The sequence below is a fragment of the Acinetobacter sp. YT-02 genome, assembly GCF_002412355.1.
In the GTDB taxonomy this organism is placed as follows: domain Bacteria; phylum Pseudomonadota; class Gammaproteobacteria; order Pseudomonadales; family Moraxellaceae; genus Acinetobacter; species Acinetobacter towneri.
The window spans coordinates 1-52211 of record NZ_NOZT01000021.1 but is presented as its reverse complement, the minus strand read 5'-3'; the positions used below and the strand labels follow the sequence as shown (position 1 = coordinate 52211).

General features: G+C 40.7%; 48 protein-coding genes and 1 pseudogene. 19 read left to right on the top strand and 30 right to left on the bottom strand.

All coding sequences use genetic code 11. From position 1 onward, the window contains the following. Positions 1–288: 288 nt before the first annotated feature. On the bottom strand, positions 289–672 hold the full coding sequence (locus tag CF596_RS07760) for a DUF962 domain-containing protein (RefSeq protein WP_004973016.1): 384 nt from the start codon (positions 670–672) through the stop codon (positions 289–291). Positions 673–913: 241 nt separating this feature from the next. Here CF596_RS07760 and CF596_RS07755 point away from each other — a divergent pair, with 241 nt between their 5' ends. Both CF596_RS07755 and CF596_RS07750 read left to right on the top strand, forming a co-directional pair. Continuing rightward, positions 914–2380 (top strand): CYTH domain-containing protein, encoded by a 1467-nt coding sequence (locus CF596_RS07755; RefSeq protein WP_096901882.1) that lies wholly within the window; start codon positions 914–916, stop codon positions 2378–2380. Positions 2381–2584: 204 nt separating this feature from the next. After that, positions 2585–4051 (top strand): CHAD domain-containing protein, encoded by a 1467-nt coding sequence (locus CF596_RS07750; RefSeq protein ID WP_096901880.1) that lies wholly within the window; start codon positions 2585–2587, stop codon positions 4049–4051. A gap of 105 nt (positions 4052–4156) precedes the next feature. On the opposite strand, the gene CF596_RS07745 is transcribed toward CF596_RS07750, so the two are convergent. Beyond that, on the bottom strand, positions 4157–4789 hold the full coding sequence (locus CF596_RS07745) for a hypothetical protein (protein ID WP_096901878.1): 633 nt from the start codon (positions 4787–4789) through the stop codon (positions 4157–4159). A 108-nt stretch (positions 4790–4897) separates the two neighbouring features. Here CF596_RS07745 and CF596_RS07740 point away from each other — a divergent pair, with 108 nt between their 5' ends. Next, positions 4898–5299: a DUF3144 domain-containing protein gene (locus CF596_RS07740; RefSeq protein ID WP_004973007.1), complete on the top strand. Its 402-nt coding sequence runs from the start codon at positions 4898–4900 to the stop codon at positions 5297–5299. 143 nt (positions 5300–5442) lie between these two features. Then, a complete protein-coding gene (locus CF596_RS07735; RefSeq protein ID WP_096901876.1) occupies positions 5443–6507 on the top strand; it encodes an amidohydrolase family protein in 1065 nt (354 codons plus the stop codon). Between the two features lie 96 nt (positions 6508–6603). Here the strand turns inward: CF596_RS07735 and CF596_RS07730 are convergent, their stop codons facing one another. Then, positions 6604–9420, bottom strand: coding sequence for a M16 family metallopeptidase (locus CF596_RS07730; RefSeq protein ID WP_096901892.1), 2817 nt, complete (start codon positions 9418–9420; stop codon positions 6604–6606). A 184-nt stretch (positions 9421–9604) separates the two neighbouring features. Further along, positions 9605–10426, bottom strand: a complete 822-nt coding sequence (locus tag CF596_RS07725; RefSeq protein WP_096901874.1) for a PhzF family phenazine biosynthesis protein — start codon at positions 10424–10426, stop codon at positions 9605–9607. Positions 10427–10862: 436 nt separating this feature from the next. On the opposite strand from CF596_RS07725, the gene CF596_RS07720 reads away from it, so the two are divergent. Next, on the top strand, positions 10863–11648 hold the full coding sequence (locus tag CF596_RS07720) for an rRNA large subunit pseudouridine synthase E (RefSeq protein ID WP_096901872.1): 786 nt from the start codon (positions 10863–10865) through the stop codon (positions 11646–11648). A gap of 95 nt (positions 11649–11743) precedes the next feature. On the opposite strand, the gene CF596_RS07715 is transcribed toward CF596_RS07720, so the two are convergent. Further along, positions 11744–13447: a M61 family metallopeptidase gene (locus CF596_RS07715; protein ID WP_096901870.1), complete on the bottom strand. Its 1704-nt coding sequence runs from the start codon at positions 13445–13447 to the stop codon at positions 11744–11746. A gap of 204 nt (positions 13448–13651) precedes the next feature. Here CF596_RS07715 and CF596_RS07710 point away from each other — a divergent pair, with 204 nt between their 5' ends. The 3 genes from CF596_RS07710 (at position 13652) to CF596_RS07700 (ending at position 17425) form a co-directional block, all read left to right on the top strand. Next, positions 13652–14962 carry a D-alanyl-D-alanine carboxypeptidase family protein gene (locus CF596_RS07710; protein ID WP_096901868.1) on the top strand — a complete coding sequence of 437 codons (1311 nt, stop codon included), beginning with the start codon at positions 13652–13654 and terminating at the stop codon, positions 14960–14962. 283 nt (positions 14963–15245) lie between these two features. Then, entirely contained in the window at positions 15246–15728 is a 483-nt protein-coding gene (gene slyD, locus CF596_RS07705) for a peptidylprolyl isomerase (RefSeq protein ID WP_096901865.1), read from the top strand. A gap of 254 nt (positions 15729–15982) precedes the next feature. Continuing rightward, complete coding sequence (locus CF596_RS07700) at positions 15983–17425, top strand: deoxyribodipyrimidine photo-lyase (RefSeq protein WP_096901863.1); 1443 nt, start codon at positions 15983–15985, stop codon at positions 17423–17425. Between the two features lie 82 nt (positions 17426–17507). Here the strand turns inward: CF596_RS07700 and yaaA are convergent, their stop codons facing one another. After that, the gene (gene yaaA, locus CF596_RS07695) at positions 17508–18287 is read right to left on the bottom strand and encodes a peroxide stress protein YaaA (RefSeq protein ID WP_004972986.1); all 780 of its coding nucleotides are present in this window, start codon (positions 18285–18287) and stop codon (positions 17508–17510) included. A 449-nt stretch (positions 18288–18736) separates the two neighbouring features. On the opposite strand from yaaA, the pseudogene CF596_RS07690 reads away from it, so the two are divergent. Beyond that, positions 18737–19336: pseudogene (locus tag CF596_RS07690) on the top strand (IS5 family transposase); the annotation flags it as partial. 77 nt (positions 19337–19413) lie between these two features. On the opposite strand, the gene CF596_RS07685 reads toward CF596_RS07690, so the two are convergent. The 5 genes from CF596_RS07685 to CF596_RS07665 form a co-directional block, all read right to left on the bottom strand. Continuing rightward, the gene (locus CF596_RS07685) at positions 19414–19779 is read right to left on the bottom strand and encodes a hypothetical protein (RefSeq protein ID WP_004972981.1); all 366 of its coding nucleotides are present in this window, start codon (positions 19777–19779) and stop codon (positions 19414–19416) included. Between the two features lie 135 nt (positions 19780–19914). After that, the gene (locus CF596_RS07680) at positions 19915–22161 is read right to left on the bottom strand and encodes a bifunctional prephenate dehydrogenase/3-phosphoshikimate 1-carboxyvinyltransferase (RefSeq protein WP_096901861.1); all 2247 of its coding nucleotides are present in this window, start codon (positions 22159–22161) and stop codon (positions 19915–19917) included. A gap of 3 nt (positions 22162–22164) precedes the next feature. Further along, positions 22165–23256 carry a histidinol-phosphate transaminase gene (gene hisC, locus CF596_RS07675; protein ID WP_004972978.1) on the bottom strand — a complete coding sequence of 364 codons (1092 nt, stop codon included), beginning with the start codon at positions 23254–23256 and terminating at the stop codon, positions 22165–22167. 73 nt (positions 23257–23329) lie between these two features. Then, positions 23330–24439: a prephenate dehydratase gene (gene pheA / locus CF596_RS07670; protein WP_004972976.1), complete on the bottom strand. Its 1110-nt coding sequence runs from the start codon at positions 24437–24439 to the stop codon at positions 23330–23332. Between the two features lie 350 nt (positions 24440–24789). Continuing rightward, a complete protein-coding gene (locus tag CF596_RS07665; protein WP_096901859.1) occupies positions 24790–25932 on the bottom strand; it encodes an acyl-CoA dehydrogenase family protein in 1143 nt (380 codons plus the stop codon). A 231-nt stretch (positions 25933–26163) separates the two neighbouring features. Between CF596_RS07665 and CF596_RS07660 the strand changes: the two genes are divergently transcribed. Continuing rightward, entirely contained in the window at positions 26164–27174 is a 1011-nt protein-coding gene (locus tag CF596_RS07660) for a glycosyl transferase family protein (RefSeq protein WP_096901857.1), read from the top strand. 84 nt (positions 27175–27258) lie between these two features. Here the strand turns inward: CF596_RS07660 and CF596_RS07655 are convergent, their stop codons facing one another. Together CF596_RS07655 and CF596_RS07650 are read right to left on the bottom strand one after the other, a co-directional pair. Continuing rightward, positions 27259–27528: a DUF1315 family protein gene (locus CF596_RS07655; RefSeq protein ID WP_004972971.1), complete on the bottom strand. Its 270-nt coding sequence runs from the start codon at positions 27526–27528 to the stop codon at positions 27259–27261. Continuing rightward, a complete protein-coding gene (locus CF596_RS07650; RefSeq protein WP_096901855.1) occupies positions 27528–28478 on the bottom strand; it encodes an NAD(+) kinase in 951 nt (316 codons plus the stop codon). The genes CF596_RS07655 and CF596_RS07650 overlap by 1 nt, the downstream gene beginning before the upstream one ends. Positions 28479–28629: 151 nt before the next feature. On the opposite strand from CF596_RS07650, the gene mrcB reads away from it, so the two are divergent. After that, on the top strand, positions 28630–31023 hold the full coding sequence (mrcB, locus tag CF596_RS07645) for a penicillin-binding protein 1B (RefSeq protein WP_096901853.1): 2394 nt from the start codon (positions 28630–28632) through the stop codon (positions 31021–31023). A gap of 27 nt (positions 31024–31050) precedes the next feature. Continuing rightward, entirely contained in the window at positions 31051–31614 is a 564-nt protein-coding gene (locus tag CF596_RS07640; protein WP_225530235.1) for a tetratricopeptide repeat protein, read from the top strand. A gap of 78 nt (positions 31615–31692) precedes the next feature. Here the strand turns inward: CF596_RS07640 and CF596_RS07635 are convergent, their stop codons facing one another. Continuing rightward, entirely contained in the window at positions 31693–32592 is a 900-nt protein-coding gene (locus CF596_RS07635) for a thiamine phosphate synthase (protein WP_096901851.1), read from the bottom strand. Positions 32593–32730: 138 nt separating this feature from the next. On the opposite strand from CF596_RS07635, the gene CF596_RS07630 reads away from it, so the two are divergent. Beyond that, complete coding sequence (locus CF596_RS07630) at positions 32731–32901, top strand: hemin uptake protein HemP (protein WP_004972965.1); 171 nt, start codon at positions 32731–32733, stop codon at positions 32899–32901. A 111-nt stretch (positions 32902–33012) separates the two neighbouring features. Here CF596_RS07630 and CF596_RS07625 read toward each other — a convergent pair whose 3' ends face one another. The 4 genes from CF596_RS07625 to CF596_RS07610 all read right to left on the bottom strand — a co-directional run bounded on the left by CF596_RS07625 (position 33013) and on the right by CF596_RS07610 (position 37399). Then, the gene (locus tag CF596_RS07625; protein ID WP_096901849.1) at positions 33013–34362 is read right to left on the bottom strand and encodes an ATP-binding protein; all 1350 of its coding nucleotides are present in this window, start codon (positions 34360–34362) and stop codon (positions 33013–33015) included. Between the two features lie 17 nt (positions 34363–34379). Next, positions 34380–35042, bottom strand: a complete 663-nt coding sequence (locus tag CF596_RS07620; protein ID WP_096901847.1) for a response regulator transcription factor — start codon at positions 35040–35042, stop codon at positions 34380–34382. 131 nt (positions 35043–35173) lie between these two features. Beyond that, entirely contained in the window at positions 35174–35530 is a 357-nt protein-coding gene (locus CF596_RS07615; protein ID WP_096901845.1) for a NirD/YgiW/YdeI family stress tolerance protein, read from the bottom strand. A gap of 111 nt (positions 35531–35641) precedes the next feature. Then, entirely contained in the window at positions 35642–37399 is a 1758-nt protein-coding gene (locus CF596_RS07610; protein WP_004972956.1) for a GspE/PulE family protein, read from the bottom strand. A 248-nt stretch (positions 37400–37647) separates the two neighbouring features. On the opposite strand from CF596_RS07610, the gene CF596_RS07605 reads away from it, so the two are divergent. After that, positions 37648–38850 (top strand): DUF4010 domain-containing protein, encoded by a 1203-nt coding sequence (locus tag CF596_RS07605; RefSeq protein WP_096901885.1) that lies wholly within the window; start codon positions 37648–37650, stop codon positions 38848–38850. Here the strand turns inward: CF596_RS07605 and tsaA are convergent. Further along, positions 38847–39602, bottom strand: a complete 756-nt coding sequence (gene tsaA, locus CF596_RS07600; RefSeq protein WP_035310989.1) for a tRNA (N6-threonylcarbamoyladenosine(37)-N6)-methyltransferase TrmO — start codon at positions 39600–39602, stop codon at positions 38847–38849. The two genes, CF596_RS07605 and tsaA, sit on opposite strands and share 4 nt — an antisense overlap. Positions 39603–39704: 102 nt before the next feature. Between tsaA and CF596_RS07595 the strand changes: the two genes are divergently transcribed. Then, entirely contained in the window at positions 39705–40484 is a 780-nt protein-coding gene (locus CF596_RS07595) for a ferredoxin--NADP reductase (RefSeq protein WP_004972950.1), read from the top strand. A gap of 59 nt (positions 40485–40543) precedes the next feature. Here CF596_RS07595 and CF596_RS07590 read toward each other — a convergent pair whose 3' ends face one another. The 3 genes from CF596_RS07590 to CF596_RS07580 all read right to left on the bottom strand — a co-directional run bounded on the left by CF596_RS07590 (position 40544) and on the right by CF596_RS07580 (position 41851). Then, entirely contained in the window at positions 40544–40729 is a 186-nt protein-coding gene (locus CF596_RS07590; protein ID WP_004972947.1) for a hypothetical protein, read from the bottom strand. A gap of 20 nt (positions 40730–40749) precedes the next feature. Continuing rightward, on the bottom strand, positions 40750–41004 hold the full coding sequence (locus tag CF596_RS07585; protein WP_004972946.1) for a hypothetical protein: 255 nt from the start codon (positions 41002–41004) through the stop codon (positions 40750–40752). Between the two features lie 226 nt (positions 41005–41230). Then, the gene (locus CF596_RS07580; protein ID WP_096901843.1) at positions 41231–41851 is read right to left on the bottom strand and encodes a cation transporter; all 621 of its coding nucleotides are present in this window, start codon (positions 41849–41851) and stop codon (positions 41231–41233) included. 75 nt (positions 41852–41926) lie between these two features. Here CF596_RS07580 and cadR point away from each other — a divergent pair, with 75 nt between their 5' ends. Further along, on the top strand, positions 41927–42328 hold the full coding sequence (gene cadR, locus CF596_RS07575) for a Cd(II)/Pb(II)-responsive transcriptional regulator (protein WP_004972941.1): 402 nt from the start codon (positions 41927–41929) through the stop codon (positions 42326–42328). Positions 42329–42377: 49 nt separating this feature from the next. On the opposite strand, the gene arsH is transcribed toward cadR, so the two are convergent. The 3 genes from arsH to CF596_RS07560 form a co-directional block, all read right to left on the bottom strand. Then, positions 42378–43082, bottom strand: coding sequence for an arsenical resistance protein ArsH (gene arsH, locus CF596_RS07570; protein WP_004972939.1), 705 nt, complete (start codon positions 43080–43082; stop codon positions 42378–42380). A gap of 72 nt (positions 43083–43154) precedes the next feature. Next, the gene (arsB, locus tag CF596_RS07565; protein WP_004972938.1) at positions 43155–44213 is read right to left on the bottom strand and encodes an ACR3 family arsenite efflux transporter; all 1059 of its coding nucleotides are present in this window, start codon (positions 44211–44213) and stop codon (positions 43155–43157) included. Positions 44214–44217: 4 nt separating this feature from the next. After that, positions 44218–44535 (bottom strand): metalloregulator ArsR/SmtB family transcription factor, encoded by a 318-nt coding sequence (locus tag CF596_RS07560; RefSeq protein WP_004972936.1) that lies wholly within the window; start codon positions 44533–44535, stop codon positions 44218–44220. A gap of 98 nt (positions 44536–44633) precedes the next feature. Between CF596_RS07560 and arsC the strand changes: the two genes are divergently transcribed. The 3 genes from arsC (at position 44634) to CF596_RS07545 (ending at position 46966) form a co-directional block, all read left to right on the top strand. Further along, positions 44634–45062: an arsenate reductase (glutaredoxin) gene (gene arsC, locus CF596_RS07555; protein ID WP_004972934.1), complete on the top strand. Its 429-nt coding sequence runs from the start codon at positions 44634–44636 to the stop codon at positions 45060–45062. 224 nt (positions 45063–45286) lie between these two features. Beyond that, on the top strand, positions 45287–46669 hold the full coding sequence (gene yegQ / locus CF596_RS07550) for a tRNA 5-hydroxyuridine modification protein YegQ (RefSeq protein WP_096901841.1): 1383 nt from the start codon (positions 45287–45289) through the stop codon (positions 46667–46669). A 27-nt stretch (positions 46670–46696) separates the two neighbouring features. Beyond that, on the top strand, positions 46697–46966 hold the full coding sequence (locus tag CF596_RS07545; RefSeq protein ID WP_004972931.1) for a YfhL family 4Fe-4S dicluster ferredoxin: 270 nt from the start codon (positions 46697–46699) through the stop codon (positions 46964–46966). 236 nt (positions 46967–47202) lie between these two features. On the opposite strand, the gene ahpF is transcribed toward CF596_RS07545, so the two are convergent. From ahpF to CF596_RS07520, 5 genes are all read right to left on the bottom strand, one after another. Further along, positions 47203–48768 carry an alkyl hydroperoxide reductase subunit F gene (ahpF, locus tag CF596_RS07540; RefSeq protein ID WP_096901839.1) on the bottom strand — a complete coding sequence of 522 codons (1566 nt, stop codon included), beginning with the start codon at positions 48766–48768 and terminating at the stop codon, positions 47203–47205. Positions 48769–48984: 216 nt separating this feature from the next. Then, complete coding sequence (locus CF596_RS07535; RefSeq protein WP_096901837.1) at positions 48985–49902, bottom strand: hypothetical protein; 918 nt, start codon at positions 49900–49902, stop codon at positions 48985–48987. Between the two features lie 56 nt (positions 49903–49958). Next, positions 49959–51086, bottom strand: coding sequence for a toxic anion resistance protein (locus tag CF596_RS07530; protein WP_096901834.1), 1128 nt, complete (start codon positions 51084–51086; stop codon positions 49959–49961). A gap of 30 nt (positions 51087–51116) precedes the next feature. Next, positions 51117–51908, bottom strand: coding sequence for a hypothetical protein (locus CF596_RS07525; protein ID WP_004972923.1), 792 nt, complete (start codon positions 51906–51908; stop codon positions 51117–51119). 172 nt (positions 51909–52080) lie between these two features. Then, positions 52081–52211, bottom strand: a 131-nt coding sequence (locus tag CF596_RS07520; protein WP_143228677.1) for a zinc ribbon domain-containing protein, incomplete at its 5' end; no start/stop codon positions are given.

Sequence of the window (52211 nt, the reverse complement as noted above, 5' to 3'; positions counted from 1 at the left end):
ATAGTCTCGCTATTCCCTGCGTTTCATGCCTGATCTGCTCAGTTTTAGCCTACAGCGCAAGCCATTTATGAAATATCAACAGACCCTAATTTTTCGCATAAAAAAAGCCTAGAGAAAGGTCACTCTAGGCTTGGAAAGTCACAAACTTTTATCAATAAATTTGATGACACATTATTAGAATATTCACTCTATCATTTCAACAAAAAATTAATTTTATTTGTACATTTTTTATGAAAATAATCACATATCGTCTAGTTTTTGCCTAAACGGTATAACTAAACACTCAATTCAACTTGGAATTTTATCTTTAGCACGATCTTGCAAACTTAAATGACCACGTAAAACATCTGCAAACATCCGCCAGTCTGAAATAAAACTATACACAGGCTGTTTAAAACTGGCAGGTTTATTTTTTTCAAAAACAAAGTGCCCGACCCATGCACAGGCATAGCCTGCTAGCAAACCATAGAGTACATATTTGGCTTTTTTCTGGCGTATGGCTTTGCTCACACAATATAAACCGATACTGCTGCCAACAACGTGCAAACGACGGCTCATGATGTTGCGGTGTTCAGTTAAATAAAAACGGTAAAAGGTTGAATAGTCCTGAATTGGCAATTCAAACTTGGGGTCTGGTGTCGGCTCAAATTCGGGCTTTGATGCTGCGTTCATGTTCATCATCCTGATGTTTATAAATTTGAATTATTTTTGCTACGCTCAACGACACTTTAAACTAAGCCAAAATAAAAACCAAACACTAAAAAGCCAAGGTCAAGCCTTACTTCTTGGCATATTTTAGTTACAATCAAACGCACTTTTGCAAAACCTTAGTTCTGCAATTTTCACAAATTTATAATACCAATTTGTTTGCCGCTGCTTTGGCGCAACATGCTTTACGTTCAGGATATTTTTCATGGTCGAAGTTGAATTAAAATTTCAAATTCCAGTCGCACGTCGTACTGCACTACTCAAAACTTTAGACCCGAAAAAATCGACTCAAATTCCATTAAAAGCACGCTATTTTGATACATCTACGCACAGCTTGGCGCATCATGGCATGGCGTTAAGACTGCGTTTAGAAGGTGAGCAATGGGTACAAACTTTAAAAGCGGCAGGTCAAAGTCATTTTCATAGTTTTGAACATAACCATCCACTTGCGCCAACTGAAAATCCAGATACTCCACCACAACTTGATCTGCAAATTTATCAAAGTATTCCCGAAGCACAACAATTGCTAAATCAAGCTTTGGGACAAAATTGGGATCAGTTGCAACTACAATTTGAAACCGATATTCAACGTACCTCACGACTAATGACCGTTGAAGATACTGACATTGAAATCAGTTTAGATGTTGGTCACATTCGTTGTGCAGATGCTGAAGTTGAAGTACATGAAGTTGAGTTTGAACTGAAACAAGGTTCAATTCAGCAATTGCTGGCTTTTAGTTTTGAATGGGTGAAAAAATTTCATTTATGGCTGGATGTGCGCAATAAAGCAGAAATTGGACATTTGCTTTCTGTGCAGCAAAAAGTCAGCCCTGCGGCTCAGAGCAAAGAATTTCAATTCAGTAAAAAAGACCATGCAGACCAAAATTTACGCCTGTTAATTGCACAACAATTACAGCATTTATTGCCTAATATTGCCGCAATTTCTGCACAAGTTGCCGAACAAAGTCATATTGATCAGGCGCAGTTCGCTTTGCAACATTTACAACTAACACTATCCTTATTTAAAGATTGGTCGAAGCATTTAGGCGATAAATGGGCAATGCAAATTGCAGCATTTAAACAACATTTTGATCACCTGCAGCATTTGGAACACATGCAAGCCACACTCGGCGCATTTTTACAGAACCCGACGACTGCAGAGAACCTAAAAAAAGATACCTTGTACGCCCAAGAAAAATTGGTCAATTTAGTCCGTTCAACGCAAAATGTGCATCACTATTTAGAATTATTGATGTTTAGTTTAGCCGCGAGCGATCACTCAGGTTTAGACTTAAAAACTGCCGCACAAAACACGTTGCAACAGCAATATAAGCAGTTGCATGAACAATTACAGCACAGTGATATTCACGATTTTGAAAGTTTAGATCAACTGGCTTTGCGTATTCAGGAACTAAAATTTAGCTTCCCCATTTTGACGCATATTTATGATGTCAAAAATTTGCAGAAATATAGTAAAGCTTTGAATGATGCACAGCTTGCAGCACAGGAATATCAAGTGTTGGCATCTTCTGCAGCATACATTCAACAAACTGAATTGGAAGCGAGCGACTGGTTTGTTTTAGGTTGGCTCACTGCAAAACAGGAAGTGTATGCACAGCGTTTATTGGAAGCGACAGAACAATTTATGGTGAGCCGTAAATTCTTAAAATAAGTATCCTTAACATCCTCAAAGCACACGCTAAAAATACTGCAATACAACGGCAGCCTTGTGAATATTCATTCGGCTGCTTTGTGTTAAAAACTGAATACAAATTATTTTATTTTTCAAGCTTTTGTTCACAATTCTCCCCTTGTTCATTTATAGATTTACACTATAGTAAAGAGAACTTATCTTGTTTCATCGAGGGCATTCCCGATGTGTGAAATAGAATTAAAATTTCAAATTCCACACAACTATCGTGCGGCATTTGAAAAAGCATTTAAAAAGAACAAACTGGTTCAACAACAACGCTTATGGGCTAAATATTATGATAGTCCTGAACAGCACTTAGCCAAGCAACGCATTGCCCTGCGTCAGCGTTTAGAGGGCGATATTTGGAAACAAACTTTAAAAGCGCCTAGTCCACAACATTATGAACGCTTTGAGCTTGAACATGAATTAGGACATGATGCGCCTGAATTGTGTGATTTGGCATGTTATGAAAATCATAAACAAGCACGAAAGATTTTAAAAAAAGCCTTAGACGGTTCAGAGGTAGATTTAACCCTGCAGTTTGAAACCGATGTTTTACGCTACAGCCAATTGGCACATTATAAAAACAGCCAAATTGAAGTTGCTTTTGATTTAGGTGAAATCCGCCAAGGCAAAAATTCGGTTGAAATTTACGAAGTTGAGTTTGAACTGAAACAAGGTGAAATTGCAGACTTAATTGCCTATATTCAGCCGTGGATTAAAAAATATCATTTATGGCTCGACACACGCAGTAAATCGCAGCGTGGCAATATGCTGTATAACAATGAAACCATGATTCCTGTACAGCAGCAAAGTACCTTGCAATTGCAACACCCCGAAAATATGCATGAGTTGTTGGCGCAAATTACCCAGAATTGTTTGGCACACTTGCTGCCAAATGCAACTGCGATTGCCAGTCAAGATTATGCCAGTGGGCATGTGCATCAAGCGCGTGTTGCCATTCGACGTTTACGCAGTTCCTTAAAAATTTTTGCTGAATATGATGCGTTGGCAAATAACAATTGGGAAAGTCAATTGGCGACACTTTTTCAGCAGTTAGGTTCGACCCGCGATCAAGATGCTTTGCGCGAAAGTCTGATTCCGCAACTTGAAAATGCAGGCTCACCTATTACCGAACTACCACCTGCAGCATCTGAAAACATTGCGATTGATGCAATTTTCCGCTCACCGACCACAACCTTATTACTGTTACAACTTATGAGTTTTGCACATTCGGCTGCGATTGCAGATGCAGAATCAAAACCATTCAAAAAAGTATTACGTAAACGCTTGCAGAAAATGCATCAACAAATTTGTGATGATACAGGTCATTTCCAAACCTTGGATGTGGAATCTAAACACCGCACGCGTAAGCGTGTAAAACGTTTACGCTATACCGTGGAGTTTGTGAGTAGTTTATTTGCAGAAGATGACGTCAAAACGTATTTAAAAACCCTAAAACCATTACAGGAAACTTTAGGGCATTTTAATGATTTAATGGTGGCACAAGGTCTATATGAAAGCCATGCTCAAACTGAACCGAAAACATGGTTTGTATTGGGATGGATTGCGTCTGAAGAGCGTCATATTTCCATACAGATCGAACAGGATTTACAACAGTTTGCTGAAAGTCAGCCTTTTTGGTCGTAGTTAAAGTTTGATCATCAATCAATGATCACCTTTAAGCTCAACAGAGATGCATTTCATTTTGAGCTTTTTTATATTTAATCTTAATATTGCACACTTTCTAAAAGCTTAACGATATTTACCAAACACTTTCCATGTTTGGTTATCCGCTAAAGGGTCTTGATAGCTGTCACTGCGCTGCTTACGTGGCTTATCGCGCGCATCGACCAGTTCAAAATGCGGTTCAACACTTAACACAATACCATTCACATAAAAACGGGTGCGCGTGTAGTCACTTTGCCCATGCTGAAACACATAAGTACGCAAATCAATAAACTCACGATGTGCCACCAGTGCTGCATTGTCATCACTGTCTAACCAACGCTGCATGAGCTGAATTTCCTGCGGTTCAAATTGCCCACATTTTTCGATCAGGCTGGCAATCCCCCGAAAAGTTTTCGATTCTTTGGCGCGGGTTTTATTCACTCGAATCCGATCGACATGAAAATAAAATAAGGGCAAGTTCAAATGACTAGGTAAATGCACGGCATCAATGACTTCATCTTGCATAAAAGGCTGAAATAAATCCTGTGCACGTTCAATCAACCCTGTCCATTGTTTATAGTATTCTGCTACTTCTGCGCGTGTTCCATAATAAATCGGCAAGCCTTCAACATGGGCAAGTTGCACGGGTGGCCAAATATTTTGACGTAATAAAGCAATGTCGCTTTTTAAACTTTGTACCGCAATCGCATCTTGCATCAACCACTCCAATTTTGCTTAGGCTATTTTTAGCTTAAGGCAAAGGTTTTGTTTCTGCAAGGCTTTGCCTATAATGAAACATTCAGATTTTTAGCTTAGGAAAAATTCATGGTTCAAAAGATTGAAGCAACCGATGTAACCGAAGAAGAAGCATTAAATGCGGCTTTTTTTGAACGTGCCGATGAATTTATTAAACAGGCCAATGGCTTCTGTCATTTTGAAAAAGGCTCGACAGTAAAACCTGCCGAAATTCGTGGTCAGGTGAGTGCTGCCATGTTATTTGCTACTGCACGTTTTAATACTTGGGTGGCAGCCAATAATTTTAAAGATGGCAATGAAATGCGCGATGCCAAAGACCAAGTTATGTCATATATCTTGCAGCAATTTCAAATGATGCTTGAAGATAATTATGACGAATATTGCGAGCAGTTTGAAAACTATTTGCGCTTCCGCCACAACGAAGAATTTCATACCCATAAACATGATCACGACCACTCGCACGATCATTAATTTTTCGTATAAACAAAGCCCTACGGGGCTTTTTTTATTGAGGCTATTTTTAAAATTTGTAGTTTTTCGATAAATAACCCTTCCCTTTTGCAACATGATGGCTTTGAATAGTGAAATACTAGCGTCATAAAAACAGGATGATTATGCAGAATCTAGGATTTGCACTCATTGATGCACATATTCATCAGTGGGATCCGTACAACACGCCGCACAGCGCACGACTTGCTGTTAAGCTTTTGGGCAAGCATCCCAATTTGCTAGATAAAACCATCCGCCTGATAAAACCAAAAACACTCATTGAAACTTTAGGACGCACCGAGCACGTCACATCGCCCTATTTACCTGAGCATTATGCCCGTGACTTAGGTTTTTATACGGCTGAAAAAGTCGTGCATATTGAAGCCAATTGGCACAACCATAAAGGCAAAGGCGTAGTTGGTGAAACCGAATTTATAGAAAGTCTGGATTTTAAAAATAATGGTTTGGCTTTGGGCGCGATTGTCGCCACTGCAGACCCGCGCGATTCTAATTTTAAGAAAATTCTAAAATTACATCACAAAGCCTCTCCAAACTTCCGTGGAATTCGTAAAATGGCAGCCGTGCATGAAGATCACGGGATTTTCTCTTGGGCAGACGAACCACATTTATATCGGAACAAAAAGTTTCTAAAAGGTTTTGAAGCTTTAGCGCAATATAATTTAAGTTTTGATGCATGGACGTATTCGACCCAATTGGGCGATGTCTTGGCGCTGGCTAAACAATTTCCAGAAACTTCTATTGTACTTGACCATTTGGGCACACCTGCAGGGCTGTTCGGGCAAGTTGGCACACATACAGGCGTGACCAAAACAGCACGGGAAAACATTCTGTTTCGTTGGCAAGAAGATATTGCCGAGTTGGCACACTGTCCAAATGTTTACAGCAAAATTTCAGGGTTATTTATGCCTGTTTTAGGACATCAATTTCACTTGCAAAAACGTGAAGCCTCAAAACAGGAAATTATAGATTTAACTGCACCACTGATTCAGCATGCCTTACAAAGCTTTGGAATATATCGGTTGATGTTTGCTTCCAATTTTCCAATGGATCGAGTGAGCACGTCTTTGGTCAATTTAATTGATGCGACTAGTGATATTGTTGCGGCCTATCATCCAAATGCTTTGCAGCAAGTGTTTCATCATAATGCCAAACAGTTTTATCGTTTATAAAGCTTTAGCCAATTGAGCATAGATAGCAAACTTGAAGACAAAAAACGCATCGAAATGGATGCGTTTTTTGTATCTGCTCAAAATTAAATTGAATCTTTATTTAGACTGCGGCTTTAACGGCAGCACCTCAACATTGGCTTGACCATATTGATCGGCGGCTACTTCAAGCAAATGTTCTAAGCGTAAATATTTCTGAATCACAGCATCTACATCGGCTTTGCTGAGTTTTGCTAACGCTTGATCACGTCGCTCACGGTAACGTAAATCACGACCTTGTTCTAATTGCGGTACCAACATACGGTGGATACTGCGTTCATCTTCTAAGGCAGTCACACGTTTTTTCAAAATATCGGCTTTTGCAGCTTCAACTTCTTGCAAGCTGACACCATCACGGCGCAAATCCTGCAACACTTTATGCACCGCCTGTGACACTTGAGCCGACTTGCCTGCACTGTATTGCGCAGAAATACTGAGCGCACCCGATTGTTCAAATTCACTTAAACTCAAACCACTACTAAAACCATAAACCAATGCATTTTTTTCACGTAGTTCTTGTGCCAAACGTGAAGACAATTGCGATTCACCCAAAATATAACTCAGCACCATCATGGCAGGTGTGTCAGGATGATTCACACCCAAAGGTAAGGTCAATAAACTTTGATAACTGCCAAATTCGCGCTGTTCTGCCAATACATGCAACTTTTTCGCAGGATATGCCGTATAGGCTGAATCTAAGCGTTGATATGCTTCCGTATTGCGTGATTGTCCTAAACGCTGGGTTAAAGTTTTTTTGATTTGTTTCGGATCAAACTCACCTGTAATGGCAATCTGTGCATGATTCATGGCAAAAAATTGACGATATAACTGCTGCACCTGCGCTTGGGTTGCAGTTTGCAGTTGTTGCTTCGCAAATTCAGGCTCGAAGTGATAGCGTAAATCGCCCTGCGGGTAAATTTCAATTAAACGCGCCATAGTCAAAGCAGCCACAGTTTCAGGCTCGGTATAAGGTCGTTCTAAACTGGATAAACTTTGAGAACGAATTAAATCAAACTGACTTTGCTCAAAACTTGGGTTTTGCATGACATCTAAAACAAAATTAAAAAACGCATTAAACTTTTCATTTTTTGCCACAATTTGAATATGAATCGCATTAGCATCGGCTTGTGCAAAAGCCGAACCACCTGCAGCAATTGACTGATCGGCGATGTCTTGCAAACTATGCTCTTGAGATGCACGCAGCAACAAATACGCGGTTAAATCTAAAATTTCGCCCTGCTTAAATAAAGATTGTGCCGTACCAAAATTTACCGAAATGGTGGCATAGGTTTTATCATCACGCGTTGCAGTTGGAAATAATGCATATTTGGCACCATTTTTTAAGCTGCCACGCTGAATCTTTTTTTCATTTTTAATCAAAGCTTGTTTAGATTTTTGCACATAGTCTGTCACTTCTTGCTGATAACTTTGCACATCTTTCAAAGGTGCAACAGGTGTATCTTGCTGATCTAAAGTTTTTGCTGTATTTAGATTATTTTTTGCTGTGAGTGCCTGTTTTTGATCTTCAGGTGTGGGCTGAATATCGCCAATGACCCGATGCTGTGCAGTGAAGAACTGTTTTAAACGCTGATTTAGTTCATCTGCATTTAACTGTTGAATATTGTTTAAATCACGCCAATATTGTGTCCAATCACCCTGATAAGCCACAGCATAATCACTCAAGCGACCACCCAAAGCCACCGCATCATTCATCACACTGTCTGCCTGATTTTGAATCAGGTTTTTGACGCGTTGTAACTCAGCATCATCAAAGTTTTTTGCCTGTTCGATGCTTTGATTCAAGCCAGTTTGTACTTGCTTGGCATCGTGATTGGGTGCATACAAAGCCCCCATCAACACCAAATTAAAATCTTGATCTAACCATGTGCTGGACTGCACCATGGTACTTTTGCCGGTTTCTACCAGTGCTTGATACAAATGCCCACTCGGTTGCAATGTATGTAAATATGGTGACAGCACCAAAGCGGTTTTGATCTTTTCGTCATTGCCATTTAAATACAGATTAAACTTGGCCAGTTGACTGCCCTTTTGTACCACAAAATTTCGTTGCTGAATTTTGTTGCTGTCTAATCGTGGCACTTGTACTTGTTTGGGAATTTGTCGTGCTGCAATTGGACTAAAATGTTGATCAATTTGTTTTAACACCGCTGCCTGATCAAACTTGCCTGTCATCACTAAAATGGCATTATTCGGCGCGTACCATGTGCGATAAAATTGATTTAACTCCTGCATTTTAATGGATTGCAGTTCATTTAAATCGCCAATGGGTAAGCGTCCGAAATACTGATTGCCATAGGCCGATTTCCACACCTGATCTAACAAGACTGAAAACGGTTGATCCATACGCACTTCGCGTTCACGCTTTACAATCGCAATTTCGGCAGGCACATATTTTTCCTGCATGACCAATTTATCCATGCGTTCCGCTTCAAGATAAATCATCTCATTGACGGCGCGAGTTTCAGGACGAATGATGTTGGTGTATTTAGTGGAGTAATAGTCGGTGCTGGCATTGTGCATTAAACTATATTGATCTAAACGGCGCTGAAACTCCTCGGCAGGTACGTTTTCTGTACCTTTAAATGCCAAATGTTCCAACAAGTGTGCCAAACCACCTTTGCCTTGTGGATCATTCAATGAACCCGTTAAATACACCATATTCATAAAGACTTTATTTTCTTTCTGATTGGGTGCCAAAATGACTTTTAAGCCATTATCAAGTTGATATTCTTGTATTTCTTGCTTAGATTTTACTAAAACTGGCTGCGCGAAAATCACGCCATTAAATGCCAGTACACATAAAGATAAAGTGAGAGTTTTAAAACGTAGCAACTTCTTTTTCCCGATTGATTTCATTCTATTTTTTGATTTGCCATGAAATATGACAATTTTCAACTTGAGCGCAAACAGCATAACAAGCTGCAATTAAACCCACAGTAAATATTTGCAAATGATGTAAGTTAAAACCAAGAAAAAAATCTAGCAGACTTCTCTCATCTCAGCTTCATCTCCAAGATACAAGGTCTAATGCTGTGCATGTTTAAATCATGATTTCGCCCTGCAAATATAACTGCGCATAACCTGAAATTTCGATGCGATCATTAGGTAAAATTTTGCAATACAGTACGCCACCTCGGGCAGAAGCCTGATATGCCACAAGTTCGGTTTGCTGTAATTTTTCTGCCCATAGCGGTGCAATTGCAGTATGAATTGAACCTGTAACAGGATCTTCTGCAATGCCCATGGCTGGTGCAAAATAACGCGATACGCAGTCATACTGTGTATTTGCAGAGGCAGTAATCGCAACATCAACACTCGACTGTGCCGTAATGGCTGTGCGCAACTGTCCCAATTGTTTTAATAATTCAAGGTTAGGCTGTTCATCTAACACATCTTGTACCGATTCATATTCCACAATATAGGCTTGCGCATTGATATAGACGTTTTTAAATGGTTTAGTCAAAGCTTGGCGTAAAATATCGGGATAATCTTCAACTTGTTGGGCAGCACGAATTGGGAAATTCATGCAAATTTTGCCATCTTGCTGTTGCTGAACTGTAAAAATCCCCAATTTTTTCACATGAAATTGAATTGTCTTTGTCTCGGTATAATCCTTAAATAAAACAAAGCCGCTGGCAAGTGTCGCATGTCCACAAAAATCGACTTCTGTTGTGGGTGTAAACCAGCGAATTTCAAAGTTTTCCGCATCTATCATTTTGACAAAAGCGGTTTCAGACAGATTATTTTCCAATGCGATATTTTGCATTAAATCATCGGCTAACCATGTTTTACTAACAAGTACGGCAGCAGGATTGCCTTTAAATAATTCATGGCTAAAAGCATCGACTTGGTAAATTTTCATTAATGAACTCATGATCCTAAAAATATATACACTAATTTCATCTTAAGTTCTTTTCACTATAAGTGCCTAGCCAATTTCTGTACTTTCAATCTGCCAAGCGGGTTGATTTTGGACTAATTCGGCATAAAGCGAGCAGTAGTATCAGGGAAGTATGTTATTGGCTGTGATGCCAAGTTTGTAAAAGCTGTCTTCTTTAGCCCAACATTGGGCTTTTTTAGCGCTTAGCTTTCTAGTTTTTAATCGTTGTGATACTGCTGCTCATTTTGGCAAGCACACCAAAAAAATATTTATCAATAAGCAATACTTTCCCCCATTCTTATCGCATAATAGAGCCATCTCAAACGCACTGTATTTGCGATTTAATTGGAAATCGCCCGTTTTTCCTTTTAAATACTCTCAATTTTCCCAATTTATTGAATTTAAAGAAGCATTTCTTATGAAAATCGTCATCTTAAATAAACCATATGACGTTCTCTCTCAATTCCGTGAAGATGAAAAACATCTCACCATGTCGGCTTTTGTTGATGATCCAGACTTACGTTTAGCTGGTCGTTTAGATATGGATTCGGAAGGCTTGGTGTTCTTGACTGATCATGGTGGCTTGAATCAGTTTATTACCAATCCAGCCAATAAAAAATACAAAACCTATTTGGTTCAAGTCGATGGTGATGTCACTGAAGATGCCTTGGCACAATTGCGTAAAGGCGTGGAACTGAAAGATGGCATGACTTTGCCTGCGCAAGCGTATAAAGTCGATGAGCCTGAATGGTTGTGGGAGCGTGATCCTCCTGTACGTTTCCGTGCTTCTGTACCTACTTCGTGGATTGAAATTTCAATTTGTGAAGGTCGCAACCGCCAAGTGCGTCGTATGACGGCTGCGGTTGGTTTTCCAACTTTGCGTTTAATCCGCACCAAAATTGGTTCAATTGACTTGGTACAATTGGGTTTACAACCTGGTGAAACTAAAGAAATCGAACCGTTGTTGTATCCTGATTTTAAAGATGTGCCTGCTGCTGAACCGTATCGCTCGCGTTCTTATGTGAAAAAACCTGGTGGTACGGGTGGCAAGCCAATCCATCAAAAGAAAAATAAAGATGGCACTACCAAGAAAAAATCAGGTACGCCACGTATTTGGCAAATGGAAGAAAGTGAGAAACCTCGTCGTAAGACCAATGGTACTACACGCCCTAATACCAAAAGCCGTGGACGTCGGGCACGTTAATGAGTTGGTGAGTCAAAACTCAACTTGTTCAAGATACAAAAATGGATGCCGAAGCATCCATTTTTTTATAGCTGAACTTTAAATTAAACTTTAACTCAGCCTTTTAACCACTGTTCTACTTTTGCCTGATCTGTAACGCTTAATGCCACTTCTGGCAATTCAATCTGCGCAGCATTCAGTTCAAAAGTCATCAACTCATCACGGCGGAATGCATGAACAGTATAAGCTGTATCCTGTTTGGCATATTGCTCAAGTGATTTTACAGATGCCTTTAAGCCATCAATCGCAACAATCACATCAAGCGCAGAAAGTCCTGCTTTTGCCGCAGCACCTTCACGATGTGCAGTTTGTACCAATACCCCTTCAGGTTTATCTGCCAATTTCAAACCAAATGGCAAAGACTTATCCTGTTTTAGCTGATAATCAATCCCGAACTCAGGCAATAACTGATCGAGCGGCAATTCATCAGTCGTGTTGATTAAATGGTGGATTTGCTCCGACCAATCATCCCCAGTTAATTCTTTGCATAAATCAAAGATGGTGCGCTCATGTACTTGAATGCCCTGTTGCGCATTGGCATACAATTTCTGCATTAAGGCATCTAAGCTTGAACCACGTAAGCGCAAGCCCAAATCTAAACATAAAGCCACCAAACAACCTTTGTTATAGTAGCTGGTTCCTGCATTGTTCGAGTTTTCATCTTGACGATAGAACTTGACCCAAGCATCAAAACTGGATTCTGCCACCGTTTGAATCGCACGACCCGGGTTTTGCAAATAACGATTAATTTGTGCTTTAAGTAGCTCCAAATAAGACGCCTGATCAATTACACCACTACGAAGCAATAACAGATCATCGTAATAAGACGTAAAGCCTTCAAAAATCCATAACAGTGACGTATAGCCTTCCTGATTCAGGTCATAATTCACAAAATTTTCAGGACGAATGAATTTCACCAACCAACTGTGAAAATACTCATGGCTGCACAGACCTAAAAAGCGCTGATAATCTTTAGAAGGTTGTTCAGGCTCGTTGGCTTTCGGCAAATCATCACGCGGTGTAATTAAACTGGTACTGTTTGGATGTTCTAAGCCACCATAGCTATTGCCTGTTGCCATGGTCATAAAGGTATAGTTTGCAAATGGCGCAGAACCAAACATAGCAATTTGTGTGGCACAGATTTTTTCAATATCTTGCTGCATACGTGCAGCATTCATTGCATGTTTACCCGAAACCACAAATTCATGTGGAATATCTGCTGCGGTAAAACTAAAACGGGTTTGTTCTGCCAATTCAAACGGTGCATCAATCAGTTCGGCATAGTTTTTGGCTTTTAAGGTATAACGCCCTTTCACCAAACTTTTTGCAGTCAAACCTGTTGCAAGCTGAAAATGCTTCAGCTCATCTGGTAAAAATATTTCAACTTCAATGGCTTTGTCTTCTTGTCCATCTAAGCCCAAACAGGCACAGGCAGGATTGACATATAAACGCGTCTGATCGACATATGCACCACGCACCGACAAATCATAAGCGTAGACATCATATTCCACCGTAATCAATTCATGATCGGTATTAAATAAGCGCCATTTATTCTTTTCAAATTTCTGAATTTTGAGGATACGCCCTGCTTCATCATAAGCACGTACCGATTCAAGATGTTTGGAGAATTCACGAATTAAATAGCTGCCTGGAATCCAAGTAGGTAGCGATAAAACCTGAGTAGGATTAGCCAAAAAACGCACGGTGACATGCATAAGATGCTGACGATAATCGTCAAATTCGATTTGATAATGCAACATAATGGGCAATACAAAATGTATAAATAAGAACTTGGCCACAAGCTTAACATTTTTTTAGCATTTGATGCGTCAAGACGAGATTTGTCTGCATTTATGGCTAGCCAACTGCGCAAAAAAGGCATAGCATTCCCTAGTCTATTGACATTGTTTTTGCTGCTTAAAACCATTGTGACACCAATGGATTGGTGTAAATAAGGAACTTCTTTGAAACGTGTTATCTATCTGATTGCGCTGCTCTGTTGGCTATACAGCGCAATCACGCATGCCGCATTATTGAATATTCAAGCTGAAAGTGTCGAAGCCGAAGCATGGGCAATTTTAGACCCACAATCTGGGCAAGTGATTGCAGAGCACAATAGTCACGTACAACGTGCACCTGCTTCACTCACTAAAATGATGGTGGCTTATATTGTGCTCAAAGATATTCAGGCAGGTAAATTAGACCGAGATGAAATCTTGACCGCAACACCTGTGGTGCAGCAAGTGATGTGGGATGAATCACAAATGTATCTAAAAGCAGGTGAACAGATTTCGATAGATCAGCTATTGGCAGGCTTAATTATTATGTCTGCTAACGATGCTGCACTCACTTTAGGTGAACGTGTTGCAGGTGGTGTTCCGCAGTTTATCGCTCGAATGAATCAGGAAGCGCAAGCTTTGGGCATGCAAGATACACATTTTCAGAATCCATCTGGTGTGACTATGCCTAGTCATTATTCTTCTGCGGCAGATATGGCACGTTTAGCACAAGCGATAGTGACTGAAACACCCGATTATTTGGCTTATTCAAAACAAACTAGTTTTACCTACAATCAGCACTTTCACCGTGCGACCAATATTTTATTAAAACAAGACCCAAGTGTAGATGGGTTAAAAACAGGCTTCACCAAAGCTGCAGGCTACAACCTTGCCTTAACTGCAAACCGCCCAACATTGGATAGTGCTTCACCTGAGCGTCGTTTAGTGGTGGTGGTGATGGGAACCAAAAGTGCGCAAAAACGCGCTGAAGTGGCACATCAATTATTAAATTTAGCCTATAGCTATACCCGTAATGAAGTCGCGATTAAACCCAAACAAATGATTGCAGAATTGCCTGTGGTGAAATCGACTTTACGCATGTTTAAGATTGAAAGCAGTCAGCCAAAGTTTGTAACGACATCACTGTATGAACAGCCACATGCAATTAACTTGGCGCAGTTTGATCAAAGCACTCAACGTCTACAACTTGTGAATGCACAGGGCGAATTAGAAACACTTGAACCTGCACAGCGTACACAAACGCATGTCAATATTGAATTGTCTGAAAAGTTACTGACTGCGCCATTGGCACAGGTTATGAAACTGGCAACCGTACACGTTTATCAAAATAATCAATTGATTAACAGCTTTGCAATTGAAGAACAGGTCAACATTGTTGAAGCCAATATTTTTGAAAGAATCATGATGTGGTTTGGCAGTTTGTTTAATTTCTTTAGCCATCAACCTGTAGAAGATGAGAAAACTTCACTCGGTTAGAAGCCGATGATCCTCAAGAATTAAATATCACCAAGATGGGCAATGTCCCATCTTTTTTATTGTCATCTACACATCATACAAAGGGCTTAAAATGAGCCTGCAATAAAATCTGCAAATTTATAGGTATGACGCACAAATTTGCATTGAAATTATAAAAATTGCCCCGATTAACTAAAAAATGTCATAAAAAACTCGGAAAAGTGAAGAATTTGCAGAAATGTCTATAACAAATTCCACGTTTCACTTTATGATGTACCCTTAAAAAATTGAATGGATCAATAACATGACTGCTATTGCAAATGACCTCGTGGTTTCTTTCCACTACACATTGACTAACGCAGAGGGTGAAACTCTCGACAAATCTCAAGGTGAACCACTTGCCTATTTGCATGGTGCAGGTAATATCATCCCTGGTTTAGAAAAAGCGTTAGAAGGTAAAACAGTAGGCGAAAAATTTACTGTAAACGTACCTGCAGCTGAAGGTTATGGCGAATACAACCCAGACTTAGTACAAGAAGTTCCTGCACAAATGTTTCAAGGTGTAGACAACATCCAAGCAGGCATGCAATTCCAAGCGCAAACTGATGATGGCGTTCAAATCGTAACTGTAAAAGCAGTTGAAGGCGACAACGTAATTGTTGATGCAAACTTCCCACTTGCTGGTCAAGATTTAACGTTTGAAGTTGAAATCATTGAAATCCGTGAAGCTTCTCAAGAAGAATTAGATCACGGTCACGTACACGGTGCGGGTGGTCATCACCACTAAGATCAGTATTGATCGAAGCAAAAGGCAAAGTATTTTTACTTTGCCTTTTTTGTTTGTCATTCTAAAATTCAGGATAAGCACATGACTGAAAGATCCTTTCAGGCAGACTATTGCGGAAAGATCATTACAGGAAAAATCAACACAGCACATTGTCGTTTTATTGGACAATTAAACCCTTCGCATTTAAGACAATTTTACCCAGTCATGCTTATAATGAAGTCACCTTTCTAGCGCTCACATCAAGCATTCTTCCCATGCAAAACTATAATTTAGTTTGGTTCCGACAAGATTTAAGAATTTCAGATCACACCGCACTTTGGCATGCTAGCCAAGCAGGAGCTTGTATTGGCGTGGTGATTCTTTCGCCTCAGCAATATCGTTTACATCACGATGCGCCCATTAAAATTGACTTTTACTTGCGTCAATTAAATGCACTAAAAGACGAACTCGCACAACTCAATATCCCACTGATTGTTCAAATTACACCATCTTGGGCTGACATTGCACAAACACTGCTCCAACTATGCCAAACATTGAAGGACTCTCATCCGATTCAAAATATTTATGCCAATATTGAATTGGGAGTGAATGAGCTAAAACGTGATCTTGAAGTTCAACAAACCTTGAACCAACACGGTCAGGATTTGGTTTTGTACCATGACCGCACGCTTTTTCCTGTGGGTACGGTGCGCAATCAGAGCATGAAACCGTATCAGGTATTCAGCGCATTTAAAAAATATGCCTATCAACAGTTGAATGTCAGTATTCCGCGTTGCTTTCCTCTGCCGCAACCACAACTACCCATCCAACTTCCTAAACAATATCTCTCTACAGTGCCAAGTTTAGAACACTTAGGTTTCGACCCGCTTCCAACGGCACAACAAAACTTATGGGCAGTCACGGAACAACATGCACATCACTTGTTGGATGATTTTACACGTGAAAAAATGCACGATTATCAGCAACAGCGTGATTTTCCTGCGTTGTCTGGTACCAGCCAATTATCTGCGTATTTAAACTGTGGCATTCTCTCCATTCGGCAATGTCTGGCTGCGGTTTTTGCTCATTCACAAGGGCATTTTCATCTTGAAAATACAGGGCAACAAACTTGGTTAGATGAATTACTGTGGCGTGAGTTTTATCAACATATTTTGTTTGATTATCCCAAAGTTTCCAAGCACCGCCCTTTTAAAGATCAGACCGCACAGGTGGCGTGGCGAAATGATCCTGCAGGTTTAGCAGCATGGCAACAAGGAAAAACAGGCATCCCCATTGTGGATGCAGGCATGCAACAACTTTTGCAAACGGGCTGGATGCATAATCGAGTCAGAATGATTTGCGCAATGTTTCTGTGCAAAAACCTGTTAATTGACTGGCGCTTGGGTGAACAGTGGTTTATGCAACATTTAATTGATGGCGATTTGGCTGCCAATAACGGTGGCTGGCAATGGTGTGCCTCAACTGGTACAGATGCGGTGCCCTATTTTCGGATTTTCAACCCAGTGAGCCAATCACAAAAGTTTGACCCCAATGGTGATTATATTCGCACATGGCTACCTGAACTGGCACATTTAGATGCCAAAAACATTCATGAACCGTATGCGAAAAATCCAAATCTAAAACTGGATTATCCGCATCCAATTGTAGATTTAAAACTTAGCCGATTACGTGCCATAGAAGCCTTTAAACAGCTTTAAGAGTACAAACAGGAGATTGGTCAGTCTCGCCCCCATCTGCCATAGGTTAGCATGATGGGAGATTCAACGATTAAACCGACAGTTAGGCGGCTTGCTCGTCACGTTTAAAGACCAATTCGCCTTTTAAAGAACTGTCTGCATCGAAATAATAACCTTCACTATTGAATGCTTTTAAGTCTTCTGCGCGTTCTAATTTATTCTCGATGATAAAACGTGCCATCAAACCACGGGCTTTTTTGGCATAAAAACTGATGACTTTATATTTACCATTTTTCTGATCTAAAAATACAGGTTTAATAATTTCAGCCTGAATTTTTGCTTCCTGCACCGACTTATAATATTCATCGGAAGCTAGATTAACTAATAATGCCGACTGGTTATGTTTTAAATCTTGGTTAATTAAATTGGTGATGATATCGCCCCAGAAACGATACAAATTTTCACCGCGCGCATTATGCAACTTAGTGCCCATTTCCAAACGATACGGCATCATTAAATCTAAAGGACGCAATAAGCCATATAAGCCAGAAAGCATACGCAGGTGTTGTTGAGCAAACTCGATATCTGCAGCAGACAAACTATAAGCATCTAAGCCTGTGTACACATCACCTTTAAAAGCAAACATGGCCTGACGCGCATTGGCAAGATCAAATTCTGCTTGCCAGTCACGAAAACGCTCGACATTTAAAGTGGCAATTTTTTCACTCACACTCATTAAACTGGCAAGTTCAGTAGCAGAAAGTTTACGCGCTACATCAATTAACTCTTGTGAATGTTCAAGTAATCTAGGTTGAGTATATTCATCGCTTGGTAATGCAGTTTCATAATCTAAAGTCTTGGCTGGAGAAATTAAAGCGAGCATAAACCACCTAAATAAAAAATACTGCGCTCACTATAGCAGCAGCTTTCAACAAACTCCAATGCGTGTTTTTGTTTAACCCTATCGGAAAAACACGTTGCGTTGTATTGCTAGAAGATGATCTCTTAGATCAATCCAACGTGGAGGCTGAGGTGCTTTTATTTCAGTGTCTGCTTTAAAAAAACATTGATTCACTCTGATCAGTTGAGCTTATTTTTTTATAGTACTTGCAACATTTCTCTAGGCAATAAAAAACCCACTTAACTCTCCCAAATTAAGCGGGTTAAATAAAAATTATTTTGTTGTATTGTTCTTGCTGCTTAATATACGGTTGCGATGTGTCATTTAGATGACATTTCAATTAAAAAATGAATAGGATCTGTTGACATTTGCTGTATAAAAAAATAGCGAGATAGTAAAATTCAATCGCCAAACCAAATTCACTACTCGCTATACCTCGTACAATGTTGAATGATCAACACTGGTCTAAGTTAAAAGCTATTCTCGCAATTTTAATATTTATCTCAACTCAAATTTGAGAAATTTTTTTGAGGCAATCCTATATCGTATTAGAACAGGATGCCCTTCGAGAGATTTACCCGAGGTTTTTGGTAATCCAAACTCAATTTTTAAAAAGTACAATCGCTGGTCTAATAAAGATAAGATAATGAAAATATTTAAAATATTCTCAGAGAACGCTGATCGTGAATGGATATTTATTGATGCTACTCATGTTAGAGCACACCAACATTCAGCAGGAATCCCTAATCAGGATATTTCAAAAAGTGTTGGGGGTAATAGTTCTAAAATTCACTTAGCTGTTGACTCTCACGGTAACCCGATCGAATTTATTATTTCAGATGGAACCACCCATGATGTCAAAGTTGCCCCTATTTTAGTCGAACAATTAGATTTAACTGACACTGAAATAGTCTGTATGGATAAAGGCTATGATTCTGAAATATTAAGAGAGCAGATTAAAAATTAAAGTGCTAAAGCGAAACTTTCGAAGCGCAGTTGCCTTAGCTTGTATTTATCTGTGGCTGCCTTTATGAAATGTCAACAGACCCTATTTTTAATTTAAAAATCAAGTATAAATTTTAAACATCCAACGTCTTTGCAGCTTGGTTTAACCTTTCCATTCAAACTCACTAAAAGATTGGTCTTCTTTCAGAGTATTTTCTACCGCTTGCGCCAATTGATTTAATAAACTTTGCTCGGTAATTCGTTCTAGCCAGTCTTGTTCCTCATTTGGGTATGAAGTAATTTCACAAACAAGATGCCCATCTTCACCACGGCTTTGACAGTTTACTGCCAAAGGCAGCGCATGTTGATCTACACTTACAGCGACTTGTGCACCACTCTGCGGCAACGTTTGAAAGCCATAATGAGATAAGTTTTGTGAAAGTAAATTCGCCACATAATTCTGTGCCAGAGTGCAATCTTGTAACTCTTGTTTATTTTCACAATTCGCCATAAATTTTAATTTGCGCATGCTCGAACCCAAAGGCTTTTTTCTTGTATGGGTTTAGCATAAGCAATAAAACGCAAACAGCCAAGCAAAAGCTTGGCTGTTTCAGCATAAAGTCTAGGCTTTGCGACTCTTCATCGCAGCCCCTATCGTTTTGGCTTATTCTGTCACTTGAATATTCAGACCTGCCACACCTGCAAGCTCAGTAAAGGTAGGGAAACTTGTTGCTACTGTTTCTGTACCTACAATTTTAATTTCACCAGAAGTACGCAAGCCTGCCATAGAGAAACTCATGGCGATACGATGGTCATGATGTGATTCAATCTCGCCGCCTGTAAATATCGCTGACCAGTCACCTGCTTTGCCTTTACCCTGAATGATGATGCCATCGTCAGTGGGTGTGCAGTCAATGCCCATGGTTTTTAAACCATCTGCCATCACTTGAATACGGTCTGATTCTTTTACGCGCAATTCTGCAGCACCTGTCAGTACAGTTTGACCTTCAGCACAAGCTGCAGCAATGAACAATGCAGGAAATTCATCAATCGCCAATGGCACTTGATCTTCAGGAACATGAATCCCTTTTAAAGTACGTGAACCACGAATACGAATATCTGCAATTGGTTCACCGCCTGCAATACGTTCATTTTCCACGCTCAGGTCTGCACCCATTTGTTTCAGAATTTCAATCACACCTGTACGGGTTGGGTTAATACCCACCGCTTCTAAGGTTACATCTGAATTTTCTGTAATGGCTGCACCCACCATGAAGAATGCCGCAGATGAAATATCAGAAGGTACTTGAATATCTGTACCCACCAATTTACCGCCGCCTTGCAATGAAATACGGTTACCTTCAGTTTTCACTTCATAACCAAATGCACGTAACATACGTTCGGTATGGTCACGCGTTGGTTCAGGCTCAGTCACTGAAGTTTCACCTTCTGCCCAAAGCCCTGCCAATAAAATACCTGATTTCACCTGTGCAGATGCCATTGGCAAATCATAGTGAATACCTTTCAGCGCTTGCGCACCTGTAATCGATACTGGCGGTGTGCCACGTTCACCCGTCGTTTGAATTTGTGCACCCATTTCACGCAATGGTTTAGCAATACGTTCCATTGGACGCTTGGTCAATGACGCATCACCTGTCATAACAGAATCAAACTTCTGTGCAGATAACATGCCTGCCAACAAACGCATAGATGTGCCTGAGTTGCCCATATAAATTGCGCTTGCAGGTGCTTTTAAACCTTGCATGCCTACGCCATGAATGGTGACTTCACCATTTTTAGGGCCTTCAATGCTCACACCCATATCACGAAATGCTTGCAAAGTCGCCAATGCATCTTCACCTTCAAGGAAACCTGTCACATGCGTAGTGCCTTCGGCAATTGCACCAAACATAATTGAACGATGTGACACAGATTTGTCACCCGGTACGGTAAATTTACCTTGGAAAGTCTTAGCACCTGGCAAAATCGTAAATTGTTGTGTCACGTTATTGTTCTCCATAAAAGGTTTCTTGGCGAGCATATGATTAAAATGCTGTCGTGCCGCTTGTGCATGTCCAAGCAAGCCCATTAAAGCATGCGAGTCTTCTTGTTCAATCAGTTGGCGAATAATCGCGAGTTGACTTTCAAAGCCATCCACCGCTTTTAACAATGCAGTTTTATTTGCCAAGAAAATGTCATGCCACATTTGTGGATCGCTGGCAGCAATACGTGAGAAGTCACGAAAGCCACCTGCAGCATAGCGGAAAATGTCTAAATTATCTTCCCGATTTGCCAATTGTTCGACCAAATTAAAGGCCATTAAATGTGGAAGATGACTGGTATACGCCAATACCTCATCATGTTTTTCCACATCCATGCAAATTACTTCGGCTTTGGCGCTTTCCCACATTTGAATCAGTTTATTGACTGCCCACGGCGCACTGCTTGGCAATGGTGTCAAAATGACTTTGTGATTGGCAAATAAATCAACCTTGCCTGCATGCACGCCTGTATGCTCTGCCCCAGCAATTGGATGCCCGGGAACAAAACCTGCAGGTAAATGTTCTCCAAAAACCGCTTTGGCTGCAGCCACGACACTGCCTTTGGTGCTGCCTACATCGGTCAGAATTACATTATCTGCCAAATGTGGCTGAATTAATCGCAAGACTTTTTCTGTGGCTTGCACAGGTAGCGCCAACACCACTAAATCTGCGCCTTGTACCGCATCTACAGGATTGTTAAAGCCTTGTTCAATTAATCCTAATTCCAAAGCATCTTGCAGCGTTTTTTCAGAACGGGTCGATGCCACAATATGCCGACTTAAGTTTTCTGCCAGCATTACACGTGCCAAACTCGAGCCTATTAGCCCGAGTCCGATAAATGCAACTTTTTCAAACAATGGTTGCGCCATGTTTTATGCCTTCGCTTCCTTGCCCAATACTTTGGCTAATGCACGCAGGAACTTGGCATTTTCTGCTTCTGTGCCAATTGAAACACGTAAATGGGTCGTAATACCCACAGGACGTACAATTACACCTTCTTTCAATAAGGCATTAAAAGTTTGACCCGGATCGGCTTCTACATCTACCAAAATAAAGTTAGCACGTGAAGGCACATAATTCAGACCCAATGCTTTAAAGCCTGCTTCCAATTGCGCCATGCCTGCTTTGTTGGCAATACGTGATTTTTCGATAAAATCTTCGTCTTTTAATGCCGCAACCGCAGCCACCATTGCCAAGTGATTGACGTTAAATGGTTGACGAATACGGTTTAAATAATCGGTCACTTCTGCAGAAGCTAAAGCAAAACCAACGCGCAGCGCCGCCAAACCATAGCACTTAGATAAAGTACGGCTCACGATTAAGTTTGGATATTGCTCAAGGAATTTAAGGCTATTGAAGTTCTCTGGAAAATATTCCACATAGGCTTCATCTAATACCACAATCACCCGTGCAGGAACTTTTTGCATAAAGGCTTCAAATTCAGCCTCTTCAAACCATGTGCCTGTTGGGTTATTTGGGTTGGCAATAAAGATTAACTTGGTGTTGTCTTGAATTGCTGCCGCCATAGCATCCAAGTCATGTGAAAAACCTTTGGCAGGCACTTCAATCGCTTGAGCATTAATCGCTTGCGTTACCAAAGCATATACTGCAAAGGCATGTTGGCTGTACAACACTGAATCTTGATCTGAAACGAATGCGCGAGCAAACATTTCTAGCAAATCGTTTGAACCATTACCCAAAGTAATACGGTCATGCGCAAAGCCAAATTGTTTTTGAATTTGGTCTTTTAAAATAAAACCACCACCATCTGGATAGCGACCAATTTCAGCAATTTCTGCTGCAACGGCTTCTTTGACTTTGTCTGAACAGCCCAATGGGTTTTCATTTGAAGCAAGTTTGACGATATCTGTAATCCCCAACTCACGCTCAAGTTCACTGATTGGTTTACCTGGTTGATAAGGCTTTAACTTCGAGATGCCTTCATTGGCTGGGACAAACGACATTTTACACTTCCAGTTGACTAGGTGGTGAATGTGGCGCGCATGACAAACATGCACATCACTGAATTAAATACGATTACAACACGGCAGCAGGATAAGAACCCAAGACACGAATTTCTTTCACCAATGGACGGATTTCTTCAATCGCTGCACGGACATTGTCTTGCTCGACATGCCCTTCTAGGTCAATGAAGAATACATAGGCCCATTTTTCAGGCAAGGCAGGACGTGTTTCAATACTGGTCAAGCTAATATTGTGCTTCGCAAATGGTGCAAGAATCTCAAGCAATGCCCCTGCGCGGTCATGTGCAGACACCAACAATGAAGTTTTATCATTGCCACTTGGTGGAACTTTCTCACGACCAATCACCAAGAAACGTGTGGTATTTTCTGGGTTATCTTCAATATTGCTATGTAAAATTTCGAGTTCGTAAATATTGGCCGCAATTTCAGAAGCAATTGCAGCAGAATGCCATTCATTACGAATACGGCGCGCTGCTTCTGCATTGGAGCTGAGTGCCACACGTTCTACACCCGGATAATGTACATCTAACCATTTACGGCATTGTGCCAAAGTTTGCTGATGCGCATAAATTTGTTTAATGCTGTCTTTACGAGTGTTTTCTGACACAAGGAATTGGTGATGAATACGCAATTCTACTTCACCAATCACATTTAATGGCGATGATTTAAAGCAATCTAAAGTATGGTTCACCACACCTTCAGATGAGTTTTCGACAGGTACTAAACCATAGTGTGCACTGCCTGCTTCCACTTCACGGAAAACTTCATCAATAGTAGGCAAAGGACGCACAATCGCATCTTGACCAAAATGTTTAAGTACTGCGGAATGCGTATAAGTACCAATTGGCCCTAAAAACGCAATACTTTGTGGCGCTTCAAGTGCCAAACATGCCGACATAATTTCACGGAATAAACGTGCCATGGTCACATCAGACAACGGCCCTTCGTTGCGTTCCATAACATTACGTAAAACTTGCGCCTCACGTTCAGGACGGTAAAACAACGGGCTCTCTTCTGCTGCAAATTTTGCTTTCGCCACCGCTTCAGCAAGTCGTGCTCGACGGTTAATCAGCTGCTGAATCTGTTGATCTACAGAGTCAATATCTTCACGGATTTTAGCGAGATCAAGAGAAGTCGTTGTGTTCTGATCGTCTTGGATCATTGTTATGTCGCCCTTCATAAACATTTTGCAAATAGTATAACAATAGTTAGCTTTCAAATGTTGCGCAATACAACTTTCAGTGTTTCAGATTTAAAAACATACAGTTGATCAAAGCATCACCAATCTATACATTTAAGCCGCAACTTTGCACAACGTACTGCTAAAACTGGGTAACTACGCTTTTCCCTTTTACATCTTTAATTCTAAGCGGAGTAATTTTATTTTTAAGTGTAATTATCAATCAGCTCATTGCTTTTAAGTCTGATCAAATTCATAAAAAAAGAGCCAGCACTGGGCTGACTCTGGTGATGATCATTGAGCTTTATTCACTCGGGTTTTAAGGCATTGATTTAACGCCCCAATAAACCACGCGCGACAATTTCTTTCATAATTTCATTGGTTCCACCGTAAATCCGCTGGATTCGTGCATCGACAAAGAAACGAGAAATTGGATATTCCGTCATATAGCCATAGCCACCAAACAGTTGCAGCAATTGATCGGCAATTTTCATTTGCATATCTGTCGCAAAGCTTTTTAAAGCGGCTGCAGTTTCGACGTCCAGTTTGCCCTGCATATACAATTCGACGTTTTGATTATAAAAAGCAGCGGTTGCCAATTCATCAATTTTAGCCTGTGCCAAAACAAAACGGGTATTCTGGAACTGACCAATGGCTTGTCCAAACGCCTGACGCTCTTGCACATATTGTGTGGTCACATCAATTGAACCACGAATAGCACCCAATGCTGTGGCTGCAATCGCGGTACGTTCACGTGGCAATTCTTGCATTAAATAGGCAAAACCATGCCCTGCCTGTCCCAACAGTTGGTTTTTCGGCACTTTGACATTGTCGAAGAATAGCTCTGACGTATCTTGTGAATGCAAACCAATTTTTTCCAAATTGGTGCCTTTTTTAAAGCCTTCTAAATGAGTATCGACCAACATGAGCGATACGCCTTTGGCACGTGCTTGCGGATCAGTTTTTACTGCCAAAACCACCAAGTCTGCATGCTGACCATTGGAAATAAAGGTTTTAGAACCATTCAGTACATAATGATCATCTTGCAAAATGGCATTGGTACGCATGGCTTGTAAGTCTGAACCCGCGCCTGGCTCGGTCATGCCAATTGCACCAACCACTTCACCCGATACCATTTTAGGCAGCCAGTATTGTTTTTGTTCTTCTGTACCAATATGCAAAATGTACGGCGCAGCAATTTCAGAATGACAGGAAATACCTGTAGAAAGTGCGCTATAACCTGCACGTGCCGATTCTTCGACCAACATTAGGGAATAATGCGTTGGAACACCATAGCCGCCATATTCTTCAGGCACATCAATACATAAAAAGCCATTTTCACCTAACAGATTCCACACGCTGCGCGGCATGATGCCCTCACGTTCCCACGCAGCATAATGCGGTGCAATATGCTCCTGCATAAAACGTCGAAAGTTATCTCTAAATAATTCTAAATCAGCATCATAAGCCAGCATATCCAATCCTTTATTTTTCAATTGTTGTTTTCAACAGTATCCATGCTATGCATTTTTATGCAGGCTGTCATGTGTTATCCCTACAGATTGTCTTACTTTACAGTCAAACTTTAGTCGTCATTTCAGATGTGCAAACGAAGCTTGTATAAGCTGAAGCTATGAATAGTGCTGCAAACTGTTGCCGAAGTTTATACACTAGTATACTAACTAAAGATGTGTGTGAACTCGCTTATGCCAAATACAAACCCCAATAAAAGAAATATTTATAAAGATGCAGAACATCCATTCGCACAATTTATTCGAATTATTGGCAAAGGCAAAACAGGCGCACGTTCACTGACCTATGATGAAGCCTATCAAGCTTTTTCTATGATTTTGCGCAATGAAGTGTTGGATGTGCAATTGGGTGCTTTTTTAATGTTGCTGCGTGTGAAGGAAGAATCTGTAGAGGAGTTGGCAGGTTTTGTACAAGCTACCCGTGATCAACTGCAATTTAAACCGCTTCAGGTCGATTTAGACTGGTCATCTTATGCAGGTAAACGCAGACATTATCCGTGGTTTTTATTGGCAGCACTGACTTTAGCAAAACATGGCTATAAAGTGGTGATGCATGGTGCTTCTGGGCATACCATCAACCGTTTATATACCGAACAAGCACTGCAATATTTAGATTATCCAATTTGCCAAAATGACCTAGACGTTGAGCAACAATTAGCGCAGCGTAATTTTGCTTATTTACCTTTAGATGTTATTTCACCGATTTTGAGTGAGTTGATTAATTTACGCAATGTGATGGGTTTACGTTCTCCTATTCATACCCTTGCCCGTTTAATCAATCCATTTAATGCCAAAGCCACCATGCAGGCGATCTTCCACCCCGCTTATCGCAGCTCGCATCAACAAGCCGCATTTCAGTTGGGTTATCAAAACAGTGCAGTAATTAAAGGCGAAGGCGGTGAATTTGAGCGCAACCCTGATGCCAAGACATTAATTTGTGGCATCAAAAATGGCGCTTTATATGAACACGAACTGCCTAAACTGACCGATAACCGTAGCCCTGTAGAAGAAGAATTGGATTTGGCAGTATTTAAAGCCGTCTGGCTAGGTCAGCAAACTCATGAGTATGGTGAAGTCGCCATTACTGAAACCATGGGTATTGCTTTATATACCATGGGTGTTTGTGATGATTATGCGGCAGCAATGCAAAATGCACAGCAGCTTTGGCAAAATCGTCACAACTAAAACGTCATTGAAGATACAAAAAAAGACACCCATCTCAGGTGTCTTTTTCATCTTTCAATTTTCATGAAAGCAGTTTTGCATCATTTAAACAAAACGAATCGGTTTAAATTCTTCATGCTTGTGATGATCGTCATCACACTGCTCGCCTTCTTCTTTAGTGCCACGGTCAATATAGCCACTACGCTCAGTTTCAGGCAGGTTTTTCATTTCCCACGCATACACTGCTTGCATACAAATTTGACGTTGCTCTTGGGTCAGCGCAACACCGTTTGGCCACTTGCCAATTTCAATTGCCGTTTTTAAACGTCCAACAATTTCAGGATCGAGTACGGCAAGCATTTGTTCAATATTCATCATTCATCCTGCTGTTGCATTGATTCAAAATCTTGATTCCACCCTAATTTGGTACGACATGCCATATAGAAGTCATAACCTGGTGGATGTAATAAATTTAATTTATAAGGATGTTTGCGGATATGCAAACTATCTCCGACATTTAATGAAACACTATGTTGACCGTCAGCACTAACCATCGGCAACACACGGTTTTCACGAATATTGATTTTAATTTCGCTGTGTCCACCCACCACAATTGGGCGTGAAGACAAGGTATGTGGATGCATAGGCACCAATGCAATTGCATCCATGCTCGGATGTACAATTGGGCCACCACCCGACAAAGCATAAGCCGTTGAACCTGTTGGGGTCGAAACGATTAAACCATCACTGTGCTGACGATAGACATATTGCCCATCAATATTCAGTTCAAAGTCAATCATGTGAACCGACTTACCCGAATGTAGCACCACATCATTTAAGGCAATCGCTTCATAAATGATTTCACCTTTAGAGCGCACTTCCATTTCCAATAAAAAACGACGGTCTGACTGAAAATGTCCTTGCAAAACCTGATCGAGTTTAAAGATTACTTCTGTCGGTTTAATATCGGTTAAAAAGCCTAAACGCCCACGGTTCACACCAATTACAGGGGTATTGTATTTAACCAAAGCGCGCGCTGCGTGCAGCAATGAACCATCCCCCCCCACCACAATCACCAAATCGACCACTTCGCCTAATAAAGCACGGCTGACTGTTTGGGTGTTGTTATAAGGTACAAGTTGAGCAGTGTCAGAATCAAAAACGGGATGCAAACCCAATCCTAAAATATGGTCGTGAATCAGACATAATGTTTCTACGACAGAATATTTGTCTGGACGGCCAATCAGTCCAATGTTCCGAAAGTTCTTATGTGAAATTTGCACCTGCGATATCGCTCCGCTACGATTCGATTCGACGCCTATCATAGCACTAACCTAGTTGATTTAAAAAAACTTTAAAACTACATTTCTGCTCAATTTTATGACGATATTTTCCCTTCAGTCACAGATTAATTATTGCAAATTCAGTAAAAGCTTCGCATGATTAGCAAAATTTATCAGGATCTTATCGCGATTTATGAAGTCTGAGCGTGGCATAGGCATAATTGCATTACTATTTTGCATCATCGTTATTGGTGGATTTATTGCATTTAGTATCTACTTGATTCGTCTGGATAATATTGTCAGAGACAAATTTGAAGGACAGCGTTGGGATATTCCAGCCAAGGTTTTTGCACGCCCGTTAGAAGTGTATAGCAATGCACCTGTCAGCCAGACCGACTTTACTCAAGAACTGAAACTGCTTGGCTATAAAAATACAGATAATTATGCTAAATCAGGCAGTTATGTCAGCGATGGTAATACTTTATTTGTGCATACCCGTGGTTTTGACTTTGGAGACAGTGTCGAACCTGAACAGGTTTTAAAAGTCAGTTTTGCCAACAATCAAATTAGTGAAGTGAGCGCCACCAAACCATCTAATACAGGTATTGCACGTTTAGAACCGATGTTGATTGGCGGAATTTATCCACAGCACAATGAAGATCGTGTGCTGATTAAACTGAATAAAGTACCTAAACCGCTGATTGAAGCCCTTATTGCCACTGAAGATCGTAATTTCTATCAACATCACGGCGTTTCAATTCGTGGTACTGCACGTGCTATTGTCAGCAACGTCACTGGTGGCAAACGTCAGGGTGGTTCTACCCTTACGCAGCAATTGGTGAAAAACTTTTATTTAAGCCCAGAACGCACCTTAAAACGTAAGGCCAATGAAGCACTCATGGCCATGCTGATTGAACTACATTACAGCAAAGATGAAATCTTAGAAGCCTATTTAAATGAGGTGAATTTAGGTCAAAACGGTAACTATTCTATTAATGGTTATGGTCTAGCTTCACAGTTTTATTTTGGTATGCCGTTGCGTGAGCTAAACATTTCACAACAAGCCTTTTTGGTCGGTTTGGTACAAGGTCCATCATTATATAATCCTTGGCGCAACCCTGAAGCTGCCAAAAAACGTCGTGACATTGTACTAAACAATATGTTGGTGATGGGTTATTTAAACCAAGAACAATATGAAAAAGAAACTGCGCGTCCCTTAAATGTCATTACAAAACCGACCATTGGCCCTGCCCGTTTCCCTGACTTTTTAGATATTGTCCGCCGTCAATTACGTACTGAATATCAAGAAGGAGATTTGACCAATCAGGGTTTGCGTATCTTCACGACGCTTGATCCGATTGCACAAACCAACGTACAAAATGCTTTTAAAGCATCGGTTGAGCGTTTAAGCAAAGCCAATCCAAAGCGTTTAAAAGAATTACAAGGCGCGGTGCTAATTTCTCATCCTGAAAATGGCGAGTTAGTGGCAGCGGTAGGTTCTACGCAAGATTTTACGGGTTTTAACCGTGCCTTGGATGCCAAACGTCAAGTTGGCTCACTGCTCAAACCAATTATTTATTTAAGTGCGATTGAGTCTGGTCGATATAACTGGGCAAGTCCTGTAGAAGACAGCCAAATCAGCATCCCAATTGATGGTAAATCTTGGACACCACGTAATTATAGCGGCAGCGATCATGGGATTGTGTCTATGTCACAAGCCCTATCTCAGTCTTATAACCTATCTGCAGTTCGTTTGGGACAGGAGTTTGGATTATCTACCTTCCGTAATCACCTCATTAAATTTGGTGTACCAAGTGATGCGGTTCCGCAATATCCATCTATTTTCTTGGGTGCGGTAGATTTATCACCAATGCAAGTGATGGACATTTACGGTAACTTTGCCACAGGTGGTTTTAAATATCCGACCAAAGCGATTCGCACCGTAGTCGATGCCAATGGACGTTTACTGGATCGTTATGGTTTAACCGTACAACAAACTATTGATCCTTCTGCCGCCTATATTTTGAATTATGGCTTACAGCAAGTGATGAGTTCTGGTACAGGTCGTTCAGCTTACAATAGCTTATCGACAGATTTAAAATTGGCAGGCAAATCAGGTACAACCAATGATACTCGTGATTCATGGTTTGCGGGCTATTCAGGCAATTATTTAGCCGTTGTATGGCTGGGTTTGGATGATAACAAAGTCACAGGCTTAACAGGCTCGTCTGGTGCTTTGCCTGTCTGGAGTAATGTGATGCAGCAATTGCGTCAAAAACCTGTCAACTTACGTCAGACCGAACAAATTCAATGGCATTGGATTGACCGCAGTTCTGGGCATTTATCTGCACAAGGCTGTGAAGGTGCGATGTATATTCCAGTGAATCGTAATAATGTACCGCGTCAGGCAACCGCATGTGGTTTTTCACACTATCAAGTTGAACCCGTTTACCAACCCGATACTGAAACTCAGCAAACAGCTCCTGAAACCAGTGACAGTATCGAAAATTATATCCGTGAAACTGAACCCGTAACAGATGACAATACCGATGGTCGTGTCATCTCAAGTGGCAGTTATATCAATTAAACTTGAGGATATCGGTCAGTTACGCTTATGAAATTATCACGTTTAAGACAAGTTTTTTTCACCACATTCGCTATGGGTGCGATGGCAACGATTGTAGCTTGCCAGAGTTTACCTGAACCGCCTGCTCCTCAGCCTGTGCCTGAAAAACCTAAAACTGTGACGACACCAGAAGGTGTGGTGATTCGTCCTTATGAACGTGAAGAAATTAAGCGTCAATCGTTGCAAGTGGTGGTGCCACAACAAACCGTGCAACAAAAATTAGAGGATGGTCGTAGTTTGCCTGCTTTTCAAAAGTTGATGCAGCAAACCCAGACCGCTTATAAACAAGGTCAATTCAATCAGGCCGAAACAGCAGCTTTGCAAGCGCAGCGACTTGCCCCACAAGCGGCTGAAACCTATTTATATTTGGCTTTAATTGCCAACCAAAAGAAGCAACCCGCTAATGCAGAAGCCTTGGCACGTCGTGGTTTAAGCTATGCACAAAGCGATGCTATGAAACGTCAATTATGGCTAGTCATTCAAAAAGCAGCACAGCAACAAAATAATGCCAAAAGCCTTGCGCAAGCCCAACAAGCTTTGAAAGATTTGTAAGGACGATAATTTAATAAACTAAAAATCGCTGAGTGTGATTACATCAGCGATTTTTTTATTTGCGCAAACTAGAAAAAATCAAATAAAACGTACACCTGCAATGCCATAGGCATGATGCTGCTCTGCGGTAGTTAAATCATCTTGAGTTAAGCCACCCAAAGCAAAAACAGGAATATCGACAAATTCAGCGATCTGCTGGAATTTTTCCCATCCTAAAGGTGTGGCATCATGATGCGTGGTGGTTACTAAAACAGGACTGAGTAAAATTGCTTCACAACCAATTTGCTGTGCATGTTGTGCCGAAACAATATCATGACACGCTGCAATATAACGCTGCCCAACTTTTAAATCGCCCTTTTGTAATTGCATCAGTTGCGATTGTTTTAAATGAATTGCTGCAATGGCGTGTTGCTGAATCGTATTTAATTGCTTCCACAATTCCAAATTGACAATCACTTGCCCCAGTTGCTCAATGCAATATTCTGACAATTCGACCTTGCATGCAGCATTGGGTTCAACCCGCCAATACAGCAGTTTTTGCTTAGGCAAATTTGCTAAATGTTTTAAATCTTCACTGACTTTAATTGCCTGTTGCCACACTAGTCGTTGCACAATTGCACGATTGGCTTGTGGAAAATTCAGCTCTAAAAGTTGCGGACGGCTAAACCATGTCCAAGGCACTTGAATATCTTTTAATAAAGCTGCGGGTACAGCAGCCTGAAAAATATGCAGATTGACAATCACATCATCATATTCATGGCAAATAATATCAAAAGCATGCCAATGCTGTATGCCAACACCAACTTCTTCAAACACTTCACGGCGGCAAGCATCTACAGGAGTTTCGCCTGCTTCCACTTTCCCACCTGGAAATTCGTGTTTATTGCCCTGATGTTGTTTGGCTTCGCGCCAACCCACCAACACTTTGTTTTGATGAAATAACAGCGCAATTGCCACATGAATATTTGGCTTGGACATGAACCCGATTCCTTTTTTGCAATGTACGTTTTATTGCAAATTGTAGACTTTTATAAAATCAAAAATAATCCGTTGACAGGCTTATATGATAATGATTATCATTTAAAACAATTCTTACACACCACGGAGTAACTCAAAATGAACGCCCCATTTAATTTATTTTCACGTCATTCAGACACTCAGCATGCCCTACCTATGTTACATTCAAATAACTTGTTTGCGCTAGGACGCGAAATTCGTATTTTGCATGCAGGCGAAGAATATCGTTTACGCTTAACCCGTAACAATCGTCTTATTCTCACAAAATAATTAAAATAATCAACACAATAATAAACGTGGAAACAGCAGTATGAATCAGCGCATACTGCTTTTAAGTTCTGACTTGTTTAATTTTAACTTGCTTCCTAAAACCAATCATATTTACAACTGGGCTTTAGGCAACAAAATACGCACTTTTAAACCACCTTGTTCAGCACGTGAAAATTCAATTTTTCCTGCATGCAACTCTATAATTTTCTTACAAATCGACAGTCCTAAACCAGAACCTTGAGTTTTACTGCCTAAAGCACGGTAAAAGCGTTCGCCCAAACGTGCCAAAACGTCATCAGTCACTGCATGACCATTGTCGGCGATGCAAATTTCCTGCATCAATTCATGCGGTTTCGCTTCAATCCAAATACGTCCTTGAGGTGCTGCATAACGCACTGCGTTGTCAATCAAGTTGCGCAGGCAGCTAAATAGCAATTCAGGATTGCCTTGCACTTGTATCGGTTGAATATCTGACTGAATCTGAATGGCTTTTTCCTGAATAAACGGCGTCAGACTTTGTAAAACTTCCTGCACCAAGTCTGCTATAGATACCGCACTTTTATTTAACGATGCCGCATCTGTCGGGTCTAAACGTGCCAATAACAGCAAATTTTCCAATACTTGTGTACCACGACTGACATCACGCTGAATTTGCTCTAAATCTTGTGCCAACTCAGGTTGTTGTTGGTATTTACGTTTTAGCACCTGCAAACGCAATTGAATGGCAGATAAAGGAGAGCGTAACTCATGCGAAGCATCTGCTGTAAATCGCTGTTCTGCAATTAAAGACTGCTCTACTCGCCCCAACAATTTATTCAATTGCTGCAGCATGGGTTGCAGTTCTTTCAATTCAGGTTGTGTGGGGATAATTGGCGTCAAATCATGTTGATTTTTTTCTGCAATTTGTTGGGAGAGTTGCTGAATCCGCTTAAATTGACGACCAATCATAAAATGCACAATTGCCCATTGCAGCAACCACAACAGCAATAAAATAGCGGCATAGCCCAAACTGGTTGCAGCAATTTCCTTAAAGCGATATTTAAGCGGCTGCACGACAATCACATGCAAGCCATCTTCCTCTGCCACATAGCTGCGCCAAATTTGCCCATCTTGCCAGTGAAATGAAAAACCATGCTCAGATGCCACGGCAAGCTGAGGCAAGTGAAGCGGAGGTATGTCTTGTTCATCTTCAGAGGTGGTCAGAATCAGATCATCCAAACCCAATTGATAGGCAATATGAAATTGCTCGCTCAACTCATCGACCTGATTGCCTGCATGGTCACGCAAGTCTGCTCGCAGCAACATATCGGCTATTTCATCCATAATCTCGTCATGGACTTGCATGGTTTGGTAACTGGCAACCGCCAATAATAAAATCAGGGCGAGTCCACCCGCCAAGACCGAGCTTAAAACGGAGCTTTTAACCAGTTTGGATTGTAAAGAAATGACCTGTTTAGACATGCGGAGATCAAACTGAATTAGTTATCTTGCTGCATACGATAGCCTAAACCTCGTATGGTTTTAATGCGGCTACTGCCAATTTTTTTGCGTAATTGATAAATAAATACTTCAATCGCATTACTTTCAATTTCATCGCCCCATGCATATAAAGACTCTTCGAGCTGTTCACGAGTCACCACATGCTGCGGGTTTTGCATCAGTTTATGTAAAATCTGGAATTCCTTAGCCGTTAAATTGACCTGTTGATCATCCACTTTCACTTGTTTGCTTTGCGTGTCTAAAACCAAGTTGGCAAATTCAAGCTGCTGTGTCGGATGACTTTGCGCATTGCGTAACTGACTGCGTACCCGCGCCGAGAGTTCTTCAAGGCTAAACGGTTTAACCAAATAATCATTGGCGCCCAAATCAAGTCCCTGTACCCGATCTTGAATACTATCGCGCGCAGTAATGAAAATAACAGGAGTATCCTGTTGCTGCTGTCGTAAAGCGTGCAGAATTTCATCACCGCTATTTTTAGGCAACCCACGGTCTAACAACACACAATCATAATGATGCTGCTGAATGGCTAAAATGGCGTGATCGCCACGCTCGACCCAATCGACATTATAACCATCCATTTCCAGCCAGGTTTTAATACTTTCTGCTTGTGATACATCATCTTCAGCCAAGAGTAGTCGCATGCCATCCTCTGTTATTTTTGATGTACTTCAATTAAGAATCTAAGAATTATAAAACCACATCCCTCCTGTGAGGTATGTGGTTTTTCAGTGATGAATGCTGCTTGAAGTAAATCATGCGCACGCATTGCATGTTAGAAACGAACCTGATCGACATCTATTTCAATACGTTTTGCAGGCTTGTGATCAATATCCACTTCACCAATTAAGGTAACAGGCGTTTTGGCAGAAACGGCTTTGCCATTCCATAAGTCATCATCAATATCGACCGTAATAGTGCCTGTGTTATCACGGAACTGATATTTTTCATCACCAATAGATTTCACCACATAACCTTTTAACTGCACTTTGCTGTCATCTTTCAGGCTTAAAGCTTGTTTTACAGTTACATTTTGATGTAGTGCTTGGGTGTTAATGCTGTCGTTTGCCATGGTGATTGAAGCCATTGCCATTAAACCTGCCATCAACATTGCTTTCATTGTAAATTTCATTGCTTCACCTTTTTGTGTTGCTCATTTCGTTATGGTGATTAAAACAAAGCAAGATGAGCTGAATCTTAAGATTTCCATTTTTTAAAATTCATCGTAAAAAGTTTGAATCTGCTAATTTAATGGCACGACTCGCAACACTTCCTCTAAAGTGGTCATGCCTTCTAAAACTTTGCGTGCGCCTGCAATACGCAACGGTTCAATGCCCTCTTTTTTAGCTTGCTGACGTAATTCATTTAAATTGGCATTGGCACTGATGAGCTGTTTGGTGTCTAAACTTAAAGGCATAAACTCATAAATTCCGACCCGACCTTTATAGCCCGTTTGACGACATTCATCGCATCCGACAGGTTTAAACACTTGTGCAGGCATTTCCATAATGTAGTCAAAGGTCAAATGTTCCCAGTCTTTTTCATTTATTGAGCCTTCCTGCTTACAATGCGGACATAGCTTACGCACCAAACGCTGTGCCAAAACGCCTAAAATTGTGGCAGCAGTCAAAAATGGCTGCACGCCCAAATCATGCAAACGAGTCAAACTTGACGGCGCATCATTAGTATGCAGTGTCGATAAAACTAAATGCCCCGTCAGTGCCGCTTGAATCGCCATATTTGCGGTATCCTGATCTCGAATTTCTCCGACCATAATAATGTCAGGGTCTTGACGCATTAAGGCACGCACACCATCGGCAAAACCTAAATCAATTGCAGTATTCACCTGCATTTGGTTAAAACTCGGTTCTAACATTTCAATCGGGTCTTCAATGGTGCAGACATTGACTTCATCGGTAGCCAATTGCTTTAGCGATGAATACAGCGTGGTGGTTTTACCCGAACCTGTAGGGCCTGTAACCAAAATAATGCCGTGACTATGTGCAGTCAGGGCATGCCATTCATTCAACAAACGACTATCAAAACCCAATTGCTGAAAACTGCGTACCAATACTTCTGGGTCAAAAATACGCATCACCAGTTTTTCGCCAAACGCCGTTGGTAAGGTCGATAAACGCAGTTCAGTTTCTTGTCCTTTTGGAGTTCGGGTTTTTAAACGTCCATCTTGCGGTTTACGTTTTTCGGCTACATTCATACGCCCTAAAATTTTAATCCGTGAGATGACTGCGGTAAGCGTATTGGCAGGCATGTTATAGATGGTGTGCAACACGCCATCAATACGAAAACGTACTTTGCCTGTGTCTTTACGTGGTTCGAGGTGAATATCACTTGCGCCTTGTTCAAAGGCAAATTGCAGCACCCAATCCACCAACTTCACAATATGTTGATCATTGGCATCTGGGTTTTGGGTATCGCCCAATTGCAATAAAGCCTCGACCCCTTTATTTTCACGGTCATGTGCAGAAGATTTTTGTGATGAGTGTACTGCGCGACTCACTTGGTAATATTCGATCAAATAACGCTGTAATTGATCTGGGCTGAGTAAAACTCGCTGAATTTTTTTGGGCAATAAACTATGTTCTAAGTTGGCAACCCATTCTTTTTTATAAGGTTGATCTGTCGCAATTAACACCGCATCTGCAGTCACTTCCACCGCTAAAATACGGTTACGCAGTGCAAATTCCTGCGACATCACAGCTGTTAAAGCAGCAACATCGGCTTTTAACGGATCAATAATATAGAATGGCAAGCCTGATTTATCAGCCAGCCATTGGCATAAACGGTTTAAAGTTAAAGTGGTTTGGGGATGACTTTGATCGACCAAATTAAAGTTGGCAATCCATTGTAACGGATGCCATTTTAATTGATCACGTTGACGATGCGTGGTTTGTACCAAAGCCTGATCACGTTCGGTAATTTTACCATCTTTGACTAATTGTTCTAAGCACCAAGTACTGTCTATTTCAAAATTAAAATTCATTGTTATATGCCCCAAAATCTGGGTTTACTATAGCAGAGTTTGCTTTCAGGGCTAAATGACTTCTTTAATACAGTAATCTTGTATGGTTCGATTAAGCCATAATTTTAGAGTGAAAATAGATTCATAAATGGCGATAAACACAATTCAAATATATGATGTTTAAAATAACACCTTGTATTTGGAATGTTGCTGTGGATTTTCTGACTCCTCCATCTTTGGTTACAACCAATTTTCCCGAACTGCTCACCATGTTTGCAGCAGCACTCGGCTGTGGCTTACTGATTGGATTAGAGCGCGAACGCAGTAAAAAAAATGGACAACATCATCATTTTGCAGGCGTACGCACCTTTGGAATTTGCGCATTATTAGGTGCAATTTGCTTCTTATTGGGCATGAGCATTGCCATTGTAGGCGCACTGATTGTTGGCGGAATAGGCTTATATTCCCTCAAAAATCAAGCGGAAGATGACCCAGGTGCAACCACAGAACTGGCCTTCGTCATGACCTATTTTATTGGTGCCTTGTGTTTATGGAATATTCCATTGGCAGCAGGTTTATCGGTCATTTTGACAGGTTTACTCATGACCAAGCACACCATGCATGGCATTGTCAGTCAGTGGATTACCGAAGCTGAACTACGTGATGGCTTGTTTTTACTGGCTTTGGTGTTAATTGCCTTGCCACTGACGCCTAATACTGCACTATGGGGCAATGTGCTTAATCCTTATGTGATTTTAAAATTATTGATTTTAATTCTAAGTGTGCAGGCTTTGGCGCATATCGCCAAGCGTTTACTCTCAAGCAGCAACGCCCTCATATTATCTGCAATTGCTTCAGGTTTTGTATCAAGCACCGCAACCATTGCCAGTTTAGGCATGGAAGTACGCGCAGGTCGTGGCGACGCACGTGCCAATGCAGGTGCAGCGCTGATGTCTTGCGTGGCAACTTTAGCGCAAATGTTGATTATTGTGGCGGGTGTCAATCTGATTTGGTTTAAGTTATTAATTATTCCAAGTTTGGTCGGAATCGCGATTTTGGTTGTAGCGGGTGTCTGGTTGCTCAAAAAACATAAAAGTACGGCAACGGCAAAGCCAGAAACCGATACCCGTATGTTTAGCCTTAAAGAAGCCGCAATTATTGTGGCGACATTGACCGCAATTCAAGCGATGGTATACGGCTTGGAACAAACCCTTGGGGATGCAGGTTTAATCATTGGTACCCTGCTCGCCTCGTTATTTGAGGTTCATGCCGCAATTGCAACCGTGGTGATGCAAGGTCCACCGAGCCAGCAGGTACTTTTGTATGCCTTAATTTTAGGTGTGGTGGCACATGCGATTGCCAAATGCGTCAATGCCGCGCTCATTGGTGGTTTGCGCTTTGCACTGTATTTCGCCCCTGCCCAAATTCTGCACATGCTGGCGTTGGTGGCTATTTTATATATGCTGGTTTAATCGACAGCGATTAAAACAATTTTTAGGATATGTACTGCGTGCTGATCAACACGGAAACTGACATCAAAATCTGCAAAATTCATGGTGTAAATTCGTTCAGCATCATCCTGATATGCAGGTCGTGGATCTAAAGACAAGACCTGTTCCAATTCCTGCACAATTTGTGGTTGCAATACGCCTGAGCCGAGTAACTGATTTTTTTGCGCTTCTGCTGTGTCCATCCATAGCACTGTTTTTCTTATGGGTTCATCTTGCGCATAACCACTTTGTGCATCAGGCACAGCATCTGAATATTGGATATAAGGTTTAATATCCAAAATAGGCGTGCCATGCAGTAAATCTGCTCCTGTCACATAAACTCGCAGTGACTTACCCACTTTTTTGACCTGTTTAAATTGCACTACAGATAAACCAATGGGTGCAGGTCGATACATGCTGCGCGTCGCAAACACACCTATTTTTTGATTACCACCCAAACGTGGCGGACGCACTTGTGCACGAAAACAGGGGTTTTGCTGTTTCTGTACGGTTGGATGAGCATCGGTTTGGTTTTTATTGTCGTGAAATTGCCAGATTAACCATAAATGACTAAACGCTTCGATCCCTTCAAATGCCAACACATCGTTATAAGGCGCCTGCATTTCAATATACGATTCGACTTGTACCAGATTCGGTTGACGAGGAATACCAAATTTTTCTCGGTAGGGAGAGTGCATAAATCCGATTATTGGCATTTTTAGATCAGTCTTCATCACTTTTTCTGATAAGCTCAATTAAATATATTCAGTTTATAGAGAATGATTTTAGATTAGAATAGCAAGCTGTTCTAATTTGATAATTTATTGAGACCTTTAATGGCTGCTTTCAACGTCGAAAAGATTACTCACGTACACCACTGGAATGACACTTTATTCAGTTTTAAAACGACTCGCGATACCGCACTACGTTTTAAAAACGGTCAATTTGTGATGATTGGTCTGGAAGTAAATGGCAAGCCTTTAATGCGCGCTTACTCGATTGCCAGTGCTAACTATGAAGAAGAGCTAGAATTCTTCTCAATTAAAGTACCTGATGGCCCTTTAACGTCTATTTTACAAAAAGTAAAAGTGGGCGATGAATTGCTGGTTTCTAAAAAACCTACAGGCACTTTGGTACTGGATGATTTAAATCCTGGTAAAAACCTATACTTACTTTCTTCAGGTACAGGTCTAGCTCCATTTTTGGCAACCATCCGCGACCCTGAAACTTATGAACGCTTTGAAAAAGTGATTGTGGTTCACGGTACACGTTTCATTTCTGAATTGGCTTATCAAGATTTAATTCTAAATGAATTACCAAATCACGAGTTTTTCCAAGAACTTGGTATTCGTGAAAAACTGGTATATTACCCAACCGTTACACGTGAAGAATATCCAAACCAAGGACGTGTGACCACGGCAATTGAATCGGGTGAAATCTTTGAAAAAATTGGTTTACCACGTTTTAACCCTGAAACTGACCGTGCCATGTTATGTGGTAGCCCTGCATTCTTAAAAGATGTTGCAGCATTACTTGACCAACATGGTTTAAAAGAATCACCACGTATGGGTGAATTGGGCGATTACGTGATTGAACGTGCTTTCGTTGAAAAATAAAAGCTGTTGAATCTAAAAAAACCGAGCTAAATAGCTCGGTTTTTTGTCATTAGCATCAATTAACGTACACTGCGACCTTCTTGGTTAGCACGTCCTTCACAGTGTGCACCACCACCAATTACAAACCCACGCTCTGCCTGACATGAACCAATCATACGACCACTCGAATCATAAGTTGTCACTTTTGAAGCACAACCTGTCATCAAAATAGCCGCTGTTAATGCGATTAAACTAGAAATTTTCATTGTATTACCCCTCTAAAAAATTAGTCTTGTTGCAGTGAAATCTGCGAATTATTTGGTATGGTTGGCAATAAACCCGTGCGCTCATCTACTTTAGAATAGTTAATGCCTTGTATGTTGGCACCACCATAACACACAGCTTTAGCCCCCAAAATAAAGCCCTGTGTAGCGACACATGAACCAATCACTTGCCCTGCAGTATCATAAGTCACTACTTTAGAACTACAGCCAGCCAAAGCAATCAGGCTTGCTATAGAAAATAATTTAATTAGTTTCATTTAACCCTCAATTTAAAAAAAATTAAATATTATTCATCGTGTAAATTATTTTTAAATACATCAATTTATTTTTAATTTTAGTTATATATTATTTTTTGTAAATAACAATTTGGAATAACTTATCGTTATTTTTACTTCAAATTTTAAAATTATTGCGACTACAAAAAATTAAAAGCACTCCATCTAAATCACTCAAATCAGATGGAGTGCTTTTTACGTTTATTCTTTATTCTGGTACATTCATTCTTCGTTCAGCCAAAGCTTGCTGAATCACATGATACCCCGCTGTTAAGCCCAAACTCGCCATAATCACGGCTACCACAAGATCTGGAATCAAACTACCCGTACCAAATACACCCACTGCCGCCAAAATAACTGCGAAATTACCAATCGCATCATTACGGCTACATAACCACACCGATTTCATATTCGAATCACCATCTCGAAATGCATATAAAATCAATGCAGTAACCACATTGGCTAATAAGGCGATGATCCCAATAATACCCATGGTTATGGCTTCAGGTGGAATACCCTGTATATAGGCATAGATAACCTTGCCCATCACCACCACACCAAACAAGGCCATCGTGATGCCTTTGACCAAAGCCACAGTAGCACGCCAATACAAACTTGCACTTAACACCGCAAGTGAAATCCCGTAATTGACAGCATCTCCAAAGAAATCCAGTGAATCTGCCCATAGGGATGATGAATGGGCATAGGCACCACCTATCAACTCGATAAAAAACATGCTGAGATTGATCACCAATGCAATCCATAACGCGGTTCTAAATTTACTATTCGGTTTGATTGGCGCAGGTTCATGACTACACGTACATGCCATAGACACACCTTCTTTCAAAATGAAACTGTTTCGATTATGCTCATTTAAAACTATAGACTTAGTCCAAGGTCAAGTATGGCACAATATTTAATTCATGAATTAGCTAAAAAAGTTGGAGTCAGCACAGATACAATTCGTTTTTATGAAAAGAAACACTTACTCACCCCAAGCTTTCGTGCCGAAAATAATTATCGCTATTACAACGATGAGGCACTCAAGCGTTTGATTTTTATTAAGCGTTGCCGTGCTTTAGATATGAACTTAAAAGAAATTGAAGCCTTAATTGAATTAGAAAAACAGCCGAAACAAAACTGCTGCGCTGTGAATGAATTGATTGATGAACATTTAAGGCATGTAGAAGATAAAATTGCCGAGTTGCAGCATTTTCAGCTACAACTTCAGCAACTTAGACAAGCCTGCACCACGCAAACAACCATTGATGATTGTCAGATTTTAAAGCGACTTGAAGCCGAATAATCGCTCTCTAAGCCTTTTGTAATGCAGTATTTACGTATCTAAAATTGGATTATAAACACTTCTGATTAACACGCTTCGATAGCTGCTCGGCAGTTTCCACACGTTCAGAATAACGATCTACCAAATATGCTGCTTGCCCGCGAGTCAGCAAAGTAAATTTATATAACTCTTCCATCACATCGACAATACGGTCGTAATAGCTAGACGCTTTCATGCGGCCATCTTCCTCAAACTCTAAAAAGGCTTTAGGAATAGAAGACTGATTGGGAATGGTGATCATCCGCATCCAACGTCCTAAAATACGCAATTGATTGACGCTGTTAAATGACTGCGACCCGCCACACACTTGCATTAAAGCAAGCGTTTTACCTTGTGTGGCACGAATTGCGCCCGCGGCAAGCGGAATCCAGTCAATTTGTGCTTTGAAAATCGAACTCATTGAACCATGACGTTCTGGGCTACACCAAACCATACCTTCTGCCCACGCCAACAATTCATGCAGCTCTTGAACTTTGGGATGTGAAGCATCGCCATCTTCAGGTAAAGGCAAACCTTTGGGATGGAAAATTTTTACCTCAGCGCCAAAGTGCTCCAAAATTCTGCCCGCTTCCTGTACCGCCAAACGACTATAAGAACGCTCACGGTTTGAACCGTACATCAATAAAATACGTGGCGGATGGTTCAACGGCTTTGCCTGCACCTGTTCAAAACTTGGTGTAGGCAATAAATCTAAATCAATATTGGGTAATACCATGCTGCATACTCTTAAAACTAAAATGGGCAACGCATGCCCATGTTTTTATCTTAAACCTCAAAATGAAGAAAATTACTTTGAACTGACAATCGACTCATTTTGATAAAACTTTTTACGCAGCCATAAAGACACACTCACCAAAGCAATCAACACAGGCACTTCAACCAAAGGGCCAATAATCGTGGTAAATGCAACGGGAGAAGCCAAGCCAAACGTTGCAATGGCAACAGCAAGTGCTAATTCAAAATTATTCCCTGCTGCGGTAAAGGAAATGGCGGTCGTCCGTGGATAATCATTGCCCATCCATTTGCTCATAAAGAAGCTAATAAAGAACATGGCAACGAAGTAAATAATCAATGGAATGGAAATGCGTAAAACATCCATCGGCAAGCTCAGTACTTCTGCGCCTTTTAGTGCGAACATCGCCACAATGGTAAATAGCAATGCCAACAGACTAAATGGGCTAATTTTGGGTAAAAAAGACGTTTGATACCAATCTAAGCCTTTGCTTTTCACTAAAATCAAGCGTGTTAAAAAGCCCATCAAAAAAGGAATACCCAAATAGATTAAAACAGCTTGGGTGATTGTCCAAAAACCAACATCAATCACTTGTCCTGCCACGCCAAAATACGGCGGCAAGAAACTCAGAAACAGCCATGCATAAGTACTAAAGAATACAATCTGAAAAATACTGTTAAACGCAACTAATGCAGCCACGTATTGGTTATCACCACAAGCCAAGTTGTTCCAGACCAAGACCATCGCGATACAGCGTGCCAGACCAATTAAAATCAAACCTGTCATATATTCAGGATAGTTTTGCAAGAAAATAATCGCCAAAGCGAACATCAAACACGGAGCAATCAACCAGTTTTGTACCAAAGACAACAACAAGGTTCGGCGGTCTTTAAACACTTCTGGCAAAGCTGCGTAATCGACTTTTGCCAATGGTGGATACATCATCAAAATCAAACCAATCGCAATGGGAAGATTGACTGTTCCCACACTCATTTGATCTAAGCTTGCCGATACTGCAGGAAATACCACGCCAATCGCAACACCTAGCCCCATGGCAATAAAAATCCATAAGGTCAGATTACGATCTAAAAAAGAAAGTTTGGACTGTGCCATGTGCTTACTCGCAATGTGTTGCAATTGTAGGGTTGATGTGCGTCATCGGGCTGACATCTTGCTGCGCGATAATATTTAAAACAGCAAACGCCCATTCGGGTAAATCTGGGTTCAAACGGTAATACACCCACTGCCCCTGACGTTGATCTAGCAAAATAGATAAATTCCGTAACAACGCCAAATGACGTGATATTTTCGGTTGATTTAACTGCAATTGTTCTGTCAATTCGCATACACAAATATTGTGTTGAGCCATCACCAATTTCAGAATGTCCAGTCGGGTTGGGTCTGACAAACATTTAAAAAAATCAGTTTGATTCATTTTTTATCTGCACTTCAATATTAACTATTGCGAATATACGCATATCCATATATAAATGCAATATTGAAATTTTATCGACCTAAAACGAGTCACTACGCATGAGCAACACCATCAAAATTTTTCATAACCCTGCCTGTGGAACGTCACGCAATACTTTAGAATTAATTCGTAATACAGGACAAGAACCTGAAATTATTGAATATTTAAAAACCCCACCTACACAAGCTGAACTTACTAGCATGATTCAACAAGCAGGTTTAAGCGTGCGCGATGCAATCCGCAAAAATGTAGAACCATACGAACAGTTGCAACTTGAAGGTAGCTCACACAGCGATGCGGAATTAATTGCATTGATGGTCGAGCATCCGATTTTAATTAATCGTCCATTTGTCGTGACCGAGTTAGGTGTGAAACTGTGCCGCCCTTCTGAACTGGTCTTAGACTTGCTCACTCAACCACAATTAAAAAGCTTCAGCAAAGAAGATGGTGAAGTGGTGATTGATAAACATGGGCAACGTGTACGTTAACACGCTTTCATCCATCAGAAATTGATTATAAGCAATCTGTCAAATTGGTATTGAAAGTCCCTTCTCGTGCGTTTTGTATAGCTCAGGATGAGGAACTTTCTATATCAAGATTAGCCCCAGCGTTTCAGCACAAGTTTTCTTCTGAATCCCGAGCTATTTACTAGGTTGAATCCTAAATTTAGATTCATACAATAAAGCCATATTTCTGCTATTGCTTTTTGATCATGACCATTTCCCACGTCACCGAACTTCTCTCTCCTGCTGGTTCTTTAAAAAACATGCGCTATGCCTTTGCTTATGGTGCAGATGCAGTCTATGCAGGTCAGCCGCGTTACAGTTTGCGCGTGCGTAATAACGAATTTGATCATGAAAACTTAGCAATTGGTATTCAAGAAGCACATGAAATAGGCAAAAAGTTTTATGTGGTGGTGAACATCCAACCGCATAACAGCAAACTCAAAAACTTTATTCGTGACCTAGAACCTGTGGTTGCCATGCAACCCGATGCGCTGATCATGTCTGACCCAGGTCTGATTATGATGGTGCGTGAAAATTTCCCCGACATGCCTGTACATTTATCGGTACAAGCCAATGCGGTGAACTGGGCAACGGTGAAATTCTGGCAAAATATGGGTTTAACCCGTGTCATTCTTTCGCGTGAATTGTCGATTGATGAAATTGAAGAAATTAAAAACAACGTGCCTGGCATGGAAATTGAAGTATTTGTGCATGGTGCGCTGTGCATGGCCTATTCAGGTCGTTGCATGCTTTCAGGCTATATGAATAAACGTGATGCCAACCAAGGCGCATGTACCAATGCCTGCCGTTGGGAATATAAAATTCACGATGCAAAAGAAGATGAAACAGGTGACGTAATTCCTGTCAAAAATCTTTCTGAAACTGCCGATGCAGATGAACAACACATGCAGGCACAGCATCAATTTAACGAGCCTGTGTTATTACAACGTAATGACGAAGATATGTTTGCTGCCGAAGAAGATGAACACGGCACTTATTTTATGAATTCTAAAGATTTACGCGCAGTGCAGCACGTTGACCGTTTAACTAAAATGGGCATCCATTCACTAAAAATTGAAGGTCGCACCAAATCTTATTTCTACTGCGCACGTACTGCACAAATTTACCGTAAAGCGATTGATGATGCGCTTGCAGGCAAACCATTTGACCCTGCATTAATGACTCAATTAGAAGGTCTAGCTAACCGTGGTTATACCGAAGGTTTCTTGCGTCGTCATGTGCACAGCGAATACCAAAACTACGAAACAGGTTCATCAAGTTTTGATCATCAGCAATTTTGTGGTGAAGTCTTAGAACGCAATGGTGACTACATTAAAATTGATGTAAAAAACCGTTTTGTAGTGGGCGATTCTTTAGAATTGATGACGCCACAAGGCAATATCTATTTCACTTTAACTGAAATTAAAGATAAAAAAGGCAATCTGATTGAAGATGCCAAAGGTTCAGGGCATATTGTAGAAATCCCTATACCTGCAGATGTCGATATGCGTTATGCCCTGCTGATTCGCAACTTACCAAATTCGACTGCAGATATTTCTGCCTCATCGTTGGCTTATCAAGCCAACTAAGTGGCAATAAACTAAGCGAGTATTGCGATGGCACTCCTGATTACCGACCAATGCATCAATTGCGATATGTGCTTACCCGAATGCCCGAATGAAGCAATTTATGAGGGTGAAAAGGTGTATGAAATTGATGTGGCGCGTTGCACAGAATGTGTTGGGTTTTATGACTATCAAACCTGCGTTTCAGTCTGCCCAATTGAATGTATTATTCCGCATCCTGAGCATGTCGAAACCAAAGAGCAGCTACAGGAAAAGTTTAATCAGTTGAATTTATTTGGACAAAATAATAAGGCTAATTAGACTGAAATGAATCTAACTGCTGTAAATCAAACTGGATGTTAAAAATAAAAAAAGAACTGAGTTGTTAGCCGACTCAGTTCTTAAAACCAAAAATAGAATAAATAAACTTTTAATACTATGCGATAACGCACTTTACTGAACATAGCGCCTGAGTATTGGGGAACTCAGGCGCTATCTTTTTAGCGAATACAATTTAAGGATGGTTAATCCGCGTATTCAGATGTATTCGTTCAGACTTATTGACCTGAACGGATGATGTAATCAAATGCTGAAAGTGATGCTTTCGCGCCTTCACCTGTTGCAATGATGATTTGCTTGTACGGTACAGTTGTACAGTCACCTGCCGCAAATACACCTTTTACATTGGTTTCATTGCGCTCATTTATCACAATCTCACCACGATTCGTCAGCTCTACTTTTGACTCTTTTAAGAAGTCCGTATTTGGTAATAAACCAATTTGTACGAAAATTCCTGCAAGTTCAACAGTATGCTCAACATCTGTCGCACGGTCTTTATATTTCAATGCAGTCACTTGTGCGCCATCACCAATCACCTCAGTCGATAATGCATTGGTAATTACAGTAGTATTTGGCAAGCTGTTCAATTTGTTTTGCAAGACTTGGTCTGCACGTAATTTAGTATCAAACTCTACCAAAGTCACATGCTCTACAATCCCTGCAAGGTCAATCGCTGCTTCTACACCTGAGTTACCACCACCAATCACTGCAACACGTTTGCCTTTAAACAACGGGCCATCACAGTGTGGGCAGTATGCCACGCCGCGGGTACGGTATTCTGCTTCACCAGGTACATTCATCTCTCTCCAACGTGCACCTGTAGACAAGATCACCGTTTTCGATTCAAGTGTTGCGCCATTTTCCAAAGTCACTTCGACCAAACCATTGGCAGTTTCATCAGCACCTTTAATGGCAGATACTTTTTGTAGATTCATAATATCGACATCGTATTCACGCACATGCGCTTCCATTTCTGCCGCAAACTTTGGACCTTGTGTTTTTTGGATAGAAGTGAAGTTTTCAATATCCATGGTATCCATCACCTGACCGCCCATCCGCTCAGCCACAATACCTGTACGAATACCTTTACGTGCTGCATAGATTGCAGATGTATTCCCTGCAGGGCCGCCACCAATTACCAAGACATCAAACGCCTCTTTGGCATTCAGTTTCGCTGCATCTTTGCTCGCAGAATCTGTATCTAATTTAGCTACAATTTCTTCCAAAGTCATACGACCTTGACCAATGTGGTTGCCATCTTGGAATACCATCGGCACAGCCATAATTTTGCGCTGCTCAACTTCTTCTTGGAAGAATGCACCATCAATCATGGTTGCTGTTGTGCCAGGGTTGTAAATCGCAATGAGGTTCAAAGCTTGTACTACATCTGGACAGTTGTGGCAGCTCAACGATACAAACACATCAAAGTGAGATGAAAGATTCAATTCTTTGATTTGCGTTAATACTTCATCCGATACTTTTGGTGCATAACCAGAAGTTTGCAATAAAGCCAAAATTAATGAAGTGAACTCGTGCCCCATTGGTAAACCTGCGAAGAATACGCGCGGTTGCTCACCTACTTTTGCAATCCCAAAACTTGGTGCACGTGCGTTGTTACCGTCAAAACGTGCAGTAACTTGTGGCGAAAGTGCTGCAATTTCTTCAACCAATTCTTTAATTTTGGCAGATTTATCAGAACCATCTAAAGTCGCGACAAGCTCGATTGGGCTTTCAAGACGTTCTAATAAAGTTTTAAGTTGTGTAGAAGTATTTTGGTCTAACATGGCTAACGTCTCCAAGGGAGTAAATTTATTTGTTGATGTCATCTTACGAAAAATAGTTACATAGGGGAAACGGTTTATTTTTATATTTATGATCGTTTTTTCAAATGATAGTGAGTTTCAAGCTTACTATTTCATTTAAAATACCTAAAGCTATTCAATTTAGACATTAACATAAAAACTGAATGTCTGCCTTAAGCAATTGAGCCTAATCATTTTTTATTCAAGTTGTTGTTGAATCCGCAGAATACGCTGCTGTAAATGTCGCGATAAAAACCAGAGTACCGCAGACAGTATTAACATAAGCGCCATAACCGCGAGATTCATATAATAAACCAGCGTATTTAATTGCTGTGCTTGCTGCACTTGCTTAAGTACGCTTTGCGCCATAGGCGTTAAAGCTTTGCCATAAACTTGCTGCTGCATCGTCCATAATTGTTCAGGTTTAAATCCATAATGTAAAAATTGCGGATCTTGCTGCTCTGCTTTGACCAAGGTCAACACTTGCGGAATGGCTGCATCTTTATCTGCGGGATGATGCATCAATGCCGTTTGCGCCAACAAATAGGCTTTAACAGGCGCTGCCATTTCTGCATTTTGTAAATAACGCGCCAATTCACTTTCTTGAATGTGCTTTTCATAATGCACAATTTTGGCATATACCTGCTGCGTATCATCTTGTCGGTCATGCTGAACATAACTCAATGCCGACCAAAGTAAAATAAAACTCAGCAACCAAGCTACAAATTTCAAGACAAAGGACTGAAAGCGAATATAAAAAAAACGAATTTTCTTGAGTAGATGAACTAGAACGAATGCACCAATAAATGACACCGACAGTTTTAAAATCAACCAACCCAACCAGTTCAACAAACTGAAAAAATAATCAGGTTGCTGCCCTAAATTTGCCAAAGTCGCATCGACACTTGCAGGCATGTGTAATTGCTGAACTTCAGTGCTTAAACCAAAGAAGCTATAAATCACATCTTGCTGAATAAAAAAGCCAATTGCCGATATAAGCACCACCGTCATAGACAGCACAGCCAAAAAACTGAGCTTTTTTTGACGCTGCTGTAATGCCACAACACCTGTTTTTAGCTGCTGTGGCTGAATGGCATATTCATCAAGTGGGGGCAAATCCGACTCCTTATCAGGTAAATTTCAGATTAAATGAAGTCATTGTCAAAATGCATTTATTGACCAGACTGTTGACTTGAACCAATCACCAATTGATTCAGATTCTCCTGTAAGGCTCGCAAACGCGTAGTCGCTTCTGCACGTTTTTGCATGCCTTCTTTTTGTACCTGGATCACATCGTTCACTGTTTTAATGAGGGTATTTTGTACGTGTTCAAGGGTTTCAATATCAATCACCGAACGCTGATTGGCTTTGGCAGTATCAACCGAGTTTTGATGCAATAAATCTGCATTACGGCGCAGCAATTCATTGGTGGCATCATCAATACTGTTGGCCAGTTGCACACTGTTTTTCTGCTCATTTAAAGAAATCGCCAAACTAATCTGGTTTTTCCACGCAGGTAAGGTAATGTTTTTAATCGCATAAAATTTATCGACCAACATTAAATTATTGGACTGGATAATCCGAATCATCGGCAAAGTTTGCATGGCAGATTGTTGCAACACCTGCAAATCACTCACCCGCTTTTCTAAATTATTAGCAAGATGATTGAGATCATAAATTTTTTGAGTCGTGGTCTGATCCTGCGGCTGCGCGGAAAATTCAGAAATTTGCTGCTGAATTTCCTGCTGTTTTAACTTACCTGCTGCAATATAAATCCCCAATTGTTTATATTCATCTTGCACACCATGAAACATTTTATTCAGTGTATCTACACGGTTTTTTAAACCATTTTGTGAGCTTTCAATTTCTGTGACCAGACTATCAATTTGCGCTTTGGTGCTGTTAAAGTTTTGATCAAAACTTTGTTTAGCGCCTTTTAACTTATTGAATAAACCACCCAAAAAGCCACTGCTTTTGTTTGGATTTAAAATACTGTTGGTATTTAACTGCTGTGCAACCTGCACCACCTGATTCAGCTTTTGCCCTGTGACATCCAAATCCTTATTTTGCACCAAACCTAAAAGCTCATCGGTATAACTTGACGTTTTAGTGGCGATATTTTTGCCATATTCTGCAACCGAATGATGGCTAAGATCGCTTAATTCTTTACGCGCAGCCAGCACCTCCTGAAAGTCATCAGGCTGTAAGCCAATTTCCTGCAAATTGAGTTGCTGAAATTGTTGCTGAGTCTGTTCATCACTCACTTGCACAGCGACGTTGCGTTGTTCAGAAGTTGTCATATTTCGCCTCTATCTAATCAAAACCATGCCTTATGATTGCGCAGGTTTTTCTAAGGATTTTCTTAATGTCTTAATTAAATGCTCACGACTTTGATCCAGCTTTTCTAGCTGACTGTGTGAGCCACTTTGCTGACTTTGTTTGACATGATATTGCCATGCAGGAATGAGTACCTGCTGCGCTTCTTTAAAGCGATCTAACAAACTAAAAGAGAGTTGCTGTGAAAGTTGCATTTGAGTAATCGCAATATCATTACTACTTTGCAAAGTCTTTAAACTATAAATTTTCTTGGCCAGTCGTTCGCTAAAATTATCCAAAGGATGCTGATTGCGCACAAATCGTGGATATTCCACTAAAAACTCATCGGCAGCTTGAATGTATTTCGCCATTTGCTCACGCAAACCAACCAACTGCTGAAAACGTGATTGTGATTTCTGAATTTCGATTTGCAGCTTTTGGCTTAAACGATCTGCTTGTCCTAATAAATGATCTAGGTTTTTATAATATTGCACTTGCCCCGCGCCATATTCCAAATCTATGCCTAGCCACTTTTGTAGTGCATTAAACTTACGTTGCTTTAACACTTTTTTAGATTTGCCAAGCGCCTGAATCAACTGCTCAATGGTCACACTCAATTGCTGAGTTAAATGTGGATCCACCCCATCCAATAAAACTGACTGCGCTTGAATCACCTGATCTGCATAATGATTTAGACGATATTGATCATTCAACAACGGAACTAAATCATTGCGTTGAATCGCCAAAAGCTCTGCACGATCCACCGTAATCTCTTGCAAAGGCAGTAACACTTCAAACTGAGCCATAGACCATCACAACCCTCTTTACATGATTTTATAGTACGTGTTTTTCGGCTAAGGTCATGTAATATTTTGCAATTTTTTATTTCGATCTGCTTAAATGCTTTTTTATAGATTCGCATAACATCAGTCACAAGATGCCTGATTCAAAACACCAGTGCTTGACATCCTCACCCCCTTAAAAGAGGGTGATTCCTACAGCTAGACGCTTATGCCCAAGCGCAAGAATGTTTAGAGCTGAGTTTATATCTCGATCATGAGCTGTACCACAGCTCATGCACTCCCATTCTCTTATTCCAAGATCTGTCC

Coding starts and splice junctions, on each gene's coding strand:
- CF596_RS07595 (WP_004972950.1), top strand. CDS start 39,705: ATGGCTGCTTTCAACGTCGAAAAGATTACTCACGTACACCACTGGAAT.
- CF596_RS07650 (WP_096901855.1), bottom strand. CDS start 28,478: ATGATAGGCGTCGAATCGAATCGTAGCGGAGCGATATCGCAGGTGCAA.
- mrcB (WP_096901853.1), top strand. CDS start 28,630: ATGAAGTCTGAGCGTGGCATAGGCATAATTGCATTACTATTTTGCATC.
- CF596_RS07580 (WP_096901843.1), bottom strand. CDS start 41,851: ATGGCATGTACGTGTAGTCATGAACCTGCGCCAATCAAACCGAATAGT.
- CF596_RS07640 (WP_225530235.1), top strand. CDS start 31,051: ATGAAATTATCACGTTTAAGACAAGTTTTTTTCACCACATTCGCTATG.
- CF596_RS07735 (WP_096901876.1), top strand. CDS start 5,443: ATGCAGAATCTAGGATTTGCACTCATTGATGCACATATTCATCAGTGG.
- CF596_RS07700 (WP_096901863.1), top strand. CDS start 15,983: ATGCAAAACTATAATTTAGTTTGGTTCCGACAAGATTTAAGAATTTCA.
- CF596_RS07615 (WP_096901845.1), bottom strand. CDS start 35,530: ATGAAATTTACAATGAAAGCAATGTTGATGGCAGGTTTAATGGCAATG.
- CF596_RS07610 (WP_004972956.1), bottom strand. CDS start 37,399: ATGAATTTTAATTTTGAAATAGACAGTACTTGGTGCTTAGAACAATTA.
- CF596_RS07660 (WP_096901857.1), top strand. CDS start 26,164: ATGCCAAATACAAACCCCAATAAAAGAAATATTTATAAAGATGCAGAA.
- tsaA (WP_035310989.1), bottom strand. CDS start 39,602: ATGAAGACTGATCTAAAAATGCCAATAATCGGATTTATGCACTCTCCC.
- CF596_RS07760 (WP_004973016.1), bottom strand. CDS start 672: ATGAACGCAGCATCAAAGCCCGAATTTGAGCCGACACCAGACCCCAAG.
- arsH (WP_004972939.1), bottom strand. CDS start 43,082: ATGGTATTACCCAATATTGATTTAGATTTATTGCCTACACCAAGTTTT.
- ahpF (WP_096901839.1), bottom strand. CDS start 48,768: ATGTTAGACCAAAATACTTCTACACAACTTAAAACTTTATTAGAACGT.
- CF596_RS07560 (WP_004972936.1), bottom strand. CDS start 44,535: ATGAATCAAACTGATTTTTTTAAATGTTTGTCAGACCCAACCCGACTG.
- yegQ (WP_096901841.1), top strand. CDS start 45,287: ATGACCATTTCCCACGTCACCGAACTTCTCTCTCCTGCTGGTTCTTTA.
- CF596_RS07725 (WP_096901874.1), bottom strand. CDS start 10,426: ATGAAAATTTACCAAGTCGATGCTTTTAGCCATGAATTATTTAAAGGC.
- CF596_RS07755 (WP_096901882.1), top strand. CDS start 914: ATGGTCGAAGTTGAATTAAAATTTCAAATTCCAGTCGCACGTCGTACT.
- cadR (WP_004972941.1), top strand. CDS start 41,927: ATGGCACAATATTTAATTCATGAATTAGCTAAAAAAGTTGGAGTCAGC.
- CF596_RS07605 (WP_096901885.1), top strand. CDS start 37,648: ATGTTTGCAGCAGCACTCGGCTGTGGCTTACTGATTGGATTAGAGCGC.
- arsB (WP_004972938.1), bottom strand. CDS start 44,213: ATGGCACAGTCCAAACTTTCTTTTTTAGATCGTAATCTGACCTTATGG.
- CF596_RS07685 (WP_004972981.1), bottom strand. CDS start 19,779: ATGCGCAAATTAAAATTTATGGCGAATTGTGAAAATAAACAAGAGTTA.
- CF596_RS07585 (WP_004972946.1), bottom strand. CDS start 41,004: ATGAAACTAATTAAATTATTTTCTATAGCAAGCCTGATTGCTTTGGCT.
- CF596_RS07665 (WP_096901859.1), bottom strand. CDS start 25,932: ATGCTGGCTTATGATGCTGATTTAGAATTATTTAGAGATAACTTTCGA.
- CF596_RS07750 (WP_096901880.1), top strand. CDS start 2,585: ATGTGTGAAATAGAATTAAAATTTCAAATTCCACACAACTATCGTGCG.
- CF596_RS07620 (WP_096901847.1), bottom strand. CDS start 35,042: ATGCGACTACTCTTGGCTGAAGATGATGTATCACAAGCAGAAAGTATT.
- hisC (WP_004972978.1), bottom strand. CDS start 23,256: ATGTCGTTTGTCCCAGCCAATGAAGGCATCTCGAAGTTAAAGCCTTAT.
- CF596_RS07720 (WP_096901872.1), top strand. CDS start 10,863: ATGAAAATCGTCATCTTAAATAAACCATATGACGTTCTCTCTCAATTC.
- CF596_RS07635 (WP_096901851.1), bottom strand. CDS start 32,592: ATGTCCAAGCCAAATATTCATGTGGCAATTGCGCTGTTATTTCATCAA.
- yaaA (WP_004972986.1), bottom strand. CDS start 18,287: ATGCTCGCTTTAATTTCTCCAGCCAAGACTTTAGATTATGAAACTGCA.
- CF596_RS07625 (WP_096901849.1), bottom strand. CDS start 34,362: ATGTCTAAACAGGTCATTTCTTTACAATCCAAACTGGTTAAAAGCTCC.
- CF596_RS07715 (WP_096901870.1), bottom strand. CDS start 13,447: ATGTTGCATTATCAAATCGAATTTGACGATTATCGTCAGCATCTTATG.
- slyD (WP_096901865.1), top strand. CDS start 15,246: ATGACTGCTATTGCAAATGACCTCGTGGTTTCTTTCCACTACACATTG.
- CF596_RS07730 (WP_096901892.1), bottom strand. CDS start 9,420: ATGAAATCAATCGGGAAAAAGAAGTTGCTACGTTTTAAAACTCTCACT.
- CF596_RS07590 (WP_004972947.1), bottom strand. CDS start 40,729: ATGAAAATTTCTAGTTTAATCGCATTAACAGCGGCTATTTTGATGACA.
- CF596_RS07545 (WP_004972931.1), top strand. CDS start 46,697: ATGGCACTCCTGATTACCGACCAATGCATCAATTGCGATATGTGCTTA.
- CF596_RS07740 (WP_004973007.1), top strand. CDS start 4,898: ATGGTTCAAAAGATTGAAGCAACCGATGTAACCGAAGAAGAAGCATTA.
- CF596_RS07630 (WP_004972965.1), top strand. CDS start 32,731: ATGAACGCCCCATTTAATTTATTTTCACGTCATTCAGACACTCAGCAT.
- arsC (WP_004972934.1), top strand. CDS start 44,634: ATGAGCAACACCATCAAAATTTTTCATAACCCTGCCTGTGGAACGTCA.
- CF596_RS07680 (WP_096901861.1), bottom strand. CDS start 22,161: ATGGCGCAACCATTGTTTGAAAAAGTTGCATTTATCGGACTCGGGCTA.
- CF596_RS07745 (WP_096901878.1), bottom strand. CDS start 4,789: ATGCAAGATGCGATTGCGGTACAAAGTTTAAAAAGCGACATTGCTTTA.
- CF596_RS07525 (WP_004972923.1), bottom strand. CDS start 51,908: ATGGCTCAGTTTGAAGTGTTACTGCCTTTGCAAGAGATTACGGTGGAT.
- pheA (WP_004972976.1), bottom strand. CDS start 24,439: ATGATCCAAGACGATCAGAACACAACGACTTCTCTTGATCTCGCTAAA.
- CF596_RS07530 (WP_096901834.1), bottom strand. CDS start 51,086: ATGACAACTTCTGAACAACGCAACGTCGCTGTGCAAGTGAGTGATGAA.
- CF596_RS07655 (WP_004972971.1), bottom strand. CDS start 27,528: ATGAATATTGAACAAATGCTTGCCGTACTCGATCCTGAAATTGTTGGA.